At 69.4% G+C, this 54,555-nt stretch carries 57 protein-coding genes (2 of these 57 running past the window's edge); 28 read left to right on the top strand and 29 right to left on the bottom strand.

The window, feature by feature from the left end; translation table 11 throughout:
- The 3 genes from L3V18_RS14830 to L3V18_RS14820 form a co-directional block, all read left to right on the top strand.
- Window positions 1-760, top strand: partial view of a DUF72 domain-containing protein gene (locus L3V18_RS14830; protein ID WP_237053591.1) — the 3' portion only. Its footprint begins 95 nt before the window's first position; 760 of the gene's 855 nt are visible here — the last part of the coding sequence; its start codon lies beyond the left edge, outside the window; its stop codon occupies window positions 758-760.
- Between the two features lie 149 nt (window positions 761-909).
- A complete protein-coding gene (locus L3V18_RS14825; RefSeq protein ID WP_237053592.1) occupies window positions 910-1,881 on the top strand; it encodes an aldo/keto reductase in 972 nt (323 codons plus the stop codon).
- Window positions 1,882-1,890: 9 nt separating this feature from the next.
- Window positions 1,891-3,201: an NTP/NDP exchange transporter gene (locus tag L3V18_RS14820; protein WP_237053593.1), complete on the top strand. Its 1,311-nt coding sequence runs from the start codon at window positions 1,891-1,893 to the stop codon at window positions 3,199-3,201.
- Between the two features lie 17 nt (window positions 3,202-3,218).
- Here the strand turns inward: L3V18_RS14820 and arsN2 are convergent, their stop codons facing one another.
- Together arsN2 and L3V18_RS14810 are read right to left on the bottom strand one after the other, a co-directional pair.
- Window positions 3,219-3,872 (bottom strand): arsenic resistance N-acetyltransferase ArsN2, encoded by a 654-nt coding sequence (gene arsN2 / locus L3V18_RS14815; RefSeq protein ID WP_237053594.1) that lies wholly within the window; start codon window positions 3,870-3,872, stop codon window positions 3,219-3,221.
- Entirely contained in the window at window positions 3,869-4,813 is a 945-nt protein-coding gene (locus L3V18_RS14810) for a DMT family transporter (RefSeq protein ID WP_237053595.1), read from the bottom strand. The genes arsN2 and L3V18_RS14810 overlap by 4 nt, the downstream gene beginning before the upstream one ends.
- A 103-nt stretch (window positions 4,814-4,916) precedes the next feature.
- Here L3V18_RS14810 and L3V18_RS14805 point away from each other — a divergent pair, with 103 nt between their 5' ends.
- The 5 genes from L3V18_RS14805 to L3V18_RS14785 all read left to right on the top strand — a co-directional run bounded on the left by L3V18_RS14805 (window position 4,917) and on the right by L3V18_RS14785 (window position 8,248).
- A complete protein-coding gene (locus tag L3V18_RS14805; protein ID WP_237053596.1) occupies window positions 4,917-5,801 on the top strand; it encodes a LysR substrate-binding domain-containing protein in 885 nt (294 codons plus the stop codon).
- 122 nt (window positions 5,802-5,923) lie between these two features.
- On the top strand, window positions 5,924-6,865 hold the full coding sequence (locus L3V18_RS14800; protein WP_237053597.1) for a DMT family transporter: 942 nt from the start codon (window positions 5,924-5,926) through the stop codon (window positions 6,863-6,865).
- A gap of 81 nt (window positions 6,866-6,946) precedes the next feature.
- On the top strand, window positions 6,947-7,342 hold the full coding sequence (locus L3V18_RS14795; RefSeq protein WP_237053598.1) for a DoxX family protein: 396 nt from the start codon (window positions 6,947-6,949) through the stop codon (window positions 7,340-7,342).
- 103 nt (window positions 7,343-7,445) lie between these two features.
- Window positions 7,446-8,012, top strand: coding sequence for a hypothetical protein (locus L3V18_RS14790; protein ID WP_237053599.1), 567 nt, complete (start codon window positions 7,446-7,448; stop codon window positions 8,010-8,012).
- A gap of 11 nt (window positions 8,013-8,023) precedes the next feature.
- A complete protein-coding gene (locus tag L3V18_RS14785; RefSeq protein WP_237053600.1) occupies window positions 8,024-8,248 on the top strand; it encodes an RNA-binding S4 domain-containing protein in 225 nt (74 codons plus the stop codon).
- A gap of 61 nt (window positions 8,249-8,309) precedes the next feature.
- Here L3V18_RS14785 and L3V18_RS14780 read toward each other — a convergent pair whose 3' ends face one another.
- The 4 genes from L3V18_RS14780 to L3V18_RS14765 all read right to left on the bottom strand — a co-directional run bounded on the left by L3V18_RS14780 (window position 8,310) and on the right by L3V18_RS14765 (window position 12,001).
- On the bottom strand, window positions 8,310-9,290 hold the full coding sequence (locus L3V18_RS14780) for a hypothetical protein (RefSeq protein WP_237053601.1): 981 nt from the start codon (window positions 9,288-9,290) through the stop codon (window positions 8,310-8,312).
- Window positions 9,291-9,400: 110 nt separating this feature from the next.
- Window positions 9,401-10,456, bottom strand: a complete 1,056-nt coding sequence (locus L3V18_RS14775; RefSeq protein ID WP_237053602.1) for a COG3904 family protein — start codon at window positions 10,454-10,456, stop codon at window positions 9,401-9,403.
- A 140-nt stretch (window positions 10,457-10,596) separates the two neighbouring features.
- Window positions 10,597-11,706: a WD40/YVTN/BNR-like repeat-containing protein gene (locus L3V18_RS14770; RefSeq protein WP_237053603.1), complete on the bottom strand. Its 1,110-nt coding sequence runs from the start codon at window positions 11,704-11,706 to the stop codon at window positions 10,597-10,599.
- A gap of 1 nt (window position 11,707) precedes the next feature.
- Complete coding sequence (locus L3V18_RS14765; RefSeq protein ID WP_237053604.1) at window positions 11,708-12,001, bottom strand: MoaD/ThiS family protein; 294 nt, start codon at window positions 11,999-12,001, stop codon at window positions 11,708-11,710.
- 579 nt (window positions 12,002-12,580) lie between these two features.
- Here L3V18_RS14765 and L3V18_RS14760 point away from each other — a divergent pair.
- The 6 genes from L3V18_RS14760 (at window position 12,581) to L3V18_RS14735 (ending at window position 17,079) form a co-directional block, all read left to right on the top strand.
- Window positions 12,581-13,003 (top strand): YciI family protein, encoded by a 423-nt coding sequence (locus L3V18_RS14760; protein WP_237053605.1) that lies wholly within the window; start codon window positions 12,581-12,583, stop codon window positions 13,001-13,003.
- Window positions 13,004-13,041: 38 nt separating this feature from the next.
- Entirely contained in the window at window positions 13,042-13,485 is a 444-nt protein-coding gene (locus L3V18_RS14755) for a VOC family protein (protein WP_237053606.1), read from the top strand.
- Window positions 13,486-13,524: 39 nt separating this feature from the next.
- Window positions 13,525-13,965: a VOC family protein gene (locus tag L3V18_RS14750; RefSeq protein WP_237053607.1), complete on the top strand. Its 441-nt coding sequence runs from the start codon at window positions 13,525-13,527 to the stop codon at window positions 13,963-13,965.
- A gap of 187 nt (window positions 13,966-14,152) precedes the next feature.
- On the top strand, window positions 14,153-15,433 hold the full coding sequence (locus tag L3V18_RS14745; RefSeq protein ID WP_237053715.1) for an RNA polymerase sigma factor: 1,281 nt from the start codon (window positions 14,153-14,155) through the stop codon (window positions 15,431-15,433).
- Between the two features lie 65 nt (window positions 15,434-15,498).
- Window positions 15,499-15,855 (top strand): DUF1428 domain-containing protein, encoded by a 357-nt coding sequence (locus L3V18_RS14740; RefSeq protein ID WP_237053608.1) that lies wholly within the window; start codon window positions 15,499-15,501, stop codon window positions 15,853-15,855.
- Window positions 15,856-16,152: 297 nt separating this feature from the next.
- Window positions 16,153-17,079 carry a CPBP family intramembrane glutamic endopeptidase gene (locus L3V18_RS14735; RefSeq protein WP_237053609.1) on the top strand — a complete coding sequence of 309 codons (927 nt, stop codon included), beginning with the start codon at window positions 16,153-16,155 and terminating at the stop codon, window positions 17,077-17,079.
- On the opposite strand, the gene L3V18_RS14730 is transcribed toward L3V18_RS14735, so the two are convergent.
- Together L3V18_RS14730 and L3V18_RS14725 are read right to left on the bottom strand one after the other, a co-directional pair.
- A complete protein-coding gene (locus L3V18_RS14730; protein WP_237053610.1) occupies window positions 17,054-18,070 on the bottom strand; it encodes a zinc-dependent alcohol dehydrogenase family protein in 1,017 nt (338 codons plus the stop codon). The two genes, L3V18_RS14735 and L3V18_RS14730, sit on opposite strands and share 26 nt — an antisense overlap.
- Before the next feature lie 184 nt (window positions 18,071-18,254).
- Entirely contained in the window at window positions 18,255-20,138 is a 1,884-nt protein-coding gene (locus L3V18_RS14725; RefSeq protein WP_237053611.1) for a DUF3857 domain-containing protein, read from the bottom strand.
- 327 nt (window positions 20,139-20,465) lie between these two features.
- Between L3V18_RS14725 and L3V18_RS14720 the strand changes: the two genes are divergently transcribed.
- Entirely contained in the window at window positions 20,466-21,179 is a 714-nt protein-coding gene (locus tag L3V18_RS14720; RefSeq protein WP_237053612.1) for a pseudouridine synthase, read from the top strand.
- Between the two features lie 18 nt (window positions 21,180-21,197).
- On the opposite strand, the gene L3V18_RS14715 is transcribed toward L3V18_RS14720, so the two are convergent.
- Together L3V18_RS14715 and L3V18_RS14710 are read right to left on the bottom strand one after the other, a co-directional pair.
- Window positions 21,198-21,578: a SpoIIAA family protein gene (locus L3V18_RS14715; protein WP_237053613.1), complete on the bottom strand. Its 381-nt coding sequence runs from the start codon at window positions 21,576-21,578 to the stop codon at window positions 21,198-21,200.
- A gap of 81 nt (window positions 21,579-21,659) precedes the next feature.
- The gene (locus L3V18_RS14710; RefSeq protein WP_237053614.1) at window positions 21,660-22,109 is read right to left on the bottom strand and encodes a DUF1697 domain-containing protein; all 450 of its coding nucleotides are present in this window, start codon (window positions 22,107-22,109) and stop codon (window positions 21,660-21,662) included.
- A gap of 75 nt (window positions 22,110-22,184) precedes the next feature.
- Here L3V18_RS14710 and L3V18_RS14705 point away from each other — a divergent pair, with 75 nt between their 5' ends.
- Window positions 22,185-22,478, top strand: a complete 294-nt coding sequence (locus L3V18_RS14705; protein ID WP_237053615.1) for a GIY-YIG nuclease family protein — start codon at window positions 22,185-22,187, stop codon at window positions 22,476-22,478.
- Window positions 22,479-22,568: 90 nt separating this feature from the next.
- Here L3V18_RS14705 and L3V18_RS14700 read toward each other — a convergent pair whose 3' ends face one another.
- The 5 genes from L3V18_RS14700 to hutU all read right to left on the bottom strand — a co-directional run bounded on the left by L3V18_RS14700 (window position 22,569) and on the right by hutU (window position 28,318).
- Window positions 22,569-23,972 (bottom strand): MATE family efflux transporter, encoded by a 1,404-nt coding sequence (locus L3V18_RS14700; protein WP_237053616.1) that lies wholly within the window; start codon window positions 23,970-23,972, stop codon window positions 22,569-22,571.
- A gap of 265 nt (window positions 23,973-24,237) precedes the next feature.
- Window positions 24,238-24,579, bottom strand: coding sequence for a zinc ribbon domain-containing protein YjdM (locus L3V18_RS14695; RefSeq protein WP_237053617.1), 342 nt, complete (start codon window positions 24,577-24,579; stop codon window positions 24,238-24,240).
- 122 nt (window positions 24,580-24,701) lie between these two features.
- Entirely contained in the window at window positions 24,702-26,132 is a 1,431-nt protein-coding gene (locus L3V18_RS14690; RefSeq protein ID WP_237053618.1) for a DUF2867 domain-containing protein, read from the bottom strand.
- A gap of 15 nt (window positions 26,133-26,147) precedes the next feature.
- A complete protein-coding gene (locus L3V18_RS14685; RefSeq protein ID WP_237053619.1) occupies window positions 26,148-26,501 on the bottom strand; it encodes a metalloregulator ArsR/SmtB family transcription factor in 354 nt (117 codons plus the stop codon).
- Between the two features lie 140 nt (window positions 26,502-26,641).
- Window positions 26,642-28,318: a urocanate hydratase gene (gene hutU / locus L3V18_RS14680; RefSeq protein ID WP_237053620.1), complete on the bottom strand. Its 1,677-nt coding sequence runs from the start codon at window positions 28,316-28,318 to the stop codon at window positions 26,642-26,644.
- 161 nt (window positions 28,319-28,479) lie between these two features.
- Between hutU and L3V18_RS14675 the strand changes: the two genes are divergently transcribed.
- Window positions 28,480-29,097, top strand: a complete 618-nt coding sequence (locus L3V18_RS14675; RefSeq protein ID WP_237053621.1) for a TetR/AcrR family transcriptional regulator — start codon at window positions 28,480-28,482, stop codon at window positions 29,095-29,097.
- Here L3V18_RS14675 and L3V18_RS14670 read toward each other — a convergent pair.
- Both L3V18_RS14670 and L3V18_RS14665 read right to left on the bottom strand, forming a co-directional pair.
- On the bottom strand, window positions 29,091-29,528 hold the full coding sequence (locus L3V18_RS14670) for a hypothetical protein (RefSeq protein WP_237053622.1): 438 nt from the start codon (window positions 29,526-29,528) through the stop codon (window positions 29,091-29,093). The two genes, L3V18_RS14675 and L3V18_RS14670, sit on opposite strands and share 7 nt — an antisense overlap.
- A 389-nt stretch (window positions 29,529-29,917) precedes the next feature.
- Window positions 29,918-30,298, bottom strand: coding sequence for a hypothetical protein (locus L3V18_RS14665; protein ID WP_237053623.1), 381 nt, complete (start codon window positions 30,296-30,298; stop codon window positions 29,918-29,920).
- Window positions 30,299-30,403: 105 nt separating this feature from the next.
- On the opposite strand from L3V18_RS14665, the gene L3V18_RS14660 reads away from it, so the two are divergent.
- From L3V18_RS14660 to L3V18_RS14640, 5 genes are all read left to right on the top strand, one after another.
- Window positions 30,404-31,171, top strand: a complete 768-nt coding sequence (locus L3V18_RS14660) for a ThuA domain-containing protein (RefSeq protein WP_237053624.1) — start codon at window positions 30,404-30,406, stop codon at window positions 31,169-31,171.
- Between the two features lie 80 nt (window positions 31,172-31,251).
- The gene (locus L3V18_RS14655; RefSeq protein WP_237053625.1) at window positions 31,252-32,562 is read left to right on the top strand and encodes an alkaline phosphatase family protein; all 1,311 of its coding nucleotides are present in this window, start codon (window positions 31,252-31,254) and stop codon (window positions 32,560-32,562) included.
- 97 nt (window positions 32,563-32,659) lie between these two features.
- Window positions 32,660-34,225 carry a DNA-3-methyladenine glycosylase 2 family protein gene (locus tag L3V18_RS14650; RefSeq protein ID WP_237053626.1) on the top strand — a complete coding sequence of 522 codons (1,566 nt, stop codon included), beginning with the start codon at window positions 32,660-32,662 and terminating at the stop codon, window positions 34,223-34,225.
- Window positions 34,222-34,749 (top strand): methylated-DNA--[protein]-cysteine S-methyltransferase, encoded by a 528-nt coding sequence (locus tag L3V18_RS14645; RefSeq protein ID WP_237053627.1) that lies wholly within the window; start codon window positions 34,222-34,224, stop codon window positions 34,747-34,749. Before L3V18_RS14650 ends, L3V18_RS14645 begins: the two co-directional genes overlap by 4 nt.
- A 105-nt stretch (window positions 34,750-34,854) precedes the next feature.
- Window positions 34,855-35,670 carry an isocitrate lyase/PEP mutase family protein gene (locus L3V18_RS14640; protein ID WP_237053628.1) on the top strand — a complete coding sequence of 272 codons (816 nt, stop codon included), beginning with the start codon at window positions 34,855-34,857 and terminating at the stop codon, window positions 35,668-35,670.
- Window positions 35,671-35,716: 46 nt separating this feature from the next.
- On the opposite strand, the gene L3V18_RS14635 is transcribed toward L3V18_RS14640, so the two are convergent.
- The 4 genes from L3V18_RS14635 to L3V18_RS14620 all read right to left on the bottom strand — a co-directional run bounded on the left by L3V18_RS14635 (window position 35,717) and on the right by L3V18_RS14620 (window position 41,052).
- On the bottom strand, window positions 35,717-36,493 hold the full coding sequence (locus tag L3V18_RS14635; RefSeq protein WP_237053716.1) for a LytR/AlgR family response regulator transcription factor: 777 nt from the start codon (window positions 36,491-36,493) through the stop codon (window positions 35,717-35,719).
- Between the two features lie 2 nt (window positions 36,494-36,495).
- Complete coding sequence (locus L3V18_RS14630) at window positions 36,496-37,755, bottom strand: sensor histidine kinase (protein ID WP_237053629.1); 1,260 nt, start codon at window positions 37,753-37,755, stop codon at window positions 36,496-36,498.
- Window positions 37,756-37,759: 4 nt separating this feature from the next.
- Window positions 37,760-39,460, bottom strand: a complete 1,701-nt coding sequence (locus tag L3V18_RS14625) for a serine hydrolase (RefSeq protein ID WP_237053630.1) — start codon at window positions 39,458-39,460, stop codon at window positions 37,760-37,762.
- Between the two features lie 143 nt (window positions 39,461-39,603).
- Window positions 39,604-41,052 carry a formimidoylglutamate deiminase gene (locus tag L3V18_RS14620; RefSeq protein ID WP_237053631.1) on the bottom strand — a complete coding sequence of 483 codons (1,449 nt, stop codon included), beginning with the start codon at window positions 41,050-41,052 and terminating at the stop codon, window positions 39,604-39,606.
- 111 nt (window positions 41,053-41,163) lie between these two features.
- On the opposite strand from L3V18_RS14620, the gene L3V18_RS14615 reads away from it, so the two are divergent.
- Window positions 41,164-42,528, top strand: a complete 1,365-nt coding sequence (locus L3V18_RS14615) for a chloride channel protein (protein ID WP_237053632.1) — start codon at window positions 41,164-41,166, stop codon at window positions 42,526-42,528.
- The gene (gene hutI / locus L3V18_RS14610) at window positions 42,521-43,768 is read left to right on the top strand and encodes an imidazolonepropionase (RefSeq protein WP_237053633.1); all 1,248 of its coding nucleotides are present in this window, start codon (window positions 42,521-42,523) and stop codon (window positions 43,766-43,768) included. The genes L3V18_RS14615 and hutI overlap by 8 nt, the downstream gene beginning before the upstream one ends.
- Window positions 43,769-43,776: 8 nt before the next feature.
- Here the strand turns inward: hutI and L3V18_RS14605 are convergent, their stop codons facing one another.
- Complete coding sequence (locus tag L3V18_RS14605; protein ID WP_237053634.1) at window positions 43,777-44,718, bottom strand: LysR substrate-binding domain-containing protein; 942 nt, start codon at window positions 44,716-44,718, stop codon at window positions 43,777-43,779.
- 127 nt (window positions 44,719-44,845) lie between these two features.
- Here L3V18_RS14605 and L3V18_RS14600 point away from each other — a divergent pair, with 127 nt between their 5' ends.
- Window positions 44,846-45,967, top strand: a complete 1,122-nt coding sequence (locus L3V18_RS14600; RefSeq protein ID WP_237053635.1) for a hypothetical protein — start codon at window positions 44,846-44,848, stop codon at window positions 45,965-45,967.
- Window positions 45,968-46,116: 149 nt separating this feature from the next.
- Here the strand turns inward: L3V18_RS14600 and L3V18_RS14595 are convergent, their stop codons facing one another.
- The gene (locus L3V18_RS14595; RefSeq protein ID WP_237053636.1) at window positions 46,117-46,305 is read right to left on the bottom strand and encodes a 30S ribosomal protein THX; all 189 of its coding nucleotides are present in this window, start codon (window positions 46,303-46,305) and stop codon (window positions 46,117-46,119) included.
- Window positions 46,306-46,596: 291 nt separating this feature from the next.
- Complete coding sequence (locus L3V18_RS14590) at window positions 46,597-47,019, bottom strand: MerC domain-containing protein (RefSeq protein WP_237053637.1); 423 nt, start codon at window positions 47,017-47,019, stop codon at window positions 46,597-46,599.
- Window positions 47,020-47,099: 80 nt separating this feature from the next.
- Here L3V18_RS14590 and L3V18_RS14585 point away from each other — a divergent pair, with 80 nt between their 5' ends.
- On the top strand, window positions 47,100-49,307 hold the full coding sequence (locus L3V18_RS14585; protein WP_237053638.1) for a TonB-dependent receptor: 2,208 nt from the start codon (window positions 47,100-47,102) through the stop codon (window positions 49,305-49,307).
- Window positions 49,308-49,362: 55 nt separating this feature from the next.
- Here L3V18_RS14585 and L3V18_RS14580 read toward each other — a convergent pair whose 3' ends face one another.
- The 3 genes from L3V18_RS14580 to gltX all read right to left on the bottom strand — a co-directional run bounded on the left by L3V18_RS14580 (window position 49,363) and on the right by gltX (window position 51,989).
- Entirely contained in the window at window positions 49,363-49,938 is a 576-nt protein-coding gene (locus L3V18_RS14580) for a hypothetical protein (RefSeq protein ID WP_237053639.1), read from the bottom strand.
- 149 nt (window positions 49,939-50,087) lie between these two features.
- A complete protein-coding gene (locus L3V18_RS14575) occupies window positions 50,088-50,573 on the bottom strand; it encodes a transcriptional repressor (protein WP_237053640.1) in 486 nt (161 codons plus the stop codon).
- Window positions 50,574-50,582: 9 nt separating this feature from the next.
- Window positions 50,583-51,989 (bottom strand): glutamate--tRNA ligase, encoded by a 1,407-nt coding sequence (gene gltX, locus L3V18_RS14570; protein WP_237053641.1) that lies wholly within the window; start codon window positions 51,987-51,989, stop codon window positions 50,583-50,585.
- A 129-nt stretch (window positions 51,990-52,118) separates the two neighbouring features.
- Here gltX and lpxH point away from each other — a divergent pair, with 129 nt between their 5' ends.
- Together lpxH and L3V18_RS14560 are read left to right on the top strand one after the other, a co-directional pair.
- Window positions 52,119-52,865, top strand: coding sequence for a UDP-2,3-diacylglucosamine diphosphatase (gene lpxH, locus L3V18_RS14565; protein ID WP_237053642.1), 747 nt, complete (start codon window positions 52,119-52,121; stop codon window positions 52,863-52,865).
- A 37-nt stretch (window positions 52,866-52,902) separates the two neighbouring features.
- Entirely contained in the window at window positions 52,903-53,097 is a 195-nt protein-coding gene (locus L3V18_RS14560) for a hypothetical protein (protein WP_237053643.1), read from the top strand.
- Window positions 53,098-53,106: 9 nt separating this feature from the next.
- On the opposite strand, the gene L3V18_RS14555 is transcribed toward L3V18_RS14560, so the two are convergent.
- Together L3V18_RS14555 and purF are read right to left on the bottom strand one after the other, a co-directional pair.
- Window positions 53,107-53,919, bottom strand: a complete 813-nt coding sequence (locus tag L3V18_RS14555) for a ferritin-like domain-containing protein (protein ID WP_237053644.1) — start codon at window positions 53,917-53,919, stop codon at window positions 53,107-53,109.
- Window positions 53,920-53,947: 28 nt separating this feature from the next.
- Window positions 53,948-54,555, bottom strand: partial view of an amidophosphoribosyltransferase gene (purF, locus tag L3V18_RS14550; protein ID WP_237053645.1) — the end only. Its footprint extends 862 nt past the window's final position; only the last 608 of its 1,470 coding nucleotides appear in the window; its start codon lies off the right edge, out of view; it ends in the stop codon at window positions 53,948-53,950.

Genomic DNA, 54,555 nt, shown 5'->3' with positions numbered 1-54,555 from the left:
ATGGCGCGACAATTTCTATCCGAAAGGGCTGGTGCAGCGCCGCGAGCTTGAATACGCCAGCCGCCAGCTGAGCGCCATCGAGATCAACGGCACGTTCTACGGCGCGCAGAAACCTGCGACCTACGCCAAGTGGGCGGCTGAGACGCCGGATGGCTTCGTGTTCTCGCTGAAGGCGCCCAAGCGGGTCACCCACGGCGGTCCTCTCGCGCGTGCCGGAGGCCAGGCGCGGGCATTCGTCGACGGTGGCCTGGCCGAGTTCGGCGACCGGCTCGGTCCGATCCTGTGGCAGCTGGCACCCCAGCGCGTGTTCGATCCCGACGATCTGGCCGCCTTCCTCGACGCCCTGCACGACGCACTGGACGGCCGACCACTCCGTCACGCGCTGGAGGTCCGCCACGACAGCTTTCGCGACCCGGCCTACCTGAAGCTTGCGCGCGAGCGCGGAATCGCCACCGTGTTCACCGATTCCGAGCAGTACCCTTCGCTGGCCGATCTCACCGGCAGTTTCGTCTACGCGCGGCTGATGCGGTCGCAGGCCTCGATCGATTCCGGCTATCCCGAACCCGCGCTGCGGCAATGGGGCCAACGTGCGCACCAGTGGGCGCGCGGCGGCGACCCGTCCGACCTGCCCCACGTCGAAGCGCCCCTGGAAACGGGCGGCGACGCGCCGCGCGAAGTGTTCATCTACTTCATCAGTGCGGCCAAGGCGCGCAATCCGGCCGCCGCCACCGCGCTGATCGGGATGCTGCGGCAGCGCTGAGAGCGGCGGCGGCGCCGCCGCGCCCGGATTGCGGGGCCCTGTGCGTGCGCGCCATCACAGCGGCCATGCCGATCGGCACTGTATGGCTGCACAACGTTGACGCAGTCTTGCCCAAGCTGCGGTTTCCATCCCTGCCACGAGGTCGTGCCATGACCAGTCGCCGAGATTTCCTCACCGTCGCCTCGCTCGCCGCCGGCGGACTCGCCCTGTCGCCGCTGGTCGCCTGCAGCCAGGATGCGCCCCGCCCCCCGGACGGAGGCGCGGCTCCCCCACCTCCGGCGGCACCGGCACCGGGCTCGCTGGCGACGCGACCGATTCCGCGCACCGGCGAATCGTTGCCGGTGATCGGCATGGGCACGTCAGGCAGTCTCGACGTCGGCGACGACATGGCCGCGCGCGAACCGCTGCAGGAAGCGCTTCGCCTGTTCGTCGCCTCCGGTGCGACGCTGATCGACACCGCACCGACCTACGGCAGCTCCGAGCCCGTGCTCGGCGACCTGGTGGCCGCCGCCGACGCGCGCGGGAAACTGTTCCTCGCCACCAAGCTATCCGGCGTGACCGGACGCGACGAGGGCCTGGCGCAGTTCAACGGCTCGTTGCGCGACCTGCACACCGACAAGGTCGAGCTGCTGCAGGTGCACAACCTGCGCGACACCGATACCCAGTTCGCGCTGATCGAGGAGCTGAAGCAGCAGGGCAAGGTGCGTTACTCCGGGCTGACCCATTACCAGGAACATGCCCAGGCCGAACTCGCGGCGGCGATGCGCCGGCTGAAGCCCGATTTCGTCCAGATCAACTACTCGCCGGTGTCGCGCGGCGCCGAGCGAGAAGTGTTGCCGCTGGCGCAGGAGCTCGGAACCGCGGTGATCATCAACCGCGCGTTCGAGGATGGCCGGCTGTTCGCGCAGGTGAAGGGCCGGCCGCTGCCGGACTGGGCCGCCGAGGCCGGCGCCGATTCGTGGGCGCAGTTGTTCCTCAAGTTCGTGCTGGCGCATCCGGCGGTGAACGTGGTGATCCCGGCCACGTCCAAGCCCCGCCACCAGGCCGACAACCTGAAGGCCGGCGTCGGTCCGTTCCTGGACGAAACCCAGCGCGCGGCGCTGGTCGCCCTGCTGAGCTGACCCGGAGCGATGACCCCGCCGAACGCCGCGCCGCACGCGCCGGGCCGCTGGGCGTCGCGCCTGTTCGGCGTCGGCGGGGACGAGGCGATGCCGGTGCTCGCCGGCGCATTGCTGTTCTTCCTGCTTTTCACCGGCTATTTCATGCTGCGCCCGGTTCGCGAGACGATGGGCATCGCCGGCGGCGTGGACAACCTGCAATGGCTGTTCACCGCCACCTTTTTCGCCACCCTCGCGGCGATGCCGCTGTTCGGCTGGGTCGCCGCGCGGGTGCAGCGCCGCCGCATCCTGGCGTGGGTCTACGGTTTCTTCGCCGCCAACCTGCTGGCATTCGCGGCCGCGATCCACGCCGATCCCGGCAACGCCTGGCTGGCCCGCGGCTTCTATGTCTGGCTGTCGGTGTTCAACATGATCGCGATCTCGCTGGCATGGAGCGTGCTGGTCGACCTGTTCCCGAGCGCGCAGGCCAAGCGCACGTTCGCGCTGATGGCCGCCGGCGCCAGTCTCGGCGGATTGACCGGCCCGCTGCTCGGCGTCGCACTGGTGGGGACGACCGGGCATGGCGGCCTGCTGGCGATCGCGGCGCTGTTCCTGCTCGCCGCGATCGTCGCCGGCGAGGGCCTGCAGCGCTGGCGCGACCGGCATCCGCTGCCCGCGGATGCCGGAAACGGCCAGGAGGGAAGCAGCGGCCGGCGGCTCCGGCTCGGCGGCAGTCCGTTCGCCGGCGCCAGCACCGTGCTGCGTTCGCCCTACCTGCTTGGCATCGCGGTGTTCGTGCTGCTGTTGGCCAGCGTCACCACCTTCCTCTACTTCGAACAGGCGCGGCTGGTCGAGGCCAGATTCCCCGATCCGGTCGACCAGACCCGGGTATTCGGCACGATCGATGCGATCGTGCAGACCCTGGCGATCCTGTCGCAGTTGTTCATCACCGGCCGGGTCGCACAGCGGCTGGGCATCGGCGTGCTGCTGGTGTCGGTGCCGCTGGTGGTGGCCGCCGGCTTCCTGTGGCTGGCGTTCGCGCCGACCTTCGCGGTGCTGGCGGTGGTGATGATCGTGCGGCGCGCCGGCGAGTATGCGTTCGTCCGCCCGGGCCGCGAGATGCTCTACACGGTGGTCTCGCCGGAAGCCAAGTACAAGGGCAAGAACTTCATCGACACCGTCGTCTACCGCGGTGCCGACGCGGTCAGCGGCTGGGTCAAGACCTTGGTCGACATGATCGCGCAGCAGCCGGCCGTCGCCGCGATCGCCGGCGCATCGATCGCGCTGGTCTGGGCGGCTACCGGCGGCCGCCTGGCACGCGCGCAGCGGCGCCATCCGGACTGATCGCCGGGAGCGCCGGGCTACAGCGGCTTCGACATCAGCACCGCTGAAACCGGGCACAGCGCCGCGAACTGCACGGTGGCCGTTACCGCTGCCGGCGCCGCCTCGCGCGAGAACGCCGTGTACCCGTGCCCGGCAAAATAGCCGGTGGCGTCGGTGGTCAGCAGGAACAGCCGATGTATGCCGGCCTCCCTCGCCGCCTGTTCGGCATGGCGCACGAGTTCGCCGCCCAGGCCATGGCCACGAACCGCAGGGGCGACGGCGAGCGAGCGCAGCAGCGCGTCGCCCCCGAGATGACCGATGCCGACCACGCCCTGCAGCACGCCATCGTGGCGGATCCCGAACAGGCGCACCGGTGACAGAGTCAGGTCGGCCGTCGGCAGGCCGGCGGCCGCGATCAAGGCGGTTGACTCCGGATCGACATCGACCGGCGCGATCCGCGGCCGCTTGTGCGGTTCGGCAATGATGCGCTTGTCGAGGATCCGTACCGCTCCGACCATCAGCAGGCGCATGTCGCGGACCAGGTAGTCGGCCAACGCCGCATCGCTGATGTCGTCGCCGGCGATGTCCAGGCGGAATCCCTGCCCCTGCATGCCGCCGCCGTTGCTGAAGTCGATCTCGAAGTCGAACAGCGCCCGATGCTGCGCCGGCCGTGCCGCGTCTGCGGCGCTCATGCGCGCCTGCCGCCCTGGCTGAACGCGACGCTGGCGAGGATGATCGCGCCGGCGAAGCCCATCGTGAGCGTCAACGGCTCGTCCAGCAGCCACCATGCCCAGGCCACGCCGAATACCGGTACCAGGTAGGTGACCGTCGACGCACGGCTGGCGCCGACCCGCGCGATCAACCGGTAGTACATGACGAAGGCGATGCCGGTGCAGAGCACGCCGAGCAGCGCCGCGCACAACCACGAAAGCGCGGGCACCGGCTCGACGGGCCAGTGCGCGATCGCGAGCGGCGACACCAGCAGCGCGGCGCTGCCCAGGGTCGCCGCGGCGACCGCTGCCGGCGGCAGTCCGGTCAGGTGGCGGCGGACCAGGTTGATGCCGATGCCGTAGAGGAAAGCCGCGCCCGCACCGGCGGCGACCGCCCAGCCGATGCTGGCCCCGGCGACCTTGCCGCTGGCGAGCACGACCACGCCGGCGAAGCCCGCGAACAGCGCGACCGCGCGCCGCGTGCCGATCCGCTCGCCGAAGAACAGAAATCCGATCAGTGCGGTGAACAGTACCGTCATCGCATTGGTGATCGCGCCGACCCCGGCCGGCGCATGCTGCGCCGCCCAGGCGAACAGCACGAACGGCACCGCCGAGTTGACCAGGCTGATGCCGGCGAGCTTCGGCCACAGCCGCAGCGGAAACCGGCTGCGCGAACGCCACAGGAACGGCATCAGCACCAAGGCACCCAGTCCCAGCCGCACCTCGACCAGCGGGAACGCGCCGAAGTCGGGCGCGGCGACGCGCATGAACAGGAACGACGCTCCCCAGATCGCCCCCAGCACGCCCAGCTCCAGGGGGGTCACCCAGTCGTGGGCGCGGACCTCCGCGGCGGCCGATCCGGGCTGTCCGGCTGGCGCGGCGACGGGGGTGACGGAGCTGGCGGCGGCGTTCGGGGGAGCCATGAGCGACGAATCCGATTCGTGACTTTCAACCATTCTCCGCGTTGCCAAAGGCCATACAAGCGCATACTTTCAGGTCCAGCCACAAATCAGACTTGAGGCTCGAATGGCTCTGCGCGCAGACCTGCTACCGGCTCTTGCGGCATTCGAATCGGCCGCCCGCCACCAGAACTTCACCCATGCGGCCGAGGAGCTGCACCTGACCGCGAGCGCGGTCAGCCACCATGTCCGCAAGCTCGAGGCCCGGCTCGGAGTGACGCTGTTCCAGCGGCATGCGCGCGGGGTGTCGCTCACCGCCGAAGGACGGCAGCTCGCCGATGCCGCCGGCAGCGCGCTGGCCGACGTCGACGGCGTCGTGCGCGGCCTGCGCGCCAGCCGCGACGAGCATGCCCGCGTCCGCGTCACCACCCTGCACTCGCTGGCCTACACATGGCTGATCCCGCGCATGCATGCACTGCAGACCGTCCATCCGGACATCCACCTCAGCCTCGATACCGAGGTCGCGCTGACCCGCTTCGACGACGGTGGCCCCGACCTCGGCATCCGCCACGGGCCCGGTCACTGGCCGGGCCTGACCGCCCATCTGCTGATGGACGAGACCTTGTTCCCGGTCGCCGCCCCGGACTTCCCGGGTCTGGACGGGATTGCCGGCGCCGCCGACATCGCGCAGTTGCCGTTGATCGCCGACCACGCACGACAGGGCTGGCTCGACTGGTTCCGGGCCGCCGACGTGCACGGCGTCCGCATCGAGGAACGGCACACCTTCAGCGACACCACCGACGCGCTCAACGCGGCGGCGTTCGGCCATGGCGCCGCCCTGGCGCGCGAGCGGATCGCGGCGCCGTACCTGGAGGCGCGCCGGCTCGTGCGGCTGCCGGGCCCGGTACTGCAGGCGCGCTGGAGCTACTACGTGGTGTATCCGGCCCACCGCCGGCTGCGGCCGGCCGCGCGACGCTTCGTCGACTGGCTGCTCGCGCTGCCGAAGGACTGAGGCCAGGCCCCGCTACCCGGCCACGACCGCGGAAACCGCGCTGCCCACGCGCTGCGGACGCGACGCGTTAACGGACGCCGTCGCATCTGCAACACTGTGCCGCCCCCACCGAACGCCCACCGATGTCGCCGACCGCCAAGGCCCAACTCCAGATCCACTTCTGCGTGCTGCTGTGGGGCTTCACCGCCATTCTCGGCAAGCTGATCACGCTGCCGGCACTGCCCCTGGTCTGGTGGCGCATGCTGCTGGTCGTGGTCGCGCTGGCGCTGGTGCCGCGGGTCTGGCGCGGGGTACGTGCGCTGCCGCCACGGCTGCGCTGGGCCTATGCCGGGATCGGCGTGCTGGTCGCCCTGCACTGGCTGACCTTCTACGGCGCGATCAAGCTGGCCAACGCCTCGGTCGCGGCGACCTGCATGGCGCTGGCGACGGTGTTCACCGCATTGATCGAGCCCCGACTCGCCCGGCGCCCGATGTCCGGACGCGAACTCGGCCTCGGCATCGCGGTACTGCCCGGGGTGGCGCTGGTGGTTGGCGGCGTCCCCGCCGGCATGCTGCCGGGCATCGCGGTGGGCGCGCTGTCGGCGGTGTTCGTGGCAGTGTTCGGCTCGCTCAACAAGCGGCTGGTCGATCACGGCGACCCGCTGACCGTGACCGCGCTCGAACTCGGTGCCGGCACCGTCGCGCTGACCCTGCTCGCACCGCTGATGCCTATGCTGTTCCCGGCCTTCGCCGGACCGCTGCTGGTCGCGCCCTCCACATGGGACGCGCTGCTGTTGCTGCTGCTGGCGCTGGCCTGCACGCTGCTGCCGTTCGCGCTGGCCCTGGTCGCGCTGCGCCAGATGAGCGCGTTCGCCGCGCAGCTGGCGATCAACCTGGAGCCGGTCTATGCGATCGCCCTGGCGATCGTGCTGCTCGGCGAGCAGCACGAGCTGACCCCGCGGTTCTACCTGGGCGTTGCGATCATCCTGCTGGCGGTGCTGGTGCATCCGTTGATAAGCCGCCCGCGGCAGCCTGCCCACACCGAATTGCTGGGGACCGCCGAGGCCAAGGACATTTCCGACTGAGCGGCACCGCCGTCGCGGAGGGTTTCCGCTATCCTCCGCCAGGAACGCGGCACGCACCCGCCACCCGGACCAGGACCCCGAATGAATCCCGCCACCCAGCACGACATCGCGAAACTGATCCTGCGCGTGACCCTCGGCCTGCTGGTCATGTTGCACGGCGCCGCCAAGCTCAAGGGCGGGATGGCCGGCATCATCGGCCTGGTCGAGTCGCACGGCCTGCCGGGCTTCATCGGCTACGGCGTGCTGGTCGGCGAGCTGCTCGGACCGCTGATGCTGATCGTCGGCTTCCATGCCCGGATCGGTGCGGTGCTGGTCGCGGTGAACATGCTGTTCGCGATCGCGTTGGTGCACATGGGAGAACTCGGCCGCTTCAACAATCAGGGTGGCTGGGCGCTGGAGCTGCAGGGCATGTTCCTGGCCGCGTCGGTGGCTCTGGCATTGCTGGGGCCGGGACGGTTCAGCGCCAATGGACGCTGACGCCGCCGCCACCGCCTTCGCCGCCGTGGGATGATCGGCCGGCGACGACGGAAGCACGCGGATACCGGCCGACAGGGCCGGGCACAACGCACGGGAGGACGGCATGGAGCAGTACCCGCACATCCGCATCCTGATGGGCATCGTGCTCGGCCTGTCGATCACGACCCTGCTCAAGGGGCTCGCACAGTTCGTCCAGCACCCGGACCGGCAGAAGGTGTACTGGATCCACATCGGCTGGGCCGTCACGATGTTCGTGCTGCTGGTGCACTTCTGGTGGTGGGAATACCGGCTGGTGCACGTCTCCGAATGGACCTTCCTCAAGTACGGCTTCCTGATCAGCTACATCGTGCTGTTCTTCCTGATGTGCACGCTGCTGTTCCCGGACGACCTGCGCGACTACGCCGGCTACCGCGACTACTTCATCTCCCGGCGCCGCTGGTTCTTCGGACTGATGGCCCTGTCCTATGTGGTCGACATGGGCGACACCCTGATCAAGGGCCGCAGCTACTTCGCGGGCCTCGGCCACGAATACCTGTTCCGCAACACCGGCTACGTGCTGCTGTGCCTGGTCGCGATGCGGACCCGCTCGCAGCGCTTCCACGCCGCATTCGTGGTCGCCGCCCTGCTCTACGAACTGAGCTGGATCTACCGGCTCTACGAACGCCTCTGAACCGATCCGCCATGCCAGAAACCCTCGTCTTCGAACTCGACCGCGAACACGTCGAACTCAATCAGTTGCTGAAGCTGGCCGGGTTGTGCGACAGCGGAGGCGCCGGCAAGGCGATCGTCGCCAGCGGCGCGGTGCGCGTCGACGGCGTGGTGGAGCTGCGCAGGACCTGCAAGATCCGCGCGGGCCAGATGGTCGAGCTCGACGACGTCCGCATCGAAGTCGTCGTCGCCGGCTGAGCTCCCGCCGGCTTTGCCCCCTGCGCGAACGCTGAAGCGCTTCCCCGTCCGTATCGGCGGCTCAGGCGATCGGCAGCGCCTGCCGCGCGCGGCAAAGATCGTCGTGCAGGACCATGACCCGCTCGGCGGTTGCGTCGACGCTCCGGATGCTGCCCAGGGCTTCGACGAAGCGGCATGCAGCATGGCCGCGCGCGGCCTGCTCGTAATCCTCGACCCAGCGGCGGCGCTCGGGCATGCGCTCCGGCGACACCGGCCAGACGCCAGGTCGCGGGCGCAGATGCCGTCCGATGCCGATGCGCCAGGGCTTGGGACTGACACGGGCGCGGAAGCAGTGCTGCCGCCGGCACATCCGCGCATACAGCGGATCGGTCCCCAGTGCCTCGAACAGATTCGCGGCCTCATCGCTGGCCGGATCGAAACGCCGGTGCATCGCCAGCACCCGCAGGCCGGCCGGGGTGCGGTACACGCGCAGATGCCAGTCGGGGTTCGCGGCGACGAAGGCTGCCACGCGCCGTCGCGCGATCCGCTCCGGTCCGCCGCGCATCTTCACCGACCACCGATGCAGAAGATGGGCGAGCACACTGCCGAACAGCAGCGCCACCACCACCGCCGCCACGCCCCATCCGTGCGACTGCGTGAGCATTCCGAAAGCGATCGCCGCCGCCACCAGCACACCGAAGACGGTCAGCCGCAACCATCCGCCGGCCTCATCGGAAAAGTCGACGTCGGCGAACAGCACATCCGGCGTGTTCAGGCACAGCGCGCCATAGCCGTTGCGCGAAACGACGGTGTCGCCGTGGCGCTGGACGATCTCCTCGCGGATCGGCACGCCCTCGGCACCGTTGTAGGCGACCTTCGGTTCGCGGCGACGCAGCGGTTCGCCGGCAAGGACGCGTTCGAGCGCCTCGCATGCACGCGCATCGGCGTGGGCCTGCGCGGCGGCGGGGCTGTCGTCCGACCACCCGAACCGGCGTACGGTGATGCTCCTGCGATGACTGCGGTGCTGCAGCCTGGCCTCGGCCCAGTACTCCGGTACGATCATGCGCGCTGTTCTTCCCTGTCCGCGATGCGGCGGCCGATGCAGGACGGGACGTTAACCGGTCCGCCCTCCTCCTGGCCAGCGCGTCGGCGCGAGGGCTGACGCGGCGCCGCTCAGTCGTACTCGGACAGCGGGCCGTCGGCGGGGCAGTCCCGATCCGGAAAGCCGTAACGCCGCTTGAGGTCGCGGCCGCATTCGCCCATCCCCGCGACTTCCTCGCCGGGGTTCGCGCACAGCAGGTTGTAGTCGCGGAAGAACGCATCCTGCCGGCGCACGAAGGCCTCGCCGCACTTGCGGGCGAGACGGATCCGGTCGAGGTCGTCCTCGGCCGCATTGCGGCCCGACAGCCCGAACAGATCCAGTTCCTGCGTCGTCAGCAGGCGCAGGCTGCGGTTGGGCACGGTCATCATCAGGTCGGCGATGGTCGTCGCGGCGCCGTTGCGCTGCAGGTATTGGCTGAGCTGCTCATGGATCTCGCGCAGCTCCTGGTTGAGTTCGGCACGCGAGGTCGCCCTGGAACCGATCCGCAGCATCCGGTGGATGCCGACCGACCCGGCGATCATGCGCATGTCGCCAGCGGCCAGGATCAGTACGCAGGAACTGTGGCAGACCGCATCCTCGCGCACCCAGATCATCCAGCCCGACTCGGCCATCGCGTCGCCGGCGCGAATTGCGTCCTCGACCTGGCCGCCGCTGGAATCGATGTCGAGGATGCGGCTCCCGATCCCAAGCGTGTCGCCCATGTCGGCCACCCGCTGTACCAGCGCGGTGAAGTCCGACGAGATCTTGCCGCGATAGCGGATCCGCACCACTCCGGCGTCGCGGCAGGCCTGCATCTGCTTCCAAAGGCTCGAGAATCCCAGCGACCTGAGCGGCTCGCCATCGCCCTTGGATTCGTAATCGCGATCGCAGCTGACACGGGCCAGACCCGAGCCGAGCTCCATCGGCGTCCAGTCGACCGCGGCGATGTCCTCGTAGGGATCCCACTTGGGTTCCGGTTTCGGAATCTCGGTCACGGTGGCGCCGAAGTCCTCGCGCCCGCCGCTGTTCATCGACGTCGCCTGCTCCGGTGCGGCCGGCTCTTCCGTGTCGAGCGCCCCCCCGGGACTGCAGGCCGCGATCACGGCACTGAACAGCAGCAGTCCACAGGTTCGGAAGAGATATCGCATCGGCATCACGAGTATGGGCGGCGGCCGGCTCCCGCGGAACCGGGATGGGCTTCGGGCCGGCAGGACCGGTCCCCCAAGTCTAGGCGGCAACGCCCGGAAGGAGTTCAACGCGGGGTGAACCGGCCGGCCGTATCACTCGCTCAGGCGGCGAACTCGACCGCATGGACCGGCGGCAGGCGCGCCTCCAGCGGCGTCCAGCGGTCGCCCCGGTCGTCGCTGGACCAGACTCCGCCGGTGGTGCTGCCGAACGCGAGCCGCTCGCCACTGCCATCGATGGCGAGACCGTGGCGATAGACCAGGTCGTAGGCGGGCGTCTCCGGCAGGCCATCGGACAGCACGTCGAACGTGCGCCCGCCATCGCGGGTGCGCGCGACCACCAGCCGTCCGTCGACCGGATAACGCTTCTCATCCTTCACCGCCGGAACGAACCAGGCGGTGTCCGGTTCGTCCGGATGCACCGCGACGGCGAAACCGAACGCCGACGGCGGCACCCCGGTGACTTCCTGCCAGTCGTTGTCGCCGCCGCCGGTGCTGCGAAACACGCCGTTGTGATGCTGCACCCACAGGCTGTCCGGCGCCGAGCGGCACTGCACCATCCGGTGCACGTCCTGAACGCCCGCCTCCCGGCTCTGCTCGGGCGGCATGTACTCGGCGCGCATCCCGCCGGCGCACTGGCGCCAGCTTTCGCCACCATCGTCGCTCTGCCACACGCCGCCGGTCGACACCGCGACCCGCAGGCAGCGCGGATCGCGCGGATCGACGCAGATCGAATGGATGCCGGGCCAGTCGTAGCCGCCGCCGAACCAGTCGCCACGCCCCGGGTACTGCCACAACGATTCCGTCAGTTGCCAGCTCCGGCCGGCATCGTCGGAACGGAACAGCCCGCCCGGGATCGTTCCGGCCCACAAACGGCCGGGTTCGTCGGCGCCGCCGGGCACCAGCGACCACAGCAGCTTCAGGGTCGCCGCGGTCGGCGGCTTGCCGTCGCCGGTGTGCGCCATCTGCCCCTCGGCGTACGCCGGAACCGCGCATTCCTCCCAACTGCGGCCACGATCGCCCGAACGGTGCAGCTTGGTGCCGAAATGGCCCAGATTCAGTGCCGCATACCAGCTGCCGTCGCGCGGGTCGGTCGCGGTCAGGGTCACGTTGTCGCCGAGGAAGGCGGTGCGAGCGATCCGCCAGGACGCGCCGCCGCCGCGCTCCAGGATGAAAAGGCCCTTGCGGGTGGACACCAGCAACGTATCGGACATTTCAGCCTCCTGACAGCGCCTGCATCACGTAGAGCTCGGCGCGTGCGGACATCGGATGATCGAGCGCCTTGCCGCGCACGGCCTGGCCGTCGACGAACAGCGCGACGTGGTGGCGGACGGCGCCCTGCTCGTCCAGTACGTAGCCACGCAAGCCCGGGTGATGCGCGAACACGTCGTCCAGCACCTCGCGCAGGGTCGAGCCATCGGCGTCGAGCGCGACCTCGCCCCCTGTCGCCGAACCGGTGTCCGACGACAGCCAGCGTGCCAATGCCGATGCGAGTACGACCCGGGCCACGACTGCATCCACTTCGTAGATGCGGCCGAGCCTACGCCTGTCACCTGGAGCTTGCCACCATGACACGTTTGGGTTCCTCCCCCGTTCCAGGCATAGCGGTTCCGGGCAGTTTTCTGGTTCTTCTCCCGATTGCGGTGGTATCCACGGAGGGGAGCCGGTGGGCGTGGGGTTTGCAGGACACGCCGTAAACCCATCCCTGGGGGCTCGGGCGCGGCATCCATGCCGCTTGCGATCCTGCAAACCCCACACCCACCGTCTTCTGGACACGCTGCTGGCGCTTTGAACAAAGAACAGCCGAAGCCTGAACCTTCACGTCCGCGAAAGGCGGCGTCTGTCGGGGTTGGGGGGGGCGGAGAGCGGACCATGCAGGATCCGCGGCCCGATTCTGAGGCAGGACGTCGACATGAGGACGGAGCAACCCCCGCCCCGATGGGCCGCCACTCCATCCGAAGTCACTATTCCCCGCAACCGGGAGAAGAACCAGAAAATTTTCGCGATGGATGTCGATCCGTCCCGGGCTGGTTCGTCGTGATCTCGAAAGCAGGCGAAAACCGCCCGCTGCAGACAGGAGAAACCGCCATGCGCGTCATCGTCATCGTCAAGGCCACCGCCGATTCCGAGGCGGGAATCATGCCCAGCGAACAGCTGCTCGCCGAGATGGGCCGCTACAACGAGGAACTGGTCAAGGCCGGGATCATGCTCGCCGGCGAAGGCCTGCACCCGTCCTCGCGCGGAGCCCGGGTCACCTTCGACGGCAAGAACCGCACCGTCACCGACGGTCCGTTCGCCGAGACCAAGGAGCTGGTCGCAGGCTTCTGGTTGTGGCAGGTCCGTTCGATGGACGAAGCGATCGAGTGGGTCAAGCGCTGCCCGAACCCGATGCCCGGCGAATCGGTCATCGAGATCCGCCCCGTTTTCGAGGCCGACGACTTCGGCGAGGCGTTCACTCCCGAGCTCCGCGAGCAGGAAGAACGCCTGCGCGAGCGGCTCGCCGGCAACTGAACTACCACCATCCATCCCCATCCCACAGGAGATCCGACATGCAGTTCATTCCCTATATGTGCGATTTCGGCGGCAAGTGCCGCGAGGCCTTCGACTTCTATGCCAAGGCCCTGGGCGGCGAGGTCGTGGGACGCATGACCTACGGCGAATCGCCGATGTGCGACCAGATGCCGCCCGATTCCAGGGACCTGGTGATGCACAGCTGCCTCATGGTCGGCGACGCGGTGATCATGGGCGCGGACGGCCCGCCGCCGGAAAACGCCGGCACCGACAGCACCACGATCAACGTCACCGTCGATACGCCCGAGGACGCCGAACGCGTCTGGGCCGCGATGACCGACGGCGGCGAGATCAAGATGCCGCTGCAGGAGACGTTCTGGGCGCTGCGCTGGGGCATGCTCGTCGACCGCTACGGCAAGCCGTGGATGATCAACTGCCTGCGCGCCAGCGAGGACTGCCCGACCCCGGGCAAGGCCGCCTGAGCCCGCCCCCCACTCACGAGTTCACAAGGAAAGCCCGCCATGACCGCCAAGAACGCCGCCGCGCACGGCAGCACCTCCCACGCACAGATCTTCATCAACCTGCCGGTCAAGGACCTCGACCGCTCGATCAGGTTCTTCACCGAACTCGGCTACAGCTTCAACCCGGCCTTCACCGATGAGAATGCAACCTGCATGATCCTCGGCGAGAACCTGTTCGTGATGCTGCTGGTCGAGAAGTACTTCGCCACCTTCGTCACCCGGCCGGTCGCCGATCCCGGCAAGAGCGTCGGCGCGCTGATCGCGTTGCCGCTGGACAGCCGCGAGGCGGTCGACGCATTGGTCGCCCGCGCGGTGGCCGCAGGCGGACGCACGCCGCGCGAGGCGATCGACCACGGTTTCATGTACCAGCACGGTTTCGAAGACCCGGATGGCCACGTGTGGGAGGTGTTCCACATGGCCGGCGAGCCGCCGCAGGCGTAGCGGCCAGCGCTTCCGGTTTCGCGGACTGCTCCACACGGGCCACCATGCGCCCCCGCACGCGTCCCCCGGTTTTCCAGTCGCTGCGGCCCCCGGTGGCCCTTGTGGAGCAACGCAGGCCATGCGCAGGCATTGAACGGCTGCAATCGGCACTTGCATGCCGGAACCCGGAGTGCTGACATCACGCGACATGAGCGACCATGAGATCAACCGCCGCATCGACGCCATCTGGCGAATGGAATCGGCCCGCGTGATCGCCACGCTCGCCCGCATGTTGCGCGACGTCGGGCTGGCCGAGGACCTTGCCCAGGATGCGCTGGTCGCCGCATTGGAAAAGTGGCCCTCGGACGGCATTCCCGACAATCCCGGCGCCTGGCTGACAACCACCGCCAGGCGCCGGGCGATCGACCGCATCCGCCACGGCCAGATGGCCGATCTCAAGCACCTGCAGATCGCCCACGAGCTGGAGCACGAGCAGGAGACGCGGCACGACGCCGAACTCGCCACGCTCGATGACCCGATCGGCGACGATCTGCTGAGGCTGATATTCGTTGCCTGCCATCCGGTGCTGTCGCGGGAGGCGCGGCTCGCATTGACCCTGCGCCTGCTCGGCGGCCTGACCACCGCCGAGATCGCACGCGCGTTCCTCGCCACCGAGCCCACCATCGCCCAGCGCATCGTCCGCGCCAAACGCAGCCTGAGCGAGGCCGATGTCGAGTTCGAGGTGCCGCGCGGCGACGAACTGGGCGAACGCCTGGCCTCGGTGCTGGAGGTCATCTACCTGATTTTCAACGAGGGCTACTCGGCGACCGCCGGCGACGATCTGATCCGCCCCGCCTTGTGCGAGGAAGCGCTGCGGCTGGGAAGGATCCTGGCCGGACTGATGCCGGCCGAGGACGAGGTGCACGGTCTGGTCGCGCTGATGGAGATCCAGGCTTCGCGCAGCCATGCCCGCACCAATTCCGACGGCGAACCGGTCCTGCTGCTGGAACAGGAGCGCTCGCGCTGGGACCGGCTGCTGATCCAGCGCGGACTGGCGGCACTGGAGCAGGCCGAGCGGATCGCCGCGGCGCGCAACATCGAGCGTGGCCCGTACACGCTGCAGGCGGCGATCGCGGCCTGCCATGCGCGTGCGCTGACCGCCGAGGCCACCGACTGGGCGACCATCTCCAGCCTGTACGCGCAGCTCGCCCGCCTCGCGCCGTCGCCGGTGGTCGAGCTCAACCGCGCCGTCGCGATCGCGATGCATGCCGGCCCGGCCGCCGGCCTGGACCATGCCGATACCCTGGTCGGCGAACCCTCGCTCAGGCACTACCACCTGCTGCCGAGCGTTCGCGGCGATCTGCTGTTCCGCCTTGGCCGCCACGACGAGGCCCGCGGCGAATTCGAACGCGCCGCGGAACTGACCCGCAACTCGCGCGAACGTGCGCTGCTGCTGGCCCGCGCCGCCCGGTGCGGGCGCGACGGCTGAACCGCTCCCGTCGTTTTCCGCCACCGCGACGCCCGACGCGTCGCCCGATGATCCGAGGAGGATGTATGAGTTACGTGGATGGATTCGTACTGCCGGTCCCGAAGGACCGCATCGACGACTACAGGAAGCTTGCCCGCAAGGCCGGGAAGATATGGATGGAGTACGGTGCGCTCGCCTATCACGAGTGCATCGCCGACGACGTCGAACCGGGCAAGACCACGTCGTTCCCGCGCAGCGTGAAGCTCAAGGACGACGAGACGGTGGTGTTCGCCTGGATCGTCTACAAGTCGCGCGCGCAACGCGACAGGGTCAACAAGAAGGTGATGGCCGATCCACGGCTCGCCGGCATGGATCCGAAGACCCTGCCGTTCGACGGCAAACGGATGATCTGGGGCGGATTCAAGTCGTTGGTGAAATTCTAGGGAAGGTCTGAACAAATCCATCCTGGACTTGTTCAGACGTCGCAAGGTCAAGCCAAGCTCGACCTTGCTCCACCGGATCAGGCTCCTGCGTGCTTGATCCGCGTGTGTGCCATCCCTGGCGCACGGAACCTCTGAATTGATCAGAGATTCCCTGGGCCTGTCCACAAGCAGTCCCCGCGTCCCGCCATGCCCGGGACGCGGCTACCGCGACGAACCTGCCATCGGTTGGGCGACGAATGGCGGATACCGTCGGCGTGCGCCTGGCTCATGCTTCCGCAGCCGCCACGGTGAGTCGCCATGCATCGTCGATCGTTCGTCCCCGGCCGCCACGCGAGCGTCGCGCTCGCCGTAGCCGCCATCGCCTACGCCATGGCGCTGCTGTCGCTGTCGCGCCAGCCGGATTTCTCCATCGCCGAGCCGCTGTTCCTGCTCGGCGTGCTGGGCGTCGCGTTTCCGCTGCTGGCCGCTTCGCTGACCCGGAGCCAGACCGCGGCGGTGCCGGCGGCGGCCCCGGCAACGCGTGCGCATGGTCTGTCGGCGGTGCTTGTCTACCTGGCCGCATTCGCGGCCCTGATCCTGGGCTGGGGATTCGGCGCGATCAACGACGCTTTCCCGGAGGAGCCGGCGCAGTCGAGTGTGCAGCTCCTGGTGAAGCTCGCCACGATGGTGGCGCTGCCGCTGTGGCTTTTCGCCACGCCGCGTCCGCTGCCCGGGCCGTTCGGCGCGCGACGCCTGTGGCTCGTGTTCGCGGTGATGGGTGCCGCCTACCTCGGACTGCAGGCGGTGTTCGGCCGCGGCCTGGCCGCGCTTGGCGAACTGGCGCCGGCGGCGACGACGCTGGCCTGGGCCGTCCCGCTGTGCTGGCTCTGGCAGACGATCGAGGCCGGGCTCGCGGAGGAAGTGCTGTTCCGTCGAATCCTGCAGGAACGGCTGGCGCATTCGACCCGCTCGCCGACGGCTTCGGTGGTCTGGGCTTCGCTGCTGTTCGGACTCGCCCATGCTCCGGGCCTCTGGCTGCGCGGCGGTCACCTGATGGAAGGCGTGGCAAGCGCCACCGCGGAGTGGGCGGTCGCCTACTCGATCGTGATGATCGCGCCAGCGGGGATCGTGTTCGGCGTGTTGTGGGCGCGCACGCACTCGCTGTGGCTGCTGGTACCGCTGCACGGTCTGGTCGACCTGATCCCGCAGCTGGCACCGTTCATCCGTGCCTGGACCGGTGGCTGACGGGATCGCCCGACGGCACCAGCAGGACCTTGCCCGAGCGCTCCCCCGCCGCGGCGGCTCCGATCGCCGCTCCAATGTCGTCGATGCCGTAGACCGCCTGCACCCTCGCCTTGAGCCTGCCGGATGCGATCAACGACACCAGTTCGGCGAACAACGCGTTGCGCGCGCCCGCGTCGGTGACCTTGTACCAGTGCGCCAGCCAGAAACCGCGCAGGGTGATGCCGCGGAAGATCAACGCGGCCGGCGAAACGGTGCAGGGCTCGCCGCCCATCGCGCCATAGTTGACCACGACGCCGCCGGGCGCCAGCGCATCGGCGATCCGTGCGGTCGCGGTACCGCCCACCGCGTCGATGCCGAGCCGGATCCGCGCCTCGCCGGTGGCGTCGCGTATCCGCTCGACCAGGCCGTCCCCATCGACCAGCACGACGTCGCCGCCCATCGCCTCGACATCGGCGACCGCCGACTCCCTGCGCACCACGTTCACCGTACGCACGCCGCGCGCCCGCGCCAGTTGCACCAGGTAGCCGCCGACAGCGGAGTTGGCCGCGTTCTGGATCACCCAGTCACCAGCCTGCAGCGGCACGGTGCCGGTCAGCAGCAGCTGCGCGGTCGGCGGATTTACGGTGAGCATCGCCAGCTGCAGCGGATCCGCGCCATCCGGCAGCGGAACCAATGCGCGGGCGTCGGCGACCAGATGGGTCGTCCAGGTGCCGCTGCCGACCGGCAACAGCACCGTCTGCCCCAGGGCCGGTGCGTCAAGGCCCGGCGCCAGTTCGACCACCCGGCCGACCCCCTCGTTGCCGGCGACCGCGGGCAGCGGCGGCAGCGACCCGTATTCGCCCGTCAGGGTCAGCAGGTCGGACGGGTTGATCGGCGCGGCCAGCACCTCGACCCGCACCTGGCCAGGAGCGAGCGCCGGCGGATCGAAGGTTTCGACCTCGACGACCTGCTGCGGAACCGGTCCGCGCGAACGGTACAGGACACGCTTCATCTGCCGATCTCCATACGGGCACTTTCGGATATCCAGCTTAGCGTCGTCGTGGCGGACGCGCCCCGATCACCGGGTGAACGCCCGCCGGCGCCCCCGCAAGGCGGATGCGCAAACCCCGGGCCGTGTCCGGACCCGCACCCGCCTGCCGGCATGCCGCCGGCAAGGACAGGCGCCATCGGCGCAACTATTCGGTGGTCGGCAGGTAGATGATCTGGGAACGCAGCTCCGGCATGATCCGGCGCATCATCGCCGCGTAGCCGGCGTTGTACTCCGGCGAGCACACCGGCCCCGGGGTGCGGTCGTTGAGCAGGCGATGCACCTGCACCGTGTTGCCGTCCCGGCGATAGCTCGCCGTGTAGCTCACGCCCTCGTACTCCAGTGACAGATCCTGCGGCAGCGCGACGATCCGCAACCCGTCGGCGAACTCCAGCTCGTACCGCTCCTCGGAGACGATGCCCGCGCAGCCGCTCTCGCCCGGCGGATGCTCGTCGCTGCCCAGGTTGCTCGTGACCACGCCGCTGATCGGCGCGAAGCTGACGAACCACGGCTGGACCTGGATGCCGGCCGGAACCGGCAGCATCTTCTCGACCTCGAATTCGGCATCGATGCTGAACTCCTCCAGCAATGGCTTCGGGTCCGGAAAGCTGACCTCGCCGCTGGCCTTCAGCGAGGCCTGCTGGAAATAACGCTTCACCAGCTCGTCGACATCGCTGGCCGGCATGTCGCGGAACTGGTCGCGCGCGGCGACCGCCAGGCGACCGCTCAGCTCCAGGCGCTGCGTGCCCGAAATCGAGCCGTCCGGATCGACCCGCAACCGGGTGACCAGCTTCTGCCCGTCCCGGCCGACGTCGTTGGCCGGCGTGCGCGCCTCCGGATGGTGGCCGTCGACCAGCAGCACCGGCTTGCCGGCCACGCTGCCCGGCAGGCTGCCGAACGGCACCGTTGCCGCGGTCGAATCCAGGTACAGATCCATGTCCGGGATGTAGCTGATCACGTGGTTCACCACCGACGCCACAGGAATGTCGGGAAGCGAATACGTTCCCCCGGCATTGATCAGCGCCTGTGTGCTGTCGATGCCCCGGGCCTTCAGCAGTGCCTGCAGCAGCGTCGCATGGTCCTTGCAATCACCCATCCGGTTGTCGAGCACGGCGTCGAGATCGCGCGGAACCACCGCGCCCAGCCCGATGCAGTTGCCCGCATAGGTGATGTTGCGCGAGACCCATTCGTACAGCCGCCTGGCGACTTCGCGCGGTTCCTGCGCGTCGCCGGCGATTTCGTCGGCCAGCTCGCGGATGCGTGGCGTGGGCACCGCCTTGGCATTGGCCGGTCCGCCATAGGCCTCCGCGATCTGCCTGTAGCTGTCGAAGGTCGAGAACGCGTAACCCGGATAGCGTTCGACGTTGAAGACGGTGTCGCGAAGGCTTTCCGGCTCCACCGGATCGCGGTTCTGCCAATGCCACTCGACGATCCTGCGATCGCCGCGGCGCTTCACCGTGGATTCGCGCATCTGCCACGTCCGGTGGCGCGCGTCGAGGTCCGCCGGCGCATCGACGGATACGGTGACGTCCCCGTAGTACGTCGCCGGACTGAAGCTCTCGATGACCGAGAAGTGGCCCGCGAACAACGGCGTATTCGTCGTCAGCCGGTACGAGAATACCGTCGTGTCGCCGACCGCGAGCTCGGGAAACACCACCGTCAGCGTCGAGCGGTCCGAGTAGACAGGAGAGTCCCCGTCCTGCCCCGAGCTGGCGCTGACCTGGTAGTTGCCCGGCGGGACCGGAATCCTGCGGCCGTCGGCCTTCAGCGTGTACGCCTCCAGGATGTCGGCCTTCTGGATGCTCGTGCTGTAGCTCACCGAGGCGTTCTTCGCGTACTCGAGCGCCGGCTCCCTGAGCACCCGGGTCGCCGTTTCCCGCGACTCCGAGTAGCTGCCGTCCTGATTGACGACGTACTGGATCCTCTCGTACTCGACCTGCCACGGGCGGTCATCGGCTTCGGTCGCGGCCGCGCCGCAGGCGACCAGCATGGCGATGGCGAATACGCCGGCCTTCCAACGTTCCAGATTCACGAGTCCCCTTCCTCCATCTCATGGGTTCATTCCCTGTCCGCAGCCCGCCAGCAGCGCGTGCGGCCCGTCCACGCCCCCGTATCCGGCGGGTGCCGGCATCCTACACCCGCGCGACGGCCGCAGAGTGACCCGCCCGGTTGCCCGGAGGCCATGCGCACGCCACCCGCCACACGTGCCGGCAGTGGCGTTCCTCCACAGTGCTGTCGTGCCCCGATGAACGCCGGCTCACGGATCCCCGGTTGGCAGATGCGCAAACGCCCCGGCTGTGACAGGATTCGCGCCCGCCTGCCGGTCCCGTGGCAGCGTCGCGGACCGCCCGCCCTGCCCATGCGCCTGAACAAGTTCATCAGTGATACCGGCTTCTGCTCCCGGCGCGAGGCCGACCGCCTGATCGCCGCCGGCCGCGTCAGCGTCAATGGCCTGCGCGCGCGGATCGGCACCGGGCTGGCCGAGGGCGACACGGTGCTGGTCGACGGCGAGGCCCTGCATGCCCGCAGCGCCGCCCGCGGCCGGCGCCGGCACGTCTACATCGCATTGAACAAGCCGGTCGGGATCACCTGCACGACCGAGTCGGGGGTCAAGGGCAACATCGTCGACTTCGTCGGCCACGAGCAGCGGATCTTCCCGATCGGCCGTCTGGACAAGGATTCCGAAGGCCTGATCCTGCTCACCAGCAACGGCGACATCGTCAACGAGATCCTGCGCGCGGAGAACAAGCTGGAGAAGGAATACCTGGTCGCGGTGAATCATGCAGTGAGCGACGAGTTCCTCCGCGGGATGAGCCGGGGCGTGCCGGTACATGGCCAGACGACCCTGCCCTGCAGGGCCGGCAGGCTCGGCCGCTTCGGTTTCCGAATCGTTCTCGTGCAGGGCCTGAACCGGCAGATCCGACTGATGGCCGCCCACTTCGGCTACCGGGTCAAGCAGCTGGTCCGCGTGCGTATCGGCAACGTCAAGCTCGGACATCTCAAGCCGGGCCAGTGGCGCAATCTCACCGACGCCGAACTGCAGGGCCTGCTGCCGCGGCGGACCGAATGGTGATGGCGGCCGACCTGTCCGCTATCTGCGCGGAACCGGTTGCGACGCCCAGGTCATCGCCGCACCGCGCTCATCAGGCTCGAACGTCTTCAGCTCGGTAGTCGGCACCAGCTTGCCGACGAACGTCGACACGTTGGCCAGCCAGTGACGCTCGGTGACCACCGCCGCGCGCGCGAACCGGCTGTACTCGCCGAACTTGTCGATCGCGTAGCGGACATCCTTGCCCATCGCTTCCGCACTCATGCCGGTCATCCCGGTGAGGTCGGTATAGACGGCGATGCGGGGATGCATCGACAGGCGGGTCTCGATCTCGGCGACGCAGGCGTCGTAATCCTCGCCGGTCAGGGTGCCGGTGAAGTGGAATGCCGCCACGTGCGGCGCGGATGGCAGGATGTCGATCATGGTGCGGTCTCCATGCGGATCAAGCCCCTGCCCGAGCCGATCATGTCACCGGCGGCGTTCAACCGCCGTCAATTCCGGAACTCAACCGCGCGCCCTTTCCACCAGCCTGGCGATCGTGTTCATGTTGCGCGCGGTGCCGGTCTTCGATGCAGGGACGTTGAGTTTCGACTGCGCCATGCCGTCGCCGTAGTGGACGTATATCTCACGGCGCCCCAGCGCCAGCTGTTCGTCCTTGCGCCCGCTGACGCCGTCCAGCGCATCCGCCGACGGAGCGTCATCGGGGAATATCGCGACCACCCGGTTGGGCGCGGCGTCCGGGAACGGGTGGTCCGCCAGCACCGCCGACATTTCCTCCGGTGAACGCACCATCACGCCCACCGGCCTGCCCGCGTATGCTTCGAGCACCGACTCCAGCATCGCTTTCACCCGTGCGCTGGCGGCGTCGCTGCGCAATACGACGTTGCCGCTGGCGATATAGGTGCGCACCTCGCTGAAACCTGCCCGTTCGCACAATCCGCGAAGCTCGGCCATGGAACGGGCCCCTTCCAGTACACCTGCGCAGGTGATGGCAATGCCAATGTGGCGCCGCGCCGCTACACTGCGGCGATGTCCAGCTGGTTCGTCTACCTGATCGAATGCCGTGGCGCCCGGATCTACACCGGGATCGCGACCGACGTCGAGCGCCGCTATCGGGAGCATGCCGCCGGCAAAGGTGCACGCTTCACCCGGGCATGGCCGCCGGAGCGCCTGCTGGCCCGCTTCGAGTATCCGGACCGCTCGGCCGCCAGCCGCGCCGAGCACGCCATCAAGCGGCTGTCGCCGGTACGCAAACGGGCGTTGTGCCTGAAGTACGCGGCGCCCGAGGTGCCGAGGCGAGCCGTTGGGGCGGCTCCGACATAGGCGGGCGCCGCCTCCGACGGGACCGGCCGCCCGTGCGCCCGTTCCGCGGACGGCGCGCACGGACGGAGCGTCCCATCCGTGGGCAGCCCGCTACACCTTCGCCGCCTTCCAGCGACCGCGCGAGAACAGCCACAGCGTGAACAGGCCGACCGCGGTCTCGGACACGAAAACCGCCCAGAACACGCCCGAGTGCTGCCAGTCGAGCGCGATCGCCAGCAGGTACGACAGCGGGATCTGGATCAGCCAGAAGAACACCACGTTGATCCAGGTCGGCGTTGCGGTGTCGCCGGCACCGTTGAATGCCTGCACCGACACCATCCACCAGCCGTAGACGAAGTACGAGTACGACAGGATTCGCAACCATTCGCCGCCGATCGCGATCACCGCGGGCTCGTCGGTGAACAGGGCGACGATGCGGTCATGGAAGAAGAAGAACATCACCGACACCGCGAGCGTGAAAGCCATGTTGTACCAGCCGATACGCCATACCGAGGCCTCGGCGCGGCCCGGCTCGTCGGCGCCGAGGTTCTGCCCCACCAGGGTCGCGGCGGCGTTCGACATGCCCCAGGCCGGCATCAGCGTGAACATCATGATCCGGATCGCGATCGTCGCGCCGGCCACCGCCTCGCTGCCGAGGCTGGCGAGAATGCGCAGCAGGAAGATCCACGAGGTGGTCGCGACGATCATCTGGCCGATGCCGCCCAGCGAGGTACGCACGATGTTCAGCATCGTCGCGCCGCGCAGAACCAGCTGCGACGCGGCGACACGGATGTGGCGGCCGCCGCGGAACAGCACCCACAGCTGCATCAGGACGCCGGCGCCGCGGCCGATGTTGGTCGCGATCGCCGCACCCTCCACCCCCATCGCCGGAATCGGGCCCAGACCGAAGATCAGGATCGGATCGAGCACGATGTTCAGGCCGTTGGCCACCCATAGCACCCGCATCGCGATCGCCGCATCTCCTGCCCCGCGGTAGATCGCGTTGATCACGAACAGCAGCAGGATCACCGCGTTGCCACCGAGCATCCACTGCATGTAGCCGACGCCGTGCTCGAGCGTCCACGCATCGGCGCCCATCAGCTGCAGCAGTTCGCGGGCGTAGACGATGCCAGCGATCGCGAACGGCACCGACGCCAGCAACGCGACCAGGATCGCCTGCACCGCGGTGACCGCCGCCTCGTCGGGCTTGTGCTCGCCGATCCGGCGCGCGACCACGGCGGTCACCGCCATCGACAGCCCCATCGCGACCGAGTACAGCAGAAACAGGTAGCTCTCGGTCAGTCCGACGGTCGCCACCGCCGATGGCCCGAGCTTGCCGACGAAGAAGATGTCCGCGACCGCGAACGTCGACTCCAGCACCAGTTCCAGCACCATCGGCACCGCCAGCAGGAACACCGCGCGGCGGAGCGGGATCTTCGTGTAGTCGGCGCCGGTACCGCGGACGGCGTCGCGCAACTCGCTCCACAGCGACGGCCGCGCCGAGGGGGCCGCCATGGCGGCTTCCGCCGCACCGGACTGCGGGACGGACGTGTCTTGTTCGTTCATCGTTGACATGGTTCTGGTATCCAATGGTGGGCAGCCGACGGACAGCTGCACCCGGCCGGCCTGCATATCGGTACGACGATCGGCAATGCCCGCGATCGACAGCCAGGCGACGCCCGTTCGGGGCAGGCAGGATCATCGGAACCTGCCGCGACGGACGGCAGGCGGCGGACCGCAGAAGGTGCCGGGCCCGCGGCGGCTCCACCGGTCGTCGCGGCTACGCCTTCCTGACGAATTCCGACTTCAGCTTCATGGCACCGATACCTTCGATCTTGCAGTCGATGTTGTGGTCGCCTTCGACCAGGCGGATGTTCCTGACCTTGGTGCCGACCTTCACCACCGAGGAGGAACCCTTGACCTTCAGGTCCTTGATCACGATCACTGCATCACCGTCGCCCAGCACATTGCCGTTCGCATCGACGACGACGGTCTCCTCCCCGGCGATCTCCGCCACTTCACCGGCCACCTGCTCATGCCCGCACTCGGGGCAGACGACCAGGTTGCCGTCCTCGTAGGTGTATTCGCAGCCGCACTGGCGGCAAGGGGCAGAGGCGTTCATCGCGAGCCGTTCCAACATGCGCCTGCGGGGCGCGAGGGCCGTACATTCTGACGCATTCGCGGGCGGAGCGGGGCGAGAACCGCAATCCCGCGAGTTCCGCCACAACTGCCGACGCGCCGCCGTCACGCGACCGGCAGCGGCAGCAGTACGCGTGGAGCGCCAATCCCCGGTACGTCCGCGACCGCCCGTGCCACGTGTGCGACAGCGGAACGCAGCATCGTCGGTGCGACATGGCGGCGATGCGTGCGCGTGATCATCGCGATGTAGAGCCGGCCAAACAGGTTCGTCGGCCGGACCCGGGTTCCCAGTCCGAACCGGGTCGTTCCATCCGTCATCCGCTCAACGCGCACGCAGGAACGGAACGACAGATGTCTGTCGTCCGCTCCCAGCAGCACTTCCACCCAGCGCCCGCTCTCTTCGCGGCGCACATCCAGCACCGGAAAGCGTCCGTCGAAGCGCTGCCGGCAAGGCCCCTCCGACAGCAGCGACGATGCCGGACAGCCCAGGCGCGACGTCCGCAGCCCCAGAGGTCGGACCAGCACATTGCGGAACGCCATCAGCCCGGTGACGCTCGCAGCCTGATTGCACACGAAGCCTTCCAGCATGCAGGCCATGATCCGCTCGACGTCGGCCTCCGGCATGGTCCCGGAAGGCAGCTCGAGCGCGAACCAGTCCTGATGCACGTTGGCACCATCGAGCACGTCCGCCAGCAACGAACCGGGCGGCGGCGACGGATGTTCGTCGACCCTGCAGTGCCCGGCGTTGCGGGCGGCAAACCCCCGGGGTTTCCTCGTGCGACGCATGCGCGCACCGAGAATGCCCGCCATCGAACGTGAGCGGCGACAGGCCCGCCCCGCAAGGCTGTCCGCGGGCGCCGACAACGCCAGGACGGTCGCCGGCACCTGGCCGGCGGCGAAGGCCTCCGCGACTGCTTCTGCCACGGTATCCGGCAGCAGCTCCGTCAGCGACGGAATGTCCCCCTGCCCGGCGCGGACCAGGCGCTCGAGTTCCGACGACAGTCCGCCGCCCAGCTCGTTGCTGTGACAGGACAGGGCCATCAGGGCCGGATGCCCCGCGGCGAGCGGAACGAAGCGATGCCAGGTGCCGCCGCCGAAGCGGACGGTGAACATCGCATCGGGGGGCACGTCGACGCATTCGAGCGTGCGGGCAAAACCACGCGGATCGGCGTCGATCCGTTCCCGCGACTCCGTCGAAAAGCACAGCCGCGCACCGCCGCTGCCGGCGACCGCGGTGAACACGCGGTGGCCGGCATGACAATGGAATGGATGCCCCTGCGGACCGACGACGAAGGAATACAGCGCGGTCGGATCGCCGCGCGACAGATCCATGCTGCCGATACGTGCCGACGGCTCGTCCAGGGCGTCGGCGTGATGCGGATGGCGCGCCTGCAGCGCGGCCGTCGAGGCGATCAGCCGGTCCCCTTCACCGATTCCAAGCTGCCCGACCAGCGTCACCTCGACCGGCAGGCCGCCGGAACGGGACCGGAGCGAGACCGATGGAAAAGTGTCGACGCGTCCCTGTGCGATACCCATCAGTGGCCTCCGGCGTCAGGACTTCGAGGATCCGGTGTCGTCGTTGCCGCGCCCGCCGCGTTTCTCCTGCGCACGGGCCCGGCTCTCGCGCTTCAGCGGCCGCGCCACCGGACACGCTTCGGTCATCCAGCCGAACAGCGTGTTGGTCAGTCGTTCGGTCTGCTGGCGGAAGTAGACGAACTGACCGCGGCGCTCGCGCACGATCAGGCCCGCGTCCTCCAGCACGCGCAGGTGACCGGACAGCGCCGGCTTGCTGAAGTCGAAGCGCTCGCCGATTTCGCCCGCGGTCATCTCGCCCTCGCTGAGATAGGCCAGGATCTTGCGGCGGGGAACCGAGGCGAGCGCCTCGAAGACACGATCGATCGACATTGTGGCGACAATAGTTAATTAATTTATTAACTATTTACTCCGACTCCGCCGCGGATGCAACCCCCTTCGCCGGCCGGGATCCGGAAACGACGACGGCCCGGAGCCGGCCGGGCCGTCGCGATGCTGCCGGGACCGCGACCTTACGCCATCGGCAGCTTCAGGCCCTGCTCCTTCGCGCACTGTTTCGCGGCCTCGTAGCCAGCGTCGGCGTGGCGCATCACTCCGGTACCGGGGTCGTTCCACAGCACCCGGGCGATGCGCCTGTCGGCGGCTTCGCTGCCGTCGCAGACGATCACCACGCCGCTGTGCTGGCTGTAGCCCATGCCGACGCCGCCACCGTGGTGCAGCGACACCCAGGTCGCGCCGCCGGCGACGTTGAGCATCGCGTTGAGCAGCGGCCAGTCGGACACCGCGTCGGAGCCGTCCTTCATCGCCTCGGTCTCGCGGTTCGGGCTGGCGACGCTGCCGCTGTCCAGGTGATCGCGGCCGATCACCACCGGCGCCTTCAGCTCGCCGTTGCGGACCATCTCGTTGAAGGCGAGGCCGAGCTTGTGGCGCAGGCCGAGGCCGACCCAGCAGATCCGCGCCGGCAGGCCCTGGAAGCTGATCCGCTCCCTGGCCATGTCCAGCCAGTTGTGCAGGTGGGCGTCGTCGGGGATCAGTTCCTTGACCTTGGCATCGGTCCTGTAGATGTCCTCCGGATCGCCCGACAGCGCGACCCAGCGGAACGGTCCGACGCCGCGGCAGAACAGCGGACGCACGTAGGCCGGTACGAAGCCCGGGAAGTCGAACGCGTTCTCGCAGCCCTCGTCCTTGGCCATCTGGCGGATATTGTTGCCGTAGTCGAAGACCGGAATGCCCATGTCCTCGAAGTGCAGCATCGCCTCGACATGGACGCGCATCGACTTCTTGGCCGCGTCGCGCACACGGACCGGATCCTCCTTCTGCATCCGCTCCCACTGCTCGACGCTCCAGCCGATCGGCAGGTAGCCGTGCACCGGGTCGTGCGCGGAGGTCTGGTCGGTGACCGCATCCGGACGCACGCCGCGCTCGACCATCCGCGGCAGGATCTCGGCGGCATTGCCGAGCAAGGCGATCGACTTCGCCTCGCCGGCTTCGGTGTACCTCTCGATCCGCGCCAGCGCGTCATCGAGGTCGCTCGCCTGCTCGTCGACGTAGCGCGTGCGCAGGCGCATGTCGATCCGGCTCTGCTGGCATTCGATGTTGAGGCTGCAGGCGCCGGCGAGCGACGCCGCCAGCGGTTGCGCGCCACCCATGCCGCCCAGGCCCGCAGTCAGGATCCACTTGCCCTTGAGGTCGCCGCCGTAGTGCTGGCGGCCCATCTCGACGAAGGTTTCGTAGGTGCCCTGCACGATGCCCTGGCTGCCGATGTAGATCCACGACCCCGCCGTCATCTGCCCGTACATCATCAGGCCTTTGCGGTCGAGCTCGTTGAAGTGCTCCCAGTTGGCCCAGGCCGGCACCAGGTTGGAATTGGCGATCAGCACCCGCGGCGCATCCGGATGGGTCGGGAAGACGCCGACCGGCTTGCCGGACTGCACCAGCAGGGTTTCATCGTCGCCAAGCTCCTTCAGCGATTCGAGGATCGCGTCGAAGCTGTCCCAGTCGCGCGCGGCGCGGCCGATGCCGCCGTAAACCACCAGATCCTCCGGGTGCTCGGCGACCTCCGGATCGAGGTTGTTCTGGATCATCCGGAACGGCGCCTCGGTCAGCCATGACCTGCAGCTCAGTTCGCTGCCGCGCGGCGCGCGGATCGTGCGGGATGGATCGTGGCGGTTGCGGACGCTCTGGCTCATGAGGGGCTCCGATGGTCATGCCCGAAGGGCGGGCGTTCGATGCCGCCATTATCGCGCCGCCGCGCATCGCGGCACCGCCGCCGACGCATCGATGACCCCGCACCGCGGTCGATTCCGGCGCGAAACCGGCCGGAACCCGCGGTTTTGTTTACGCTGTACACATGAAAGCCCGTTCCGATTCCGCAGGTCGCATCCTCCGGGCCGCCCGCCGCCTGTTCGAGCGTGAAGGACCAGCAGGGGTGACGATGCGCCGGGTCGCGGCCGCGGTCGGGCTGTCACCGATGGCGATCTACCGTCACTTCGAGAACCGCGAAGCCCTGCTGGCGCGGATCGGCGAGGACAGCTTCGAGTCGATCGCCGGGCACTGGTCGGCACGCGCGCAGGGGCTCGATCCACTGACCCGGCTGATCGAGGTGCATCGCCTCTATCTGGACTACGCCCTCACCCATCCACACCTGTTCGACCTGGCGTTCTCGATGCCGCGGCGCGACGCGAGACGCTATCCGGAGGACTTCCGCGCACGCCGCTCGCCGACCCTGACCGTGGTCGCCGACGCGGTTGCCGATGCGATCGCGGCCGGCGCGCTGCGCGAGGACGACGCATGGGCCGTCACCATGACGCTGTGGGCGCACACCCACGGTCTGGTCGCGCTGTACCGCAGCGGCCGCTTCAATTACGACGAAGCGATGTTCCGCGACTTCTACGAGCGGTCGCTGCAGCGCCTGTTCGCCGGGCTGCAGGCGGACCGGCATGAACCGGCCCGCCTCCCCGATCAGTGATTGCGCTGCACCGGTCGCTGCGGGATCCGGTCGCGGACGTGGGTACCGACCTCCACGCCCGAACGCCTGGCCGCCTCGATCGACTTGCGCCTGGCCTCGTCTTCCCGCACCTGGGTATCGATGCAGTTGTCCGGTCGCGCGTCACTGCCGGGACGGCCGGCGCAATAGGCCGGACCCGGTCCGCCGGCCGGCCCGGGTTTGCGTGCGGACGCCTTGTCCTGTCCCCGCGCGTCCACGTCGTGGCCCTGCCCGCTGCGCGGGTCGACCAGGTGCACGCCGGGCTCGTCGATGGTCTGCGCATCCGCGCCTGCCGGAACGCCGCACCACAGCGCCGCCCAGAGCGCGATCAGCGCAAGGCCGGAGCGGTTGCCCGTGCGCAGGTGCAGCGCGGGCCGGAAGAGCGACCGAGAAAACGACTGTAAATAGTCCATGGCGAAAGGCTTCTTGTTCTTGTCGGCGGATCGGCCGCGATCGCGGCCTGCCGTGCGGGCCGGCGCCGAAAGCCGTGGCGACGGCTCGGGCACCGGAAGCTCCCATCCCTGGAAATGCGACGTGCCGCACCCTTGGCGGCGAACGGCCGACAAGGATAACCGAGGAGGCAGACTTGGCATAAACGCCGCCTGTACGGAGAAAACCGGGTGCGGACGGCGATGACCGGAAACACGGGCAACCGGCGAAAAAGCAGCGGAGCGGGCACCCGGGACCCGGGGGAAGGTCGTGGAGGACGTCCGGATGCACCGCTCCAACAGCATGGTCAACGGATCGGGAACCGCTGAGCGGACCATGCAGGAATCGGGTCGCCGAAACCGCGCGGTCCCGCTCAGTCGTTGGCGCGGTTGAGTATCTGCGTGCTCGTCTCGGCGGCATGCACGCGCGTCCCGACGTCGGCGCGGCCGCTGGCCTCCTGGTCGTCGCGGTCATGGGCGCGGCCGCGGGCAGCGGTGCAGTCGCGAGAGCGGATATTCGAACCGGTCTGGCGCATGCAGCGTGGAGCGTGTGTCCCGTCGCGGTCGGCGGCGACTCCACCGGACCGCGCTTCGACTTCCGCATCCCCCTTCTCCGGCTGTACCGAGGCGGCCCGGGGCATCTGCGCCGATGGCACCTCGGCGGTCTGCGCCGTGGCGTCCAGCGCCGATGCGCCCAACAGGAGTGCGATACTGGCCAATATGGACTGTGGTCCGATGGAATTGCCGCGGCTCATGGGATGGTTTCTCCAGCAGGTGACGTCGTTGCCACGATTACCCTGTACGTCGCTTGCGGCCGGACCGTCGCACCCCTGCAGCCTCCATGTATGGAGAACCCGATCGTGAACCGAACCCGGCGGCTCCTGCTGTCGATCTGCCTGCTGGCGGGCCTGTGCGCCTGTTCCGGGGACACTTTGTCGAACGGGCCCGGCGCAACCGAGGCGACGCCTCCATTGCGCATGCTGGTTTTCACCCGCACCACAGGATGGCGACACGACTCCATTCCGGATGCGCTGAAGACGCTGCGTCAGCTTGCGGAAGCCGAGTCGATCGCCGTCGATGCCAGCGAGAATCCCGCCGACTTCAATCCCGGCAACCTCGCCCCCTACCGGCTGGTGGTGTTCGCCAACACCACCGGCGACGTGCTCGACGAGCACGGGCAGCGGGCGATGAAGGCTTTCGTCCAGAGCGGCGGCGGCTTCATCGGCATCCATTCGGCAGCCGATACCGAGCACGACTGGCCGTGGTACGGGGACCTGGTCGGCGCATGGTTCGCCAACCACCCGCCGGGCCTGCAGAGCACGCGCGTGGAATTCGCCCGCGAAGGCATCGCGCCCGGGGAGCGTCACTGGCCGGTCACCGACGAGATCTACAACTATCGCGACAACCCACGCGGCCGCGTCACGGTGATCGCCACCGTCGACGAGACCCTGTACGAAGGCGGTGGGATGGACGGCGACCATCCGATCGCCTGGTGTCATGAACGCCTCGGCGGCCGGGCCTGGTATACGGGCCTCGGCCACGATCCGGCCGTGTACGCGGACGCGACCTTCCGCCGTCATCTGGCCGGCGGCCTGCGATACGCAGCAGGGCTCTCCGCGCAATGCTGAGCAGCCGGCCGCAAGCAGGTCCCCGCTCCGCGGAACGACATCCCCCATCGCCTGCAACATCTCCCCGTCAAGATCGCTCCATGCCATCCATCCCGATCCGTGCGCGCGCGGCGCGCGCCGCCCTGGCTGCCGTTCTGGCCGCCGCCGCTCTCCTTTTCCTTGCAGCCTGCGTTTCGTCGCCGCATGAAGCGCGGGGCGGCCCGGCCGCGGCCCGGGTCCCGAACTCCTCACCACCCGTGCTGTTGGTGTCGATCGACGGCTTCCGCCCCGACTACCTCGAGCTCGGCATCACTCCGAACCTGCAACGCCTCGTCGACGGCGGCGTCCGCGCCGAATGGATGAATCCGTCCTATCCGTCGCTGACCTTTCCGAACCACTACAGCATCGTCACCGGACTGCGCCCGGACCGTCACGGCATCGTCCACAACAGCATGGAGGACGCCGGGCTGGGCGTGTTCCGGTTGAGCAACCGCGAGGCGGTGGGCGACGGCCGCTGGTGGGGCGGCGAACCGATCTGGGTCGGCGCGCACAAGGCGGGGCTGCCGAATGCGACGCTGTTCTGGCCTGGCAGCGAGGCGCCCGTCCAGGGCGTGCGCCCGGACCGCTGGAAGCCGTTCGATGCCGACATGCCCTACGAGACACGCGTCGACACCGTGCTCGGCTGGCTGGCCGAACCGGCGGCGACCCGGCCGCGCATCGCCACCCTGTATTTCGAGCGCGTCGACAAGGCCGGCCACGACCACGGCCCGGATTCGCCGGAAACGCGAGCGGCGGTCGCCGAGGCCGACGCGGCGATCGGCAGGCTGCTCGACGGGCTGCAGGCGCGCGACCTGCTCGACGCCGTCAATCTCATCGTCGTTTCCGACCACGGCATGGCGGCGACCCGGGGCGATCAGGCGATCGCGGTGGAGGACATCGTATCGATGCAGGACGGCAAGGTCGTGTCGTACGGCCAGTCGGTCGGCATCGAACCGATGCCGGGCCGCGCCGGCGAAGTCGAACGCAGGCTGGTCGAACGGTCCGCGGGGCGCCACGAGCACTACCAGTGCTGGCGCAAGCAGGAACTGCCGGCGCGCTGGCACTACGGCCGCAATCCGCGGGTGCCGTCGATCATCTGCCAGATGGACGAGGGCTGGGACGCGATACCGGCCGAGTACATCGAACGCCGCCGCACCGCCGGTACCCGCGGCTCGCATGGCTACGATCCGGCATTGCCGTCGATGCGCGCTCTGTTCGTCGCGCATGGGCCCGCGTTCCGCGACGGCGTGACCGTGCCCCCGTTCGAGAATGTCGATGTCTATCCGCTGCTGGCACGGCTGGTCGGCATCGTCCCGGCGGAGAACGACGGCGACATCGCCCCGCTGCTGCCGGCACTGGAAAGCGAGGAGTGAGAGGAAACAGGCCCAGCACTCGGGCCTGGCTTCCCATACCTTCATCGATGTCCGAAACCGGCGAGTCGATGGACGCAGGCGGTGCTAGCCTGCACTCATGTCCTCTCCCGCTTCCACCGCCGTCACCGCGACCGGCCACGACCGCCCCGGACTGCCGCCGCAGATCTGCGCGCAGGCGCGGCTGAGCCGCGACGTCCGTTTCGACGGCCTGTTCTTCACCGCGGTCGCGACCACCGGCATCTACTGCCGGCCGGTCTGCCCGGCGCCGCCCGCGCACGAGAAGAACGTCAGCTACTTCGCCAACGCGGCCGCGGCCGAGGCCGCCGGCTACCGCCCCTGCCTGCGCTGCCGACCCGAGCTGTCGCCCGCCGACGGCCACTGGCGGCGCGGCGATGCCGCGGTCGCGCGGGCGATCCGTCTGATCGACGAGGGCCTGCTCGCCGACGCGCCGGTCGCGGCGCTGGCCGAGCGCGTCCATCTGGGCGAGCGCCAGTTGCGGCGACTGTTCGTCGAGCGCCTCGGCGCCGCGCCGCTGGGCGTGCACGCGACCCGCCGGCTGCTGTTCGCCAAGCAACTGCTCACGGAGACCGACCTGTCGATCACTGATGTGGCGATGGCCGCCGGCTTCGGCAGCCTGCGCCGCTTCAACACCGCCTTCAAGGAGGCCTACCGGATGGCGCCACGCGAACTGCGCAAGCGTCCGTCGGCCTCGCGCGACGAGACCCTGGCCCTGCGCCTGGGCTACCGCCCGCCGTACGAGCTGGACGCGATGCTCGACTTCCTGCGCGGCCGTGCACTGCCGGGCGTCGAAGTGGTGGACGAACACGGCTACCAGCGCGTGATCGCGCCGGTCGACGGCAACGGTCCCCCGGGCTGGTTGCGAGTCGGTGCCTGGCCCGACGACGAGCCGGCGCTGAAGCTGGAGCTGCATGGCGTGCCGCCGCTGCAGTTGCAGGCGGTGGTGACGCGCGTACGGCGGATGTTCGACCTCGACGCCGATCCGCAGGCGGTCGCCACCACGCTCGCCACCGATGCCCGGCTGCGACCGCTGCTGCAACGACGCCCGGGCCTGCGCCTGCCCAGCGGCTGGGACGGTTTCGAGATCGCGGTGCGCGCGATCATCGGCCAACAGGTCAGCGTCGCCGCCGCACGCACCGTCACCGCCCGCCTCGCCACGCGCTTCGGCAGCGTCTTCGAGCCGCCATTGGTCGAGGGCCTGACCCATCTGTTCCCGACTCCTGCGGCGCTGGCGGATGCCGACTTCGCCGGGATCGGACTGACCACGGCCCGCGCGGAAACCATCCGCACGATCGCCTGCGCCCTGCTCGATGGTCGCATCGACTTCCGTCCGGAGCAGACCCTGGAGGAATTCGTCGATCGCTGGACCGCGCTGCCGGGAATCGGCCCCTGGACCGCGCAGTACATTGCCCTGCGTGCGCTGGCGCACCCGGACGCATTCCCGTCCGAGGACCTGGTGCTGCAGAAGACCCTGCCGACCGACGGCTCGCGGCTGGGCGCGAAGGCCCTCGCCGCACATGCCGAGGCCTGGCGCCCGTGGCGTGCCTACGCCGTGATCCACCTGTGGCGCGAAGCGGCGGAAACGGCACGCGCCGCGCCGAACGCCCCCTCCCGTCCCGCCGCCAAGCGGAGGAAAACCGCATGAACGCACCCGCCCCGATCTTCCATCGCCTCTACCACAGCCCGGTCGGCCCGCTGCGGATCGCCACCTCCGATGCCGGCGTGCACGCGATCGAGTTCCACGCCCAGCGCCACCCGGTGCCGCGCGACACCCGCTGGCAGGCCGGCGAGCACCCGCTGCTGGATGCGGTGGCCGCGCAGCTGGACGGGTATTTCGCCGGCCAGCGCACCGTCTTCGACCTGCCGCTGGCGCCGGAAGGGACCGCGTTCCAGCGCAGCGTCTGGCTGGAGCTGGCGAGGATTCCGTACGGCAGCACGGTCAGCTACGCGCAGATGGCCTCGCGGGTCGGCCGGCCGGCGGCGGTGCGCGCGGTCGGCGCTGCGAACGGCCGCAATCCGCTGCCAATCGTGCTGCCCTGCCATCGGGTGATCGGCGCCGACGGTTCGCTGACCGGCTTCGGTGGCGGCCTGCCGACCAAGCAGTTCCTGCTGGAGCTCGAAGGTGCGCTGCCGAAGGCCGAGGCCGTCGACGACCTGTTCGCCGCCTGAGCGCACGCATTCGCATCGATGGCCGACGAGGATGTCCGGAAACGGCGAGCCGCCTGGCCTGCCCTCTGCGATGCTGCCGTCTCTCCAGCCACGACGGAACAGCCGATGTCCCAAGACACGCACGCCGACCTGCACGCCCGCTTCGCCGCCCTGCACCGCAGCGATGCGCCGCTGCTGATCGCCAACGCCTGGGACGCTGCCAGCGCGGCGCTGTGGCAGCACGCCGGCGCACCGGCGATCGGCACCAGCAGCGCCGCGATGGCCTGGGCCTGCGGCCATGCCGATGGCGGTGCACTGCCGCGCACCGCGCTGATGGACAAGGTCCGCGAGATCGTCCGGGTCACGACGGTACCGGTCAGCATCGACGTCGAGGACGGCTACAGCGACGATCCGGAGGCGGTCGCCGCGCTGGTGCGCGAGGTCGCCGAGGCCGGTGCGGTCGGCATCAACCTGGAGGACGGCGCCGGCACCCCGGAATCGCTGGCCCGCAAGATCCGCGCGATCCGCGCCGCGCTCGACGGCATGCCGCTGTTCGTCAACGCACGCACCGACGTCTACCTGCGCGGGATGGCCGATGGCGAACAGGCGGTGGCGATGACGCTGGAACGGCTGGCGCTGTACGCCGAAGCCGGCGCCGACGGTGCGTTCGTACCGTGCATCGCCGACGGTCGCGAGATCGCCGCGGTCGCAGCCGGCACCGCACTGCCGCTGAACGTGATGGCGATGCCCGGCCTGCCGCCGCTGGCCGAACTGCAGCGTGCCGGCGTGCGCCGGGTCAGCGCCGGCGAAGGCGTGTTCCAGCATGCGTTCGCCGCCGGCCTGCAGGCGGTGCGCGGGTTCCTGGGCGGCGATACCGCACGCCGATTCGACAACGCGGTGCCCTACGGCGAACTCAACGCGCTGTTCGCGCGCGCCGGCTGAGGACCTCCGGAGGAGTTGGGAAGGAAAGGGGGCGCCGCCCACCACCTCACATGCCGCGGAAGCGATGCAGGAACGCGGCGCTCACCGGCAACGCCTCGTCGCGACCGCGCAGGTGCAACCGCCACTTGCCCAGTTCGTCCTTGTGCACGCAGTCGATCGCGGCGACCCGCACGATCACCCCACGGTGCACCTGCCAGAACGCATCGGGATCGAGCCCGGCCAGCAGCTCCTTCAGCGGTGTCCGGATCACCGCCTCGTTGTCGTCGCTGACCACGCGCACGTACTTGTCCTGCGCCTGGAAGAACAGCACCTCGTCGATGCCGATCATCCTCACGCTGTCACCAATGCTGGCGCTGATCCAGCGGACCAGGCGCCCGTCGGTCGGCCGCAGCCGCGCCTCCAGCGCATCGACCCGCTCGCGCAGCGCCGCGCGGTCCGGCTGGGCCAGGCGCTCGCGCACGCGCGCGACCGCGCGGGCGAGTGAGGCGGGCTGCACCGGCTTGAGCAGGTAGTCGAGGGCCCCGGCCTCGAACGCGCCGATCGCGTATTCGTCGAAGGCGGTGGTGAACACCACCTGGCCGCCGTAGGCGACCACCGCACGGGCGACGTCCAGGCCGCTGACGCCGGGCATGCGGATGTCGAGAAAGGCGACCTGCGGTCGTTGCGCGGCGACCGCCTGCAGCGCCTCGACGCCGTCCTCGCACGCCTGGACCCGGCCCAGTTCCGGCCACGTCTCGAGCAGCATGGCCAGCAGCGCGGCGCGTTGCGGCGCTTCGTCCTCGGCGACCAGCACGGTCGGCGCCTCGGTCGATGGGTCGCGCATGCTCATGCCGCCTCCGCGGCCGGGATCCGGATCCCGGCGACGGTACCACCGCCGGGAGCGGCCTGCAGCCGCAACGCGGCGCGGCCGCCATACCGTGCACGCAGCTGCTCGCGCACGTTTTCCAGGCCGACCCCGCTGCCGATGCCCGGCCGCAGGCCGACACCATCGTCGCGGACCTCGACGTCGAGCATGCCGTCGGCCACACGGGCGGACACCACCACCTCGCCGCCTCCGCGCTTCGGCTCGATGCCATGCTTGATCGCGTTCTCGACCAGGGTGATCAACAGCAGCGGCGGATAGGCGCGCCCGCGCAAAGCCGGCTCGGCATCGATCCGATAGACCAGCCGGCCGCCCATGCGCAACCGCATCACCTCCAGATAGGCGGCGCACAGATCGAGCTGCTGGCCGAGCGTGGACTCGAGGCCGGCGCTGCCGGCATCGCCGTTGCGCAGCCGCGGAATCGTCGCGCGCAGGTAGTCGACCAGCGCGTCGAGGGTCTGCTCGGCCTGCAGCGGATCCTGCCGCACCAGCGCGCGCACCGATGCCAGCGTATTGAACAGGAAGTGCGGCTCGACCTGCGCCTGCAGCGCGCCCAGGCGCAGGTCGCTGTCGTGCTTGAGCCGGCGCAGGCGCGCGACCTCTACCTGGTGCCGTTCCTGTTCCCAGCGCCGCTGTTCGCTGAAGTAGGCGCGCAGCGCCAACCCGCCGCCGAACAGGCCGTAGATCACGAGCAACACGGCCAGGTTGACCGCCAATGCGAGCCCGCGCTCGAAGCCCGACAGGTCCGGCTTGCCGGAGACCCGCTGTCCTGCTTCCTGCATCGCCGTCACGACTTCGCGCTCGACGTAGCCCGAGGCCCATTGATCGACGGCGAAGCTGATCGCGATGCCGACCAGCACCGCCAGTACCACCGCACGGCGCTCGCGCGTCGCCGGCCAGCGCCGGTAGCGCACCCAGGTCGCCAATGCGGGACCCGCGGTCGCCATCAGCATGAAGGCGACGAACAGATGGCCGCCGGAGAGCACTCCAACCTCGTAATCGCGGGTCGACAGCCCCATGCCGAAGCCGGCGACCAGCGCGAACAGGGCCAGCACGATCGCGAACAGCAAACTGCGGCCGCGCAGCCACGGCAGACTGAACACCGGGTACTGGCGATACCGGCTCCAGACCGTGTTGCCGCCGACCAGCACCTTCGGCGGCAGCGCTGCGTCGAGCGGATAGGTCGTCCCGGCGCGCATGTCGGTGGGGGCGGACGTCGGCATGATGTCAGCGTCGCACGCCACGCAGGGTCTGCCCGCCCTGCAGCAGGGTCAGGCCGTCGACCGCGCCGTCGTCGCCGCGCCGGAAGCGGATCTCGATCCCGTACGCGGCCGCCTCGAACACGTCGTCCTTCACAGGCGTCAACGGAAACGCCCCCTGCCCGGTAGCCTGCGCGAACAGGGCGTCGCCCTGCACCCGCACGCTGAGCACCAGGTCGGTCGGATCGAGTGGATACTCGCCGGCGTATGCCTCCAGCGCTTCCGCGGTGAGCGTCGGCGCGGCGTCGGCGTTGGCGTCGATCCGACGCGCCGCCAGCACGCCGCCGCCCTGGTGCCAGACGAAGCGGTAGCTGCCATCGGCGCCTTTCTGCGGCGAGAGCAACGCATCGAAGGCGAGCGGATAGAAGTCGCCGGCACTGTCGTAACCCATCGCGAACGCAGGCTGGCCGGTCGCCTGGATTTCCAGCGCATCGCCGTTGCGCCGCAGCGTCATCGCCGGTCCGCCCTGCAGTTGCCAGTCGCCGACCAGCGCTTCGATCAGCGTCGGCGGAGCGGCCGTCGCCTTGCGCGGCGCGCCGAGCGGCAGGCGCGCATCGAGCAGATGCTGGCCGAGGCTGCCGAGTCCGCCCAGCGTCGTCATCGCGGTGTCCGACAACACGATCACGCCGCGGCGGCGTTCACGGTCGAAGGCGACGAACGAGGAAAAGCCTCCGGTGCCGCCCTCGTGTGCGTGCACCGTCCGACCGTCCAGCGGCGCCAGCATCCAGTTCATCGCGATCGGCTGCGCCGATGGCGTCGACAGCGGCTGCTGGGTCAGTCCGATCGCGGCCGCGAGCGGCTCCGGTGCGGCGCCGAGCTGGCCGCGCACATAGGCGACCATGTCGTCGAGGGTGGCGCGCACGCCGCCCACTCCGGCCAGGTCGGTCCGGAAGCGCCAGGCCGGCGTGACCTTGCCGCTCGGCAGGTGCCCGGCCGCCTCTTCGATGCCTTGCGGACGATCGTTGATGTAGGCGCCGCCCATCCCGAGCGGGGTGAAGACGCGCGTGTCGAGCAGCGTTTCCAGATCCTCACCGGCGCGGCGGGCGATCGCATACGACAGCAGCATCGAAGCGAAGTTGGAGTACTCGAAACGCTCGCCAGGCGCCTGCGCAAGCGTGCTGCGGCCAAGCGCGGCCAGCAGATCATCCGCCGTGATCGCCGCGTACGGATCGGTGGGATCCGACATTTCGACGCCGGGCGGCAGCGCCGGCAGCCCGCTGGTATGGGTGACCAGGTGACGCAGCCGGACCGGCTGGCCCTCGAATGTCGGGACCCGCACGTCGCCGGGCAGATAGCCTGCGAGCGGATCGTCCAGATCGGCCTGACCGGCCTCGATCAATCCGGCAAGCAGGGCGGCGGTCATCGTCTTGGTGACCGAACCGATCTCGAACGCGCTGGCCGGCCCGATCCTCGGAGCCGTGCTGCCATCGGCGCAGGCAAAGGTCCGGCGCACGTCGAAATCGCCGTCGCCGGTTCCGTCGATCACCGCGACCGCGAAGCAGGCGCCGGTGCGGTCGCCGAGCAGGCGCTTTTCGACGGTCGTCCTCAATGCGTCGCCGCCGGTCGCAGCCGATGGACTGGCGGCGCAGGCGCCCGCAGGCACCGCCAGCGCCGCCGCCAGCAGCGGGGCGACGAGGGAAGAAACGGTCCTGGGGCGGTTCGGGCTCATCGTCGGCACTCCTTGCTGATTGGGGACGCTGCCAGCCTGCCCGGCCTCCGTGCGGCCTGCCGTGGCGTGCGACGAAACCCCACCAGTCCCCGACGAAGGCCGCTCCCGGGTCGCGAAACGCCGCTCGGGGCCGGGTCGCGCCGTCAGTCCCGCATCAGCACGGCTAGCGCGTCGCGGTAACGGGTGGCGATTGCATCGCGGTCGCGGTGGCGGCCGCCGTCGACCACGCGCCGGCCGGCCACGTACACCTCGTCGACGAGATTGCGGTTGCCGCTGAAGATCCAGCGGTCGAGCAGATCGTCGACGGTCGCGCCGGTCAACTGCGCGGCGGCGCCGTCCAGCACCACCGCGTCGGCGGCCTGACCGGCGGCCAGCAAACCGATCGCGTGGCCGGACGCCGACGCGGCGCTGGCCGCGACGCCCCGCATCAGGGCATCGCCGACGCTGGGCGTCTCGGCGCCCACCGTGATGTTGCGGCGGCGGGTGACCAGCCGCTGTCCGTACTCGAGCCACCTCAGTTCCTCGACCGGCGACACCGAGATGTGCGAATCCGAACCGATTCCCCAGCGGCCGCCGGCGTCCAGGAAATCCCGCAGCGGGAACAGGCCGTCGCCGAGATTGGCTTCGGTGGTCGGGCAGATCGCGACGGTCGCGCCGCTGCGCGCGACCCCGGCCGTTTCGGCGGCATCCAGGTGGGTCGCGTGGACCAGGGTCCAGCGGGCATCCACCGCGGCATTGTCGAGCAGCCATTGCACCGGCCGCGCTCCGCGCATCGCGACGCAATCCTCGACCTCGGCCACCTGCTCGGCGATATGGATGTGGACCGGCATCGCCGGCGGCAACGCGGCAAGCACGGCACGCATCGCATCCGGCGGCACCGCGCGCAGGCTGTGCATGGCACAACCGACGTGCAGCATGCCGTGATGGGTTCCGCCGCGGTGGACACCGTCCACGGCACCGTAGCTCGCGACGTCCTCGCACAGGCTGTCGACCAGGTGCAGGTAGGCATCGACGTCGTGCCCGAAGCGACGCTGGCGTTCGCCGAGCGGGGCGCCGTCGAAGCCGGCGGTCATGTACAGCACCGGCAACAGGGTCATGCGGATGCCGGTGTCACGCGCAGCCGCGACCAGCGCCTGCGACATCGCCGCCGGATCCGAGTACGGGCGCCCGTCGGGCGCATGGTGCAGGTAGTGGAATTCGCAGACCGTGGTGTAGCCGGCCTCGAGCATCTCCGCGTAAAGCTGCGCGGCGACCGCGTACAGGGTGTCGGGCGTGAAGCGCGCGGCGAAGCGGTACATCGTCTCGCGCCAGGTCCAGAACGAGTCGGCGACGGCCTCCCGGCGATCGCGGGTCTGCCGTTCCGCCATTCCGGCCATCGCCCGCTGGAACGCATGCGAGTGCAGGTTGGCGACGCCGGGCACGAGGATCCGGTCCGACGCGTGTCGGCTGAAATGCGTGCCGGCCTGTACCGGCTGGAGCCGGGCGATGCGTCCGTGCCCGTCGACCTCCGCGCGCATCCCCGCGCGCCAGCCGCTCCCGCGGTGGTCGTCGGGACTCCAGTACATGCCGGCGGGAATCGAGTTGCGGGTCATCGGCGGCGGTCGTATCGGTTCGTAAGGGGGCGACCACGATTGTCGCGCATTTGCCGCGCATCGGCTGAAATGCGGGGCCGGGGCACCCGAAGCATGACCTACAATGCGCCGATGGCTTCCCGCGCTTTCCCTTCGCCCGATCCCGATGGAGACGGCCCGGCCCTGCTGTGGTCGCGCGAGGCCTGGAAGCGGCGACTGGCGCTGTGGGGCGGCGCGGTTGCGGTGGCGCTGGCGGCGATCGCATTCGCCAAGGTCGGCGACGCGGCGTTCGGCGTGTTCGTCGCGATCAGCGCACACTCGCCGTGGTGGGCGCTGGCACTGACGCCGGCGACCTTCGCCGCGCTGGCCTGGGCGACCTGCGGAGGTCTGGCCGCGACACGCGGCAGCGGCATCCCGCAGGTGATCGCATCGCTGCGGATCGGCCGCGACGACTTCCGCGCCGCGCAGCTGTCGCTGAAGGTGTCCGCGCTGAAGCTGCTGCTGACCGTGGTGTCGCTGCTGGGCGGCGCCTCGGTCGGACGGGAAGGCCCGACCGTGCACGTCGGCGCCGGCATCATGCACGCGATCGGCAGGCGCGTCGGCTACAGCGATCCCTACCAGGCCTCGCGTTTCCTGCTCGCCGGTGGAGCGGCCGGCATCGCCGCCGCGTTCAATACACCGCTGGCCGGCGTGGTGTTCGCGATCGAGGAGCTCAGCGGCGCGTTCGAACAGCGCTTCTCCGGCACCCTGCTGACCGCGGTGATCGTCGGCGGCGTGGTATCGCTGGGCGTGCTCGGCGACTACGCCTATTTCGGCCATATCCGCGCACGTCTGCCGTTCGGCGAGGGGTGGCTGGCGATCCTCGCCTGCGGCGTGCTGTGCGGGGTGCTCGGCGGGCTGTTCTCGCGGATCGTGATCGCCGCCGCGGACGGCCGTCCGCGCTGGCTCGGACGCCTGCGCGGCAACCGCCCGGTGCTGTTCGCGACCGCGTGCGGCCTGCTGCTGGCGGCGCTCGGAATCGCGCTCGGCGGCAGCGTGTTCGGCACCGGCTACGAGCAGGCGCAGGCACTGCTGGTGCGCGGCGACGCCCCCGGCGCGGAGTTCGGCATCGCCAAGTTCGCCGCCAACCTGGTCTCCTACCTGGCCGGCATTCCCGGCGGCCTGTTCTCGCCCGCGCTGGCGGTCGGCGCCGGTCTCGGCGACAACCTCACCGGACTGTTTCCGCGCGTCGATCCATCCGCGATCGTGTTGCTGGGCATGTGCGCCTACCTGGCCGGGGTGACCCAGGCGCCGCTGACCTCGGCGGTGATCTCGATGGAATTGACCGACAATCACGAACTGCTGCTGCCGATCCTCGCCACCGTGCTGATCGCGCGCGCCTGTTCCAGCCTGTGCTGTCCGACGCCGATCTACAAGGCGCTCGCGCAACGCCTGGTGCCGCACCTGCAGGCTCCGCCACCGACACCGCCGCCAACCCCGAAGCCCTCCGATGACTGATTCCGCCGACCCTTCCGATTCCGGGGCCGCCCGCTGGGACGGCCTGATCACCGGCGTCTCGCTCGCCACCCTCGACGGCGCCGACGGTTATGGCGAGATCCGCGACGCCGCGCTCGGCTGGCGCGACGGCCGGCTCGCCTACGTCGGCCCGCGCGACGCCCTGCCCGGCCGCGAGGACACGCTCGCCGACGAGGTGATCGAAGCGCACGGCTGGATCACCCCCGGCCTGGTCGACTGCCACACCCATGTGGTGTTCGCCGGCGACCGCGCGCGCGAGTTCGAGATGCGCCTGCGCGGCGAGAGCTACGAGGCGATCGCGCGCGCCGGCGGCGGCATCCTGTCGACCGTGCATGCGGTGCGCGAAGCCAGCGAGGACGCGCTGCTGGCGCAATCGCTGCCGCGCGCGAAGTCGCTGGTCGCCGACGGCGTGACCACGCTGGAGATCAAGTCCGGCTACGGTCTGGATCTCGCCAACGAGCGCAAGATGCTGCGGGTCGCGCGTCGCATCGGCGAGGTGCTCGGCATCGAGGTGCGTGCGACCTGCCTCGCCGCACATGCGCTGCCGCCCGAGTTCGCCGACGACGCCGACGGATACATCGACGCGGTGATCGAATGGCTGCCGGTGCTGCACGGCGAGGGTCTTGTCGACGCGGTCGATGCGTTCTGCGAGGGCATCGGCTTCAGTCCGGAACAGACCCGGCGGGTATTCGAGGCCGCACGTGCGCTCGGCCTGCCGGTCAAGCTGCATGCCGACCAGCTCAGCGATCTCGGCGGCGCCGGACTGGCCGCCGCGTTCGACGGCCTGTCCGCCGACCATGTCGAGTACACCAGCCAGGACAACGTGCGCGCGATGGCGGAGCATGGCACCGTCGCGGTGCTGCTGCCGGGTGCCTTCCACGTGCTGCGGGAAACGAAGCTGCCGCCGCTGGATGCGTTCCGCGAGCACGGCGTGCCGATGGCGGTGGCGACCGACTGCAACCCCGGCACCGCACCTCTGCTGTCGCTGCGTCAGGCGATGCAACTGGCCTGTACCCACTTCCGCCTGACTCCCGGGGAAGCGCTGCGCGGCGCGACCGTGCACGCCGCGCGCGCGCTGGGCCTGGACGACCGCGGCGTGCTGCGCATCGGCGCCCGCGCCGACTTCGTGCTGTGGGATATCGCCCACCCGGCCGAGCTCGGCTACTGGCTCGGCGGCCGCCTCTGTCGCGGCGTGTTCGCCGGCGGGCGGATGGTGGCCTGACCGTCGGCTCAGTCGACTGCCGCGACCACCGCGCGGCGGACATGCAGGCGTGCGGCGCGCACCGCATCCGCCGCCTGGTCGAGCAGCCAGTCCCGGAATGCCGCGATCTTGCAGCTGTCGTGACGCGCGACCGGATAGGTGAACCAGAACGTGCGGCCGTCGGCGGCGACGAAATCGTGCGCCGGAACCAGTCGGCCGGCTTCCAGCTCGGCCCGGAACAGGATTGGCGAACCGATCGCCACGCCGTGACCGGCCACCGCCGCGGCGATGTCCAGATACTCGGCCGACAAGCTGGTCCCGAAGCGTCCCGGCAACGCCACGTCCTGCAGCCCGCGCGCGCGGTACCAGCACCGCCACCAGTCCGGTCGCCCCAGTAGCGGCAATGGCAGCGGCATGCGCGGGTCGTCGATCGCGGCGGCCGCGTCACGAAGGCCGGGAGCGCACAACGGCATGAAGATGCTGGGAAACAGCTCGAGCGCACGCAGGCCGCTCCAGTTGCCGTGCCCGTTCCGGATCGCCGCGTCGAACGGACCATCGACAAGGTCCTGCGCCTCCGCCGAAAGGTCCAGCTCCACCGCGATCTCCGGATGCGTCCGGCGGAAGCCGCCAAGCCTGGGCGTCAGCCAGCTCGTGCCCAGGCTCGGCAGCGCGGTGAGCGACAGACAGGCCTCGTCGGTCTCTGCGGCCTTGATGAAGCAGGCGCTCAACGCCGCGAACGCATTGCTGGTTTCCCGCGCCACCAGCCGGCCGGCGCGGGTGAGCTCGACCCGTTGCGGCCGGCGGCGGAACAAACGCACCCCGATCTGCTGCTCGAGCCGGCGCACGTGGTAGCTGACCGAAGCGGCCGAGGTATCCAGCTCGCGCGCCGCCTGGGCGAACCCACCCAGACGCGCGGCCGCTTCGAACGCGCGGATCGAGTGCAGCGACGGCAGGCGACGGTAACCGACCATAAGTGTGACTTAGCCTAACGGACCGAATTCGGATCGTCGACACCGAGGCGGTCTTCCATGATCGGGACGTCGCGTCGACCGCGGCCGCTGCAGCAAGCGGCCGCTGACGCCCATCCAGGGAGCCGCCATGAACCCACCATTCGACCCACCGCACAACGGCCGCTTTTCGCCACCCCGTCGCCGTTTTCTTGCCGCCGCCGCGCTCGCCGGCGGCGCCGCCGCATTCGGCCTGTTTCCCGCGATGCGTGGCGCACGGGCCGCGACCGACCGTCCGGACGTCCCGCATGCGCATGACTGGGACTGGCTGCACGGCAGCTGGGACGTCCATCATCGCCGGCTCAAGGAGCGCCTGGTCGGCGACACCCGCTGGGAGGAGTTCACCGGGCGCAGCGCGATGTGGCTGACGATGGGCGGGCTGGGGACGATCGACGACAACAGCCTGGAACTGCCCGACGGCAGCTATCGCGGCCTGGGGCTGCGGGTGTTCGATCCGGAGACCGCGCAGTGGGCGATCTGGTGGCTGGACGGACGCAACCCGACCCGCATCGATCCGGCCGTGCGCGGCGGCTTCGAAGGCGATACCGGCACCTTCACCGGCCGCGACACTCTTCGCGGACAGCCGATCCTGATGCGCTTCCGCTGGAACGACATCCACGGTCCGCGGCCATGGTGGGAACAGGCGTTCTCGCCCGACGATGGCGCCACCTGGGAAGTGAACTGGCGCAACTGGTTCACTCGTACGTCCGAAACGCCGGACCCGTTGCCGATGCTGCCCGGCGCACCCACCGACTTCAGTTTTCTCGCCGGCCGCTGGAAGGTACGGAACCGCCGCCTGCGCGAGCGCCTGGTCGGCAGCGACGACTGGGACGAATTCGACGGCACCCTGAACAACTGGCCGGTACTGGGCGGGTACGGCAACGTCGGCGACAACGTAATGCACTTTCCCGGCGGCGACGTGCGCGGGGTCAGCGTCCGCAGCTACGACACGGGTACAGGCCAGTGGCTGAGCTGGTGGATCGACAGCCGCAACCCGTCGCGGCTCGATCCGCCGGTGGGCGGAAGCTTCGCCGCCGATGACGACCGCCGCGTCCTGGTCGGCGACGACACCCTGCGTGGCCGGCCAGTCAAGACCCGCGTGGTCTGGTCGCATATCGCCGCCGACTCCGCGCGCTGGGAACAGTCGTGCTCGGCCGACGGCGGCAGGAGCTGGGAACCGAACTGGGTCAGCGATTTCGTCCGCGTCGGCTGACTCCCGTCGCAAGCGGGCGGAACATACCGGTGGGAGGCATGTCGGCGAAAGGAAGGCGGCCGACAGGGGCCGGAAAGCAGAACGGCGGGCCATGCCCGCCGTTCTTTGTCGAACCGCCCGCCGGATCGCCTCGTGCGGCGATGCGTCGCTTACTCCTTCGCGGCCGCCTTCTTGGCGACGACCTTCTTGGCCGGGGCCTTGGCGACCTTGGTCGCCTTCTTCGCCACCGGCGCCGAAGCCGAACCGGTCGCCTTGGTCACCGCCGCGTGCGAGCGGGCGTTGCCATAGCTGGAGTTGTAACGCTTGCCCTTGGCGGTCTTGCGGTCGCCCTTGCCCATGTTCCTTGCTCCGAATCTGTCGAGATGGTGTTGAAGATGACGCGCAGTCGGCGAGGACGCGCTATCGGGATACGCCACGAGGCGTGACCGCGCATTTTAGCATGCGAATCGATGCTGCCGGGGCCTGGGCCAGGCTTCCCCGGCAAGGACGACGCGCCGACGGCGCGGTAGTGCCGCGCGGGTCGGCGAACGCCTGGCGTGCCATGCCGCAAAGGAAGTGCAGGGCCGCGGCCCGGAATTCGCGCAACCAGGTAGCCGGTTCCGGAATCGATCCAGGTGCCCAGCACCGGCTCAATGCGCGCAGGTCGCGTCGTGGACGTGGCCGTGGTTCAGACGCAGGTTGGCCAGATGCGCCAGGCCGACCAGGGTGCCGCCGAAGGTCATCGCCACCGCGTGCGGCAGCAGGGCCTCGTGCAGGGGCCGGTACAGCACGCCGATCCACAGCACCAGCAACCCCGGGACCAGCAGCGACAGCGCCCGCACCGCACGGTGGCGCCGGTAACCCCAGACGACGCTGAACAGACCCAGCCCGGTCGCGAACACCACGAACGCCAGCTCGAAGCCGTCGTCGAACCAGCCGGACACGCCCAGCGAAGGCAGGGTCGCGATCAGGATCGGCAGCAACGCGCAGTGCACCGCGCACAGCAGCGAGCCGATCGCACCGATACGGTCGAGGAAACGACGGAACGCGAGACGGATTCGGGAGGGAGGCATGACGTACGACAGGGGCTGGATCTCGAATAGTTATAGTATAACATTTCGACTATCCCGGTACGCCACTTTACCCGATGCCCATGTCTTCCCGCACCTTTCCACGCCCCCTCCCCCTGTCGATCGCCCTCGCCGCCGCGCTGATGGCCGGCTCTCCATTACTGCATGCGGCGCCCGACGCCGCGGCCGATCAGGAACACGAACATGAACCGGTGGATCTGAACGCGGTCCAGGTGCGCGCCACGCCGCTAGCCGGTACTGCCGAGGACCTGACCCGTCCGGTCGAGGTACTGGCCGGCGAGAAGCTCGACGAGGCCAAGGCCAACTCGCTCGGCGAGACCGTCTCCAAGCTGCCCGGCGTGCAGTCGACGTACTTCGGCCCGGGTGTCGGCCGACCGATCGTGCGCGGCTTCGATGGCGCGCGCGTGCAGGTGCTCAGCGACGGCCTCGGCGCCGGCGACGTGTCGACGGTCAGCGTCGACCACGCGGTCACGATCGAGCCGTTCCTGGCCAACCAGATCGAGGTGCTGAAGGGACCGGCGACCCTGCTCTACGGCAGCGGCGCGATCGGCGGCGCGGTCAACGTCATCGACGGGCGAATTCCCGAGGCAGCGACCGAAAGGCCGCTGGAGGGTCGTGCCGAACTGCGCGCCGGCACCGTCAACGACGAGAAGACCGGCATGGTCCGCCTTGACGGCACCTCCGCCGGCGGCAACCTCGTGTTCCATTTCGACGCCCTGCATCGCGAGACCGGCGACTACGACATTCCCGGCTTCGCCGAGAGCGAGCACGCGCACGAGGACGAGGAACACGACGGCGAGGAAGGGCACGAGGAAGAAGGTGCCCACGGCACTCTGCCCAACAGCGCGGTACGTACCGATGCCGGCGCACTGGGCGTGTCCTGGGTCGGCGAGCGCGGTTTCCTCGGCGTCGGCGTCAGCCTCTTCAACACCCGCTATGGGGTGCCCGGCCACTCGCACGAACACGAAGAAGACCATGACGACGACCACGATCACGACGAAGAGGAACACGAGGAAGAGGGACCGGTCCGGATCGTGATGGACCAGCGCCGCACCGAGCTGCGCGGTGGCCTCGATGACATCGGCCCGTTCGTCTCCCTGCGCGGCAAGATCGCCCACACCGACTACACCCACACCGAGTACGAAGGCGACGAAGTCGGTACCGTGTTCGACAATGACAGCACCGAGGCGCGGCTGGAGCTGGTCCATCGTCCGCTGATGGGTTGGGACGGCGCAATCGGCCTGCAGTGGGCGGAGCGTGACTTCCAGGCGATTGGCGAGGAAGCCTTCGTGCCGGCCTCGCAGTCGCGCGACGCCGGCCTGTTCTGGATCGGTCAGCGCGAGTTCGGCGCCCTGAAGTTCGAGCTCGGCGCGCGCCACGACCGCAACCGCATCGACATCGACGAGGCCGAGGCGATCGGCCCCGATCGCGATTTCAACACCACCAGCCTGTCGGCCTCGATGCGCTGGAACGTCAGCCCGGACTTCCACCTGTCCTTCGGCCTCGACCGCGCACAGCGTGCACCCACCGCCGAAGAGCTGTATTCCAACGGCCTGCACGTGGCCACCGCGAGCGTCGAACTGGGCAACCCGGACCTCGACGTGGAGACCGCCAACCGCGCCGAACTGGGCCTGCACTGGCATCGCGGACCGTTCAGGCTCGGCGCATCGATCTACCACGCACGCTTCGACGACTTCATCTACCTGGCCGATACCGGTATCGACGACGGCGGTCCGGTGCGGGTGTGGGCACAGGACGATGCGCGCTTCAACGGTGCCGAGGCCGAAGGCAGCTGGAATTTCGCCGACAACGCCAGCGGCAGCTGGGACCTGCGCGTGTTCGGCGACGTCGTGCGCGGCGAGCTGAGCGGAAGCGGTACCCGCGATTTCGACATCTCCGTGCCCCACGGCGACCACACCCACGACTACACCGCGGCGCTGGCGCGTGGCGGCAACCTGCCGCGGATCGCTCCCGCCCGCGTCGGCGGAGAGCTGCGCTGGGCGATGGGCGCGTGGCGCGCTTCGCTGGGTGCGACCCGCTATGCCGAACAGGACGATGTCGCCGAGAACGAGGAGTCGACGCCGGGCTACACCCTGGTCGACGCCCATCTGGCCTGGCACATGGACACCGCGTCCGGCGGCGCCTGGGAGGTGTTCGTCGACGGCACCAATCTGCTCGACGAGGAGGCGCGCGCGCATACCTCGTTCCTGAAGGACCTTGCACCGCTGCCGGGTCGCGGGATCGCGTTCGGCGTACGCGCGTTCTTCTGATCCGCCCTCTGCAGAAATCCACGGGCGCCGCTGCGAGGTGGCGCCCGTTCTGCGTTCAACGTCCCTGCAACGCCTCGTGCAGCCCAGGCTGGTGATCGGCGCCTACGCAGTCCCTGCGGCGCTCGCGGATCGCCTTCGCGGTGCAGCTGTCGCGGCCGCCGAACAGACCGAGCAGGGTCCGCGCGACCACCGAGTCCTCCTTCAGTTTCTCGACCGCGTCGCCGTCGGTCGCCCAGTCGTCGGCGAAACGCGTGCTGCGCGGATCGAGCGTGGCGCGCGAGGCCAGAGGATCGGGCCTTGCGAATCCGGTTGGTTCGTCGGACCCGGGCACCGACAGATCCAGCGGCCGTTGCGGTGCCGGCGTGTCGCCTGACGGCAGGAACACCGCCGAGGTCTCCCCCGGCACTGGCCGCGATGGCGACTCGGGGGTGTGGGCGATCCTCGCCCGTGCCGGCGATACGGCAGCCGGCGCAGCCGTCGTCCCGACTTCCGGTTCGGTAGGCGCCCTGGATATGAAACGGACAAGCAGCACCGGCTCGTCATCCACATTGGCGGACATCGGCACCTGGAGCTGGAACCGGAACAGCAGCCACCACGACGCGTACAGGTGCAGGCCGGCGACGAAGGCCATCAACGCGATCCGTGCCAGCTGGTCCCGCCTGTCCTGTCCGCAGTGCATCCTTGCTCCGGTCGCGACGATGACCGGCGCACTCTAGCCGGCGTCTCCGGCGGCGTGGTTAGGAAATCGTTGCCGCGCGCGAGGGACGGCCCGGCCGGGGCTCAGCTCCCTGGCGCGCACCCGGCGCAGATGCCGTGCACTTCCAGCGTCTGCGCCTGCGGAGTGAAGCCCAGCGCGCGGGCACGCCGGTCGAGCGAGGCGACGATCTCCTCGTCTTCCAGCTCCGTCGCGGACTGGCACTTGTCGCAGATCAGGAACGGCACCGCGTGCGCCTCGGCGCCCGGATGATGGCATCCGACAAAGGCGTTGATCGACGCGAGTTTGTGGATGAAGCCGTGCTCGAGCAGGAAGTCCAGCGCGCGATAGATCGTCGGCGGCGCCGCCGAATCGTGGGTCGCCTTCATCTGGTCGAGCAGGTCGTACGCCTTGACCGGACGCCCGGCATCGGCGATCAGCTGCAGCGCATGCGCGCGGATCGGGGTCAGGCGCAGGCCGCGCTGTTTGCACAGCCGCTCGACCTCGCGCACGAAACCGGCGGCGTCGTGGACGTGGTGCTTGGGGTCGGTGCAGGCGTGCGGCGCATCCATGATCCTGATTTAGGGCGCTTTGGGCATTTTTGCAAGCGCGGCGTCGATACGCGCCAGCGCCTCGTCGCGGCCGCACAGGTACACCGTGTGGCCGATGTCGGGGCTGACCTGGGTTCCGGTGATCGCCACCCGCATCGGCTGGGCGACCTTGCCCATGCCGATCTCCAGCGCCTGCGCAGTCGCCTGCAGCGCCGCGGTGATCGCCTCGGCGCTCCACTCCGGCAGCGCGGCGATACGCTGGCGCGCGTCGGCCAGCGGCGCCCGCGCCTTGTCGGTCAGGTGCTTGGCGACGGCCGCGTCGTCGTATTCGGTCAACGGCTGGAACCAGACCCTCGCCCGCTCGGCCATCTCCTTCAGCGTCTGCACCCGGTCGCGCAACGCGATCACGATGTCGGCGGCGGCCGGCCCCTTCGAAGGATCCAGACCCTGCGCGCGCAGGTGCCAGTCCAGGTGCATGGCGACGTCGGCCGGATCGTCGGACTTCAGGTACTGCTGGTTCAGCCAGCCCAGCTTGGCCGGATCCAGGCGTGAGGCCTTGGCGTTGACGTCCTTGAGGTCGAACAGCCGGGTCATCTCAGCGACCGAGAAGATCTCCTGGTCGCCATGCGACCAGCCCAGCCGCACCAGGTAGTTCAGCAGCGCATGCGGCAGATAGCCCATCTCGCGGTACTGCATCACGTCGGCCGCGCCTGTGCGCTTGGACAGCTTGGCGCCATGCTCGTCGAGGATCATCGGCAGATGCGCGAAATGCGGCACCGGCGCACCCAGCGCCCGGTAGATGTTGATCTGCCGCGGCGTGTTGTTGACGTGATCGTCGCCGCGCACCACGTCGGTGATGCCCATGTCGATGTCGTCGACCACCACGGCGAAGTTGTATGTCGGATAGCCATCGGAACGGAAGATCACCAGGTCGTCGAGCTCGTCGTTGCTGATCTCGATGCGGCCCTTGACCTTGTCCTCCCACACCACCGAGCCGCCTTGCGGGTTGCGGAAGCGGATCACCCGGTTCGGATCATCGCGGTATGGCAGCCCCGCATCCCGCGCGGCGCCGCTGTAGCGGGGCTTCAGGCCGGCGGCCATCGCCGCCTCTCGCATCGCCTCCAGCTCCTCCCGGGTCTCGTAGGCGTAGTAGGCGGCGCCGTCGGCCAGCATCCGCTCGGCGACCTCGCGATAGCGATCGAGGCGCGAGGTCTGGTAGACGGGACCCTCGTCGTAGTCCAGCCCGAGCCACTCCATCGCCTGCAGGATCGCGTCGATCGCCCCCTGAGTACTGCGCTCGCGATCGGTGTCCTCGACCCGCAGCACGAACTGGCCGCCGTCGCGGCGCGCCTCCAGCCAGCAGTACAGCGCGGTGCGCGCGCCGCCGATGTGCAGATAGCCGGTGGGACTGGGAGCGAAACGGGTGCGGGTGGTCATTCGGTGATCTGGGACGGCGGCGGACAAGTCGATCATTTTACCGGGTTGCCGGTTCGCCGTGCCGGACCCGGGAAGGTCCGGGTGGCGCCCGACGACAGGCCGGCAACCCGCAGCCACTACAATCGCCGCATGACCACTCTCTTCATTTCCGACCTGCATCTCGATCCCGAGCGCCCGGACATCACCGCCGTGTTCGTCGCATTCCTGCGCGGCGAGGCCCGCGATGCCGATGCGCTGTACATCCTCGGCGACCTGTTCGAGGCCTGGGTGGGCGACGACGATCCGTCCGATGTCGGCGCAACCGTCGCATCCGAGGTCAGGACGCTGGTCGATTCGGGCGTGCCGGTGTTCTTCATCCGCGGCAACCGCGACTTCCTGCTCGGCGACGCCTACGCCCGCCGCGCCGGAATGGTCGTGCTGCCGGACCCGGCCGTGATCATGCTGTACGGACGCCCCGTCCTGCTGATGCACGGCGACCTGCTGTGCACCGACGACACCGCCTACCAGCAGTTCCGCGCCCAGGTGCGCGACCCGCACTGGCAGGCCCGGTTCCTGGCGCAGCCGTTGCAGGCCAGGCTGGCGTTCGCGCAGCAGGCGCGCGAGGCCAGCATGCGGCGGCAATCGGAGATGAAGGACGGCGACCGCGGCCGGTTCGAGACCATCACCGACGTGTCTCCGGTGGCCGTACGCGAGACCCTGCACCGTTTCGGCATCGATACCCTGATCCACGGCCATACCCACCGCCCTGCGGTGCACGAGCTCGACGTCGACGGCCACGCCTGCCGGCGCATCGTGCTGGGGGACTGGTACGAACAGGGCTCGGTGCTGCGCGTCGACCGTGATGGCGCCCGGCTGGAAGGCCTGCCACTGCCGTGACCGTCAGTCCATGACGTGACGACAAGGAGGTATTGCGATGTATCTGCTTGCGGGCGCCATCCTGATCCTGTTCGGCCTGACGGGTCTCGTTCGCGGCGAAATCACGTTCTTCTCGCGATTCGGGAAGGCCGGATTCAACGTCGAGGACGACGGATGGGTCTTCAAGGTCGTCGTCTGGCACACGATCCTCGGCGGGCTGTACTGCATGTACCTCCACTTCCACCCGGAGTGACGGCCCCGCTCAACCGGTGGCCCGCGCCAACGCCTCCAGCTCCTCGTCGCTGAAGCCCGCGGCACTGCGCGCGGACAGATTGAACGGGCCGTACAGCACCGCGCGCGCGTATTCGGCCAGCAGTTCGCGGAAGCGTGTCGCCGGATCGACGCCGGCCCGCTCGCAGTACCACTTGAACCAGCGCGAACCGGCGGCGACATGGGCGATCTCCTCGCGCAGGATCACCTCCAGTATCCCGGCGGTGGCCTCGTCGCCGAGCGCGCGCAGCTTCACGATCATGCCCGGCGTCACGTCCAGCCCGCGCGCCTCCAGCACGCGCGGCACCAGCGCCATCCGGGACAGGCCATCGTGCGCGGTCTTCTCGGCCATCTCCCACAGGCCGTTGTGCGCGTCGAAGTCGCCGTAGTCGCGGCCGAGCTCGCGCAGCCGCGTACGCAGCATTCGGAAGTGGCGGGCCTCGTCGGCGGCGACCGATACCCAGTCGGCATAGTACGCATCGGGCAGTCCGCGGAAGCGGTAGACAGCATCCCAGGCCAGATCGATCGCGTTGAATTCGATATGGGCGATCGCATGGATGAAGGCCGCCCGCCCCTCGTCGGTACCGGGTCCGCGCCGCGGCAGTTCGCGCGGATGAACCAGCCGCGGGCGCGCGGGGCGGCCCGGCATGCGGATCGGTTCCGGTGGCGGCGCATCCACGACGACCGGCCGCTCGCCGCGTGCGAACGCTTCGGCATGGGCGAGGGTCGACGCGACCTTTTCGTCGGGCGCGTCGGCGTCCAGGCAAGCAAGCGCGGCGTCGAACAGGGAGATCACGCGGCGCATCCCCGCATCGTCGTCGGCCGCAGCCGGATCACGACGCGCGTCGACGGGTCTTGGCTTCGTCCGAACGCAGATGCCTGACCCGCTCGAAGTAGTCGTCGGCGGTGCCGGTGATGTACTCGCCGTTGAAACAGGAGGAGTCGAAACGGGCGATCCGGTGCTTCGGGCCCGATACCGCCTGCTCCAGATCGTCGAGGTCCTGGTATATCAGCCAGTCGCAACCCAGCAGCGCCTCGATCTCGCGTTCGTCGCGGCCGTAGGCGATCAGCTCCTCGCGGGTGGGCATGTCGATGCCGTAGATGTTCGGGTGCCGCACGGGCGGCGCGGCGGAGGCGAGGTAGACCTTGCGCGCACCGGCCTCGCGCGCCATCTGCACGATCTGCTGGCTGGTGGTGCCGCGAACGATCGAGTCGTCGACCAGCAGCACCACGCGGTTGCGGAACTCCAGCGGGATCGGATTGAGCTTGCGGCGCACCGACTTCGCGCGCTCGCTCTGGCCGGGCATGATGAAGGTGCGGCCGACGTAGCGGTTCTTGATGAAGCCCTCGCGGTACTTCACCCCGAGCACGTTGGCCACCTCCAGCGCGGCGTCGCGCGAGGAGTCCGGGATCGGGATCACGGTGTCGATGTCGTGATCCG

This window comes from Marilutibacter chinensis, assembly GCF_021725675.1.
Taxonomy (GTDB): domain Bacteria; phylum Pseudomonadota; class Gammaproteobacteria; order Xanthomonadales; family Xanthomonadaceae; genus Marilutibacter; species Marilutibacter chinensis.
This window is presented reverse-complemented; position numbering and strand designations above follow the sequence as displayed.

What these genes read in the sequence shown, in the direction of transcription:
- L3V18_RS14790 (WP_237053599.1), top strand. Translation starts at nt 7,446, where the DNA reads ATGGAGCAGTACCCGCACATCCGCATCCTGATGGGCATCGTGCTCGGC.
- L3V18_RS14620 (WP_237053631.1), bottom strand. Translation starts at nt 41,052, where the DNA reads ATGACCCGCAACTCGATTCCCGCCGGCATGTACTGGAGTCCCGACGAC.
- L3V18_RS14720 (WP_237053612.1), top strand. Translation starts at nt 20,466, where the DNA reads ATGCGCCTGAACAAGTTCATCAGTGATACCGGCTTCTGCTCCCGGCGC.
- L3V18_RS14670 (WP_237053622.1), bottom strand. Translation starts at nt 29,528, where the DNA reads ATGGACTATTTACAGTCGTTTTCTCGGTCGCTCTTCCGGCCCGCGCTG.
- L3V18_RS14775 (WP_237053602.1), bottom strand. Translation starts at nt 10,456, where the DNA reads ATGCGATATCTCTTCCGAACCTGTGGACTGCTGCTGTTCAGTGCCGTG.
- L3V18_RS14575 (WP_237053640.1), bottom strand. Translation starts at nt 50,573, where the DNA reads ATGGATGCGCCGCACGCCTGCACCGACCCCAAGCACCACGTCCACGAC.
- L3V18_RS14710 (WP_237053614.1), bottom strand. Translation starts at nt 22,109, where the DNA reads ATGGCCGAGCTTCGCGGATTGTGCGAACGGGCAGGTTTCAGCGAGGTG.
- L3V18_RS14785 (WP_237053600.1), top strand. Translation starts at nt 8,024, where the DNA reads ATGCCAGAAACCCTCGTCTTCGAACTCGACCGCGAACACGTCGAACTC.
- L3V18_RS14780 (WP_237053601.1), bottom strand. Translation starts at nt 9,290, where the DNA reads ATGATCGTACCGGAGTACTGGGCCGAGGCCAGGCTGCAGCACCGCAGT.
- L3V18_RS14640 (WP_237053628.1), top strand. Translation starts at nt 34,855, where the DNA reads ATGTCCCAAGACACGCACGCCGACCTGCACGCCCGCTTCGCCGCCCTG.
- L3V18_RS14805 (WP_237053596.1), top strand. Translation starts at nt 4,917, where the DNA reads ATGGCTCTGCGCGCAGACCTGCTACCGGCTCTTGCGGCATTCGAATCG.
- L3V18_RS14740 (WP_237053608.1), top strand. Translation starts at nt 15,499, where the DNA reads ATGAGTTACGTGGATGGATTCGTACTGCCGGTCCCGAAGGACCGCATC.
- L3V18_RS14625 (WP_237053630.1), bottom strand. Translation starts at nt 39,460, where the DNA reads ATGAGCCCGAACCGCCCCAGGACCGTTTCTTCCCTCGTCGCCCCGCTG.
- L3V18_RS14690 (WP_237053618.1), bottom strand. Translation starts at nt 26,132, where the DNA reads ATGGGTATCGCACAGGGACGCGTCGACACTTTTCCATCGGTCTCGCTC.
- L3V18_RS14555 (WP_237053644.1), bottom strand. Translation starts at nt 53,919, where the DNA reads ATGCGCCGCGTGATCTCCCTGTTCGACGCCGCGCTTGCTTGCCTGGAC.
- L3V18_RS14700 (WP_237053616.1), bottom strand. Translation starts at nt 23,972, where the DNA reads ATGGCGGCCCCCTCGGCGCGGCCGTCGCTGTGGAGCGAGTTGCGCGAC.
- L3V18_RS14590 (WP_237053637.1), bottom strand. Translation starts at nt 47,019, where the DNA reads ATGCCTCCCTCCCGAATCCGTCTCGCGTTCCGTCGTTTCCTCGACCGT.
- L3V18_RS14665 (WP_237053623.1), bottom strand. Translation starts at nt 30,298, where the DNA reads ATGAGCCGCGGCAATTCCATCGGACCACAGTCCATATTGGCCAGTATC.
- L3V18_RS14810 (WP_237053595.1), bottom strand. Translation starts at nt 4,813, where the DNA reads ATGGCTCCCCCGAACGCCGCCGCCAGCTCCGTCACCCCCGTCGCCGCG.
- L3V18_RS14795 (WP_237053598.1), top strand. Translation starts at nt 6,947, where the DNA reads ATGAATCCCGCCACCCAGCACGACATCGCGAAACTGATCCTGCGCGTG.
- L3V18_RS14735 (WP_237053609.1), top strand. Translation starts at nt 16,153, where the DNA reads ATGCATCGTCGATCGTTCGTCCCCGGCCGCCACGCGAGCGTCGCGCTC.
- L3V18_RS14695 (WP_237053617.1), bottom strand. Translation starts at nt 24,579, where the DNA reads ATGAACGCCTCTGCCCCTTGCCGCCAGTGCGGCTGCGAATACACCTAC.
- L3V18_RS14605 (WP_237053634.1), bottom strand. Translation starts at nt 44,718, where the DNA reads ATGGTCGGTTACCGTCGCCTGCCGTCGCTGCACTCGATCCGCGCGTTC.
- L3V18_RS14675 (WP_237053621.1), top strand. Translation starts at nt 28,480, where the DNA reads ATGAAAGCCCGTTCCGATTCCGCAGGTCGCATCCTCCGGGCCGCCCGC.
- L3V18_RS14715 (WP_237053613.1), bottom strand. Translation starts at nt 21,578, where the DNA reads ATGATCGACATCCTGCCATCCGCGCCGCACGTGGCGGCATTCCACTTC.
- L3V18_RS14580 (WP_237053639.1), bottom strand. Translation starts at nt 49,938, where the DNA reads ATGGCCTTCGTCGCCGGCCTGCACCTGTACGCGTCGTGGTGGCTGCTG.
- L3V18_RS14560 (WP_237053643.1), top strand. Translation starts at nt 52,903, where the DNA reads ATGTATCTGCTTGCGGGCGCCATCCTGATCCTGTTCGGCCTGACGGGT.
- lpxH (WP_237053642.1), top strand. Translation starts at nt 52,119, where the DNA reads ATGACCACTCTCTTCATTTCCGACCTGCATCTCGATCCCGAGCGCCCG.
- hutI (WP_237053633.1), top strand. Translation starts at nt 42,521, where the DNA reads ATGACTGATTCCGCCGACCCTTCCGATTCCGGGGCCGCCCGCTGGGAC.
- L3V18_RS14755 (WP_237053606.1), top strand. Translation starts at nt 13,042, where the DNA reads ATGCAGTTCATTCCCTATATGTGCGATTTCGGCGGCAAGTGCCGCGAG.
- L3V18_RS14770 (WP_237053603.1), bottom strand. Translation starts at nt 11,706, where the DNA reads ATGTCCGATACGTTGCTGGTGTCCACCCGCAAGGGCCTTTTCATCCTG.
- L3V18_RS14595 (WP_237053636.1), bottom strand. Translation starts at nt 46,305, where the DNA reads ATGGGCAAGGGCGACCGCAAGACCGCCAAGGGCAAGCGTTACAACTCC.
- L3V18_RS14650 (WP_237053626.1), top strand. Translation starts at nt 32,660, where the DNA reads ATGTCCTCTCCCGCTTCCACCGCCGTCACCGCGACCGGCCACGACCGC.
- L3V18_RS14685 (WP_237053619.1), bottom strand. Translation starts at nt 26,501, where the DNA reads ATGTCGATCGATCGTGTCTTCGAGGCGCTCGCCTCGGTTCCCCGCCGC.
- L3V18_RS14600 (WP_237053635.1), top strand. Translation starts at nt 44,846, where the DNA reads ATGAACCCACCATTCGACCCACCGCACAACGGCCGCTTTTCGCCACCC.
- arsN2 (WP_237053594.1), bottom strand. Translation starts at nt 3,872, where the DNA reads ATGAGCGCCGCAGACGCGGCACGGCCGGCGCAGCATCGGGCGCTGTTC.
- L3V18_RS14635 (WP_237053716.1), bottom strand. Translation starts at nt 36,493, where the DNA reads ATGCGCGACCCATCGACCGAGGCGCCGACCGTGCTGGTCGCCGAGGAC.
- L3V18_RS14585 (WP_237053638.1), top strand. Translation starts at nt 47,100, where the DNA reads ATGTCTTCCCGCACCTTTCCACGCCCCCTCCCCCTGTCGATCGCCCTC.
- gltX (WP_237053641.1), bottom strand. Translation starts at nt 51,989, where the DNA reads ATGACCACCCGCACCCGTTTCGCTCCCAGTCCCACCGGCTATCTGCAC.
- L3V18_RS14800 (WP_237053597.1), top strand. Translation starts at nt 5,924, where the DNA reads ATGTCGCCGACCGCCAAGGCCCAACTCCAGATCCACTTCTGCGTGCTG.
- L3V18_RS14615 (WP_237053632.1), top strand. Translation starts at nt 41,164, where the DNA reads ATGGCTTCCCGCGCTTTCCCTTCGCCCGATCCCGATGGAGACGGCCCG.
- L3V18_RS14630 (WP_237053629.1), bottom strand. Translation starts at nt 37,755, where the DNA reads ATGCCGACGTCCGCCCCCACCGACATGCGCGCCGGGACGACCTATCCG.
- L3V18_RS14760 (WP_237053605.1), top strand. Translation starts at nt 12,581, where the DNA reads ATGCGCGTCATCGTCATCGTCAAGGCCACCGCCGATTCCGAGGCGGGA.
- L3V18_RS14645 (WP_237053627.1), top strand. Translation starts at nt 34,222, where the DNA reads ATGAACGCACCCGCCCCGATCTTCCATCGCCTCTACCACAGCCCGGTC.
- L3V18_RS14730 (WP_237053610.1), bottom strand. Translation starts at nt 18,070, where the DNA reads ATGAAGCGTGTCCTGTACCGTTCGCGCGGACCGGTTCCGCAGCAGGTC.
- L3V18_RS14655 (WP_237053625.1), top strand. Translation starts at nt 31,252, where the DNA reads ATGCCATCCATCCCGATCCGTGCGCGCGCGGCGCGCGCCGCCCTGGCT.
- L3V18_RS14825 (WP_237053592.1), top strand. Translation starts at nt 910, where the DNA reads ATGACCAGTCGCCGAGATTTCCTCACCGTCGCCTCGCTCGCCGCCGGC.
- L3V18_RS14750 (WP_237053607.1), top strand. Translation starts at nt 13,525, where the DNA reads ATGACCGCCAAGAACGCCGCCGCGCACGGCAGCACCTCCCACGCACAG.
- L3V18_RS14705 (WP_237053615.1), top strand. Translation starts at nt 22,185, where the DNA reads ATGTCCAGCTGGTTCGTCTACCTGATCGAATGCCGTGGCGCCCGGATC.
- L3V18_RS14820 (WP_237053593.1), top strand. Translation starts at nt 1,891, where the DNA reads ATGACCCCGCCGAACGCCGCGCCGCACGCGCCGGGCCGCTGGGCGTCG.
- hutU (WP_237053620.1), bottom strand. Translation starts at nt 28,318, where the DNA reads ATGAGCCAGAGCGTCCGCAACCGCCACGATCCATCCCGCACGATCCGC.
- L3V18_RS14745 (WP_237053715.1), top strand. Translation starts at nt 14,153, where the DNA reads ATGAGCGACCATGAGATCAACCGCCGCATCGACGCCATCTGGCGAATG.